Below are 55,305 nucleotides of genomic sequence, written 5' to 3'. Positions count from 1 at the left end.
GTGCGGGGGAACGCTGTGCGGGGGACCACACTCTCACCCGTACGGGCGTTTGGGCGCGGGCCCGGCCCCGTACGCTCGGAAGGCGACGACACGGAGGGGTGGAGAAGCGGATGTGCGGACGGTACGCGGCGAGCCGCAAGCCCGAGGACCTGGCGGGAGTCTTCGAGGTGGAGAAGTGGGAGCCCGAGGAGGCCCTGGCGCCCGACTACAACGTGGCCCCCACCAAGGAGGTCTACGCCGTCCTGGAGCGCCCGGTGAAGGGCGCCGACGACCAGAGTCCGGTCCGCCAGCTGCGCACCCTGAAGTGGGGGCTGGTCCCCTCCTGGTCCAAGACCCCCGAGGGCGCCGCCCGCATGATCAACGCCCGGGCCGAGACGGTGCACGAGAAGCCCTCCTACCGGCGGGCCTTCGCCGAGCGCCGCTGCCTGCTCCCCGCCGACGGCTACTTCGAGTGGGTCACCGGCTCCCAGGAGCGCGAGCTGGAGGTGGAGGGCAAGAAGAAGCGGCCTCGCAAGCAGCCCTACTTCGTCACCCCCGCCGACGGCTCGGTGCTGGCGCTGGCCGGGCTGTACGAGTTCTGGCGCGACCGCACCCTGCCCGACGACCACCCGAACGCCTGGTGGGTGACCTGCTCGGTGATCACCACCGAGGCGGAGACCGGCCCGCTGGGGGTCGCCCCCGCCGAGGGCCCGCGCTCGCTGGCCGACATCCACCCCCGGATGCCGCTGATGCTCACCCCCGACCGCTGGGACGCCTGGCTCGACCCCTCCCGCACCGGCGGTGACGAGCTGCGCGAACTGCTGAGCCCGCCGCCCGAGGGCCTGATGCGTGCCTACCCGGTCACCACCGCGGTCAGCAACGTCCGCAACAACGGCCCCGAACTGCTGGAGGAGCTGCCCGCCCCCGAGGAGCAGACGCTCTTCTGAATCCCGCTCCCCCGCAGTCCGGCGGGGCAGGATGGCCGGATGAGCACGACACCCCAGACCCGCACCGAGACCGTCCCCACCGGGGGCGGTGACGCCCGGATCACCTGGTACGAGGCTCCCGGCGCCGCGCTGGTCCTCGCCCTCGGGCACGGCGCGGGCGGCGGAATCGAGGCGCGGGACCTGGTGGCGCTGGCCGCCGCGCTGCCCGCCGCCGGGGTGAGTGTCGCCCTGGTCGAGCAGCCCTGGCGGGTCGCCGGGAGGAAGCTCGCCCCGGCGCCCAAGCGGCTGGACGAGGCCTGGCGGGACCTGTGGCCGGCGCTGCGGGCGGCCGGTCGCCCGGTGGTGGCCGGCGGACGCAGCGCCGGGGCCCGGGTCGCCTGCCGCACCGCGCACGAGCTGGGCGCCCACGCGGTGCTCGCGCTCTCCTTCCCGCTCCACCCGCCGGGCCGCCCGGAGAACAGCCGGGCCGCCGAGCTGCTCGGCGCCGGCGGCGGGGTTCCGGTGCTGGTGGTGCAGGGCGCGGCGGACCCGTTCGGCCGCCCGGCGGAGTTTCCCGAGGGCGGCCATGAGCTGGTGGAGGTGCCGTACGCGGACCATGGCTTCGCGGTGCCCAAGCGGGCGCCGGTCGGTCAGGACGAGGCGTTGGCGGTGATCACCGACCGGGTGGCGGAGTGGGCGGGCGGCCTGTGACCGCCCTCGCGGGGAATGCCGACAGCAGGCGAAGTGTTGACGGGGACGTCGGTGCGCAGGGGCACCGGCCGCCGTAGCAGACACACCACCAGGAGTAGGGAGTCCGACGCATGGGTTCGACCATCTGCCCGAGTCGCCCGGAGGCCGCCGCGGACGCGGTCCGGGTGGTGCTGCCCTCGGCGCGCACCGCGCCCGGCCGCACGCCGGGCGGAGCGAATCGGAAAGGACGGTCGGCGGAAGGTCGACTATTCTCCGATTCGAGCGGGTCCGCACCGGGTCTCGCCACCGCAGCGCTGGAGGAGGTGGGTCCGGTCACTGGGACCGACACGGGGACCGACGGCGGCCACGAGGAGACCGCGGCCGAGCGCAACGCGCGCTTCGAGCGGGACGCCCTGGAGTACCTGGACCAGATGTACTCCGCGGCGCTGCGCATGACGCGCAACCCGGCCGACGCCGAGGACCTGGTGCAGGAAACCTACGCCAAGGCGTACGGCTCGTTCCACCAGTTCCGTGAGGGCACCAACCTCAAGGCCTGGCTGTACCGCATCCTCACCAACACCTTCATCAACTCGTACCGCAAGAAGCAGCGGGAACCGCAGCGCAGCGCGGCCGAGGAGATCGAGGACTGGCAGCTCGCCCGGGCCGAGTCGCATATGTCGACCGGACTGCGCTCCGCCGAGTCCCAGGCGCTGGACCACCTGCCGGACTCCGATGTGAAGTCGGCCCTCCAGGCCATTCCGGAGGAGTTCCGGATCGCGGTCTACCTCGCCGATGTCGAGGGCTTCGCCTACAAGGAGATCGCGGACATCATGGGGACCCCCATCGGCACCGTGATGTCCCGACTGCACCGCGGCCGGCGCCAGCTGCGCGGAATGCTGGAGGACTACGCCCGTGAGCGCGGGCTGGTGCCCGCCGGCGCCGGGGAGTCGAACGACCGGAAGGGCTCGGGCTCATGAGCTGCGGAGAGCCGCACGAGACGGAGTGCTCCGAGATCCTTGACCACCTGTACGAGTTCCTCGACCGCGAGATGCCCGACAGCGACTGCACCAAGTTCGAGGTGCACTTCGGGGAGTGCTCGCCGTGCCTGGAGAAGTACGGGCTGGAGCAGGCGGTGAAGAAGCTGGTCAAGCGGTGCTGCGGCCATGACGACGTGCCGAGCGACCTGCGGGCCAAGGTCATGGGCCGGATCGAGCTGATCCGCGCCGGGGAGCCGGTGCCGGACCACGAGATCTCGCCCACCGGCAAGGAGTAGCTCTCCCGCACACGAGAGCCCGGCCCACCGCGCCGCCGCGCGGTGGGCCGAGCCGTCTCGGGGACTGTGGGATCAGTCGAGTGGGTCCAGGGTGACGTAGGCCTGCTGCGGGTTGCCGTCGTGCACCAGGGACTCGTGCGCGCCGACGTCGTCAAAGGCGAACGCGTACGCCTTGCCGTCGGCCATCCGGGAGTGGATCGCCTTGGCGTAGTGGTTGGTCGAGGCGTCCTGGTAGAAGCCGGCCGCCGAGGAGTCGGGCTGGTTGGCGTTGGTCAGCAGCGTGGTGCGGTTGAAGCCCGCGCACAGGGTCCGCGAGATCGGTCCGCGCACCTGGTCGTTGGGGGCGTCCAGCCGCTTGTAGCAGCCGAACACGCTGTCCGCGTCCGGCTTCTGGAACGAGGTGACCACCCGGCCGGAGCCGTCGGTGAAGTTCATGACCCCGCCGGAGACCCGGCCGACGTACTTGGTGTTCGGCTGGTGGGCGAAGGGGGTCACGGTGAGCGTGGAGCCGGCGTACCTGCTCCACACCCGGTTGATGTAGTCGTCCATGACAGAGGCCGGCAGCGCGCCGGTGCCCACGCCGTGGCCGGGGGAGAGCACCCGCAGCACCGAGCCGTCCGGCCCGTTCTGGATCAGCCCGCCCCAGCCGCCCGGCTGGTTGCGTACCGCGTCGATCACCCCGCGGTAGCCGCCGGGCTTGAGGTGTCCGGTGGTGCGGGTGGCCCCGTTGCCGCCCCTGACCCCGACCGCGTAGGGGGCGGAGAACATGTCCACCTGGGTGCTGTTGATCCACAGCCCGCCGTCGTTGAGCGTGTACTCGGACCAGTTGAACAGGGTGTTCCGGTTGGGGTCGGAGGGGTTCTGCACGGCCGGCTGGACCAGCCCGCCGGTGGTGAGCCGGAAGTCCAGCTTCTTCCCGTACGAGAAGTAGACCCGGCCGGAGAACTTCGGCAGCCGGATGGTCACCGAGCGCCCGTTGGCGGGCCCGGCGATGGAGGCGTCCGGCGCCGGGGTGGGCGGGTTGCCGCCGGCCGGCCATGGATGGAAGGTCCCGCCCGCGTCCGCCCAGCCCTGGCGCCCGCTGGCCAGGTCGGTGCCCAGGTTGTAGAGGTACACCGGCTGGTTGCGGCCGGAGCTGTTGGTGAAGGTGATCGGGATGGTGGCCGGGACGGCCTGGACGGCGGCGGCCCGCGTGGGCTCCTGGGCGGCGTCCGCCTTCTCGGCGAAGGTGCCGGTGGCGGTCAGCCCGGCGGCGCAGAGCGCGGCGGCGGCCGTGGAGAGAAGCAACTTCTTTGCTGATGGCATGGATTACCTCCTCGTCGACATGACGAGGTCGTGGGGGGAGAGGCCCGCGCCGTGGGGAAACGAGAGCGCTCTGAGAGCGCTCTCAGATTGGCGTGAACCGAACAACTCGTCAAGATGTACGGGGCGTTTCGCCGCCGCGTTCAGGCTCGGGCACGGCTTCTGAGGTGGGCACGTCGACCGTCGGCAGTCGCCCCAAGCGCCCCGGCGGCGCGCGTGCCGCCGAAGAAAGGGGTAACCCATGGGTAATGAGCGGGCGTCCTGCCGGGCATGGTTGGATGCGAACAAGAGGGTGTTCGGGGGCAGAGACCCTCGGCGACCGGCAGGCGGGAATCGTGAGGATCTTCGGGAAGGTACGGCATCGGCCCTCCGCCTCGTGGCGGCAGGCCACCGACCGCGCGTTCACGCTGATCGGGGACGGGCGGTACGAGGACGCGGGCGCGCTGCTGACGCGCGCGGCCGATCTGGAGCCCTGGCTCTCGGAGTCGTGGTTCAACCTGGCGCTGCTGCACAAGTTCCGGCACGACTGGGAGCAGGCCCGTACGGCGGGGCTGCGGGCGGTCGCGCTGCTGGACAAGGAGGCCGGGGCACCCGACTGGTGGAACGTGGGGATCGCGGCCACCGCGCTCCAGGACTGGCCGCTGGCGCGCCGGGCCTGGCAGGCGTACGGGCTGAAGGTGCCCGGGCCGGCGGTCACCGGCGGGGAGCCGGCCGGGATGGAGCTGGGCAGCGCCGCGGTGCGGCTGTCGCCGGAGGGCGAGGCCGAGGTGGTGTGGGGCCGGCGGCTGGATCCGGCCCGGATCGAGGTGCTGTCGGTGCCGCTGCCGTCCTCCGGGCGGCGCTGGGGCGAGGTCGTGCTGCACGACGGCGTCCCGCACGGCGAGCGGACCACCGGCGCGGGTCACAGCTTCCCGGTGTTCGACGAGATCGAGCTCTGGGCGCCGTCGCCGGTGCCGACCTGGGTGGTGCTGCTGGAGGCGGCGACCGAGGCGGACCGGGACGCGCTGGAGACGCTGGCGGCGGACGCCGGGTTCGCGGCCGAGGACTGGTCGTCCTCGGTGCGGCTGCTGTGCCGGTCCTGCTCGGAGTCGACCATGCCGGCGGCCGAGGGCGAGGGCGAGCACCTGGACCCGCACGACCGCAGTGAGCCGGGGCATCCGGGGCCGCTGGGCCACCGTTCGCCGGGCGAGCTGTGGGTGCCGGAGCGGGAGTGCGGGATAGCCGCTCCGCCCGGGCTGGTGCGCGGGCTGCTGGACGGCTGGGTCGCCGACAGCCCGGACAGCCGCGAGTGGCGGGACCTGGAAGAGGTCTGCTGAGGCCGGGCCCGCCTTCCGCGGGGTGAGGGCCCGGCCGGGCCGTCCCGTACGGACTAGGCTGTACGGGCACACGCTCACCGCGGACCGAACCCGGCCACCGGCGGTGGCTTCCGGGATCCAGAAAGGCGCGAGTGGCGGACATGGCGGAGCAGCAGACGGCTTTGCGGGTGGACGACGAGGGCTTCGTCATCGACACCGAGGACTGCGAGGAGCGCGAGGCCGCCCACCGCGAGCGCGGCACCTCCCGCCCCATCACGGTCGTCGGCAACCCGGTGCTGCACAAGGAGTGCAAGGACGTCACCGAGTTCGGCGAGGAGCTGGCCCAGCTGGTGGACGACATGTTCGCCAGCCAGCGCACCGCCGAGGGCGTGGGCCTGGCCGCCAACCAGATCGGGGTGGACCTGAAGGTCTTCGTCTACGACTGCCCGGACGACGAGGGCGTGCGGCACACGGGTGTGGTGTGCAACCCGGTGCTGGAGGAGCTGGCCCCCGAGCTGCGGGCACTGGACGACTCCAACGAGGGCTGCCTGTCGGTGCCCACCGCGTACGCCTCGCTGGCCCGGCCCGACTATGCCTCGGTGCGCGGCCAGGACATCCAGGGCAACCCGATCCGGGTGCGCGGCACCGGCTACTTCGCGCGCTGCCTCCAGCACGAGACGGACCATCTGTACGGGTATCTGTACATCGACCGGCTGTCCAAGCGGGAGCGCAAGGACGCCCTGAAGCAGATGGCCGAGGGCACTCCGCGCTACCCGGTCGTCGCCAACGACTGACCGGCGTATACGAAAGAAGGCCCGCCCCCCCCAGTCCAGGGGAGCGGGCCTTCTTCGTACAGCGGATCCTCAGAAGTCCTCGTCCAGGTCCACCGAGCCCTGCACCGCCACCTGGTAGGCGGAGACGCGGCGCTCGAAGAAGTTGGTCAGCTCCTGGACACCCTGGAGCTCCATGAACGAGAACGGGTTCTGCGAGCCGTACACCGGGGCGAAGCCCAGGCGCTGGAGGCGCTGGTCGGCGACGCACTCCAGGTACTCGCGCATCGACTCGGTGTTCATGCCGGGCAGGCCGTCACCGCACAGGTCGCGGCCGAACTGGAGCTCGGCCTCCACGGCCTCCTTCAGCATGTCGGTGACCTGCTGGGTGAGCTCCTCGTCGAAGAGCTCCGGCTCCTCCTTGCGGACGGTGTCCACGACCTCGAAGGCGAAGTTCATGTGCATCGTCTCGTCCCGGAACACCCAGTTGGTGCCGGTGGCCAGGCCGTGCAGCAGGCCGCGCGAGCGGAACCAGTAGACGTAGGCGAAGGCCCCGTAGAAGAACAGGCCCTCGATGCACGCCGCGAAGCAGATCAGGTTCAGCAGGAAGCGGCGGCGGTCGGCCTTGGTCTCCAGCTGGTCGATCTTCTCGACGGAGTCCATCCACTTGAAGCAGAACTGGGCCTTCTCGCGGATGGAGGGGATGTTCTCCACCGCGTCGAACGCGGCCGCGCGGTCCTCCGGGTCGGGGAGGTAGGTGTCGAGCAGCGTCAGATAGAACTGGACGTGCACGGCCTCCTCGAACAGCTGGCGCGAGAGGTACAGCCGCGCCTCGGGGGAGTTGATGTGCTTGTAGAGCGTCAGCACCAGGTTGTTGGCGACGATCGAGTCACCGGTGGCGAAGAACGCCACCAGCCGCCCGATCATGTGCTGCTCGCCCGGGGACAGCTTGGCGAGGTCGGCCACGTCGGAGTGGAGGTCGACCTCCTCCACGGTCCAGGTGTTCTTGATCGCGTCGCGGTAGCGCTCGTAGAAGTCCGGGTAGCGCATCGGACGCAGGGTCAGCTCGAATCCCGGGTCGAGCAGGTTCTTTTCGTTGTTCGTGGTGCTCATTACTGGCAGGCCTCGCAGGACTCGGGGTTCTCAAGGGAGCAGGCGACCGCGTCCGGGTCGGCGGCCTGCTGTACGGGGATGGTGGCGGTGCCGGCGGGCGCGGTGGCGGCGGCCGGGGTCTGGCCGCCGGCGGCGCGGGCGATCCGGGTGGCCGGGCGGGAGCGCAGGTAGTACGTGGTCTTCAGACCCTGCTTCCAGGCGTACGCGTACATCGACGACAGCTTGCCGATGGTGGGCGTCTCCAGGAACAGGTTCAGTGACTGCGACTGGTCCAGGAACGGGGTCCGGGCGGCGGCCATGTCGATCAGACCGCGCTGCGGGATCTCCCAGGCCGTGCGGTACAGCGCCCGGACGTCCTCGGGCACCCAGGTGAAGCCCTGCACCGAGCCGTTGGAGTCGCGCAGCGCCTCGCGGGTCTGCGCGTCCCAGACGCCGAGTTTCTTCAGCTCGGCCACCAGGTAGGCGTTGACCTGGAGGAACTCGCCCGACAGGGTCTCGCGCTTGAACAGGTTGGAGACCTGCGGCTCGATGCACTCGTAGACACCGGCGATGGAGGCGATGGTCGCGGTCGGGGCGATCGCCAGCAGCAGCGAGTTGCGCATCCCGGTGGTGGCGACCCGCTCGCGCAGCGCCGTCCAGCGCTCCGGCCAGTTCAGCTCCACGTCGTAGTGGTCCGGGTGCAGCACCCCGCGCGCGGTCCGGGTCTTCTCCCAGGCCGGCAGCGGGCCGTGGCGCTCGGCGAGGTCGCAGGAGGCCTCGTAGGAGGCGAGCATGATCCGCTCGGCGATCCGGGTGGAGAGCGCCCGTGCCTCGGGGGAGTCGAACGGCAGCTTCAGCTGGAAGAAGACGTCCTGGAGGCCCATCGCGCCCAGACCCACCGGGCGCCACTTGGAGTTGGAGTTGCCGGCCTGCTCGGTCGGGTAGAAGTTGATGTCCACCACGCGGTCGAGGAAGGTGACGGCGGTGCGCACGGTGGCGTCCAGCCGCTCCCAGTCGATGTCCCCGTCCTTGACGAAGGCCCCGAGGTTCACCGAGCCCAGGTTGCAGACGGCCGTCTCGCCGTCGTCGGTGACCTCCAGGATCTCGGTGCACAGGTTGGAGGAGTGCACCACCGCGCCGGACTCGGCGGTCTGGTTGGCGGTCCGGTTGGAGGCGTCCTTGAAGGTCATCCAGCCGTTGCCGGTCTGCGCCAGGGTGCGCATCATCCGGCCGTACAGCTCACGCGCCGGCATGGTCTTGCGGGCCAGCCCGGCGGCCTCGGCCTTGCGGTAGGCGGCGTCGAACTCCTCGCCGTACAGGTCCACCAGCTCCGGCACATCGGCCGGGGAGAACAGCGACCAGGGCTGATCGGCGTTGACCCGGCGCATGAACTCGTCCGGGATCCAGTGCGCCAGGTTGAGGTTGTGGGTGCGCCGGGCGTCCTCGCCGGTGTTGTCCCGCAGCTCCAGGAACTCCTCGATGTCCGCGTGCCAGGTCTCCAGGTAGACCGCGGCCGCGCCCTTGCGCCGCCCGCCCTGGTTGACCGCCGCCACCGAGGCGTCCAGCGTCTTCAGGAACGGCACGATGCCGTTGGAGTGCCCGTTGGTGCCCCGGATCAGCGAACCGCGCGAGCGGATGCGGGAGTAGGCGATGCCGATGCCGCCGGCGTGCTTGGAGAGCCGGGCCACCTGGTGGTAGCGGTCGTAGATCGAGTCCAGCTCGTCGGCGGGGGAGTCCAGCAGGTAGCAGGAGGACATCTGCGGGTGCCGGGTGCCGGAGTTGAACAGCGTCGGCGAGGACGGCAGGTAGTCCAGCCGGCTCATCAGCCGGTAGAGGGAGGCCACCTCGTCCACCGCGCGTACGGAGTCGTCCTCGGCGAGGCCGGCGGCGACCCGGAGCATGAAGTGCTGCGGGGTCTCGATCACCTTGCGGGTGATCGGGTGGCGGAGGAGGTAGCGGGAGTAGAGGGTGCGCAGCCCGAAGTAGCCGAAGCGGTCGTCGGCGCCGAGGTCGACCAGCGCGTCCAGGGTGTCCGCGTGCAGTGCGGCGAACGCGGCGGTGCGGTCGGCGATCAGCCCCTCGCGGTGCCCCACCGCCACCGAGGCCGAGAACGACACCGCGCCCTGCCCGGCCGCCTCCTCGGCGATGGTCCGGGTCAGCAGCCTGGCGGCCAGCCGCGAGTACGCGGGGTCCTCGGAGATCAGCCCGGCGGCCGCCTCGGTGGCCAGCTCCCGCAGCTCCGCCTCGTCCGACCCGGCGTGCCGGCCGCGCAGCGCGGCGGCGGCGACCCGGCCGGGGTCGGTGTCGGGCAGGTCGGCGGTGAGGTCGGTCAGGGTGCGCAGCAGCGCGGTACCGGGACCGTCGGCGCTCACCCCCGCGGTCTGCTCCGGTTCCGTGACGCGTGAGGCCGGATCGGCTGGCGCGATGGTCACGTGGGGCTCTCCCTCGCTCGGCTCGGGGCCCTCGACAGGCGGGCGGCGGGAAGCGCGAGAGCGGCTTGCCCGGGCACAGGGCAGCACGGCTCGCGTCCACCGGCCCACTCCGCGAGGCCCGGACGTCTGGACACCCGGGCCGGTCGGTCCGAGTGTGCTGCCGGCAGGTCGTCGGACTCACGGCGCGCCCGGGCCGGTACGGCTTGGGGGCGCGTACCGGGGCGGAAACACACCGGTTTCACCGTTGCGGGACAGTTCCGGATTCGCACCGGATTCCCCTGCGGCGACAGCAGGAATGAGCATACATCTGGTGGGCGCTCGCGAAAGCACCCCCCAGATGTTGTGTCGGCCCGTACAAGTCGTGTCCATCCGCACACCTGTTGTGTCCGCCCCCGCCACCCTGCGGGAACAGGCCAAGGGACAGCTGGGCGACCGGCCGCGGAGGCCGGGGGCCGCGCGGGGCGGCCGGGACCGGGGCGTGGCGCGGGGCCACCCGGATGGCCCCCTCGCGGCGCCGGGAGGGCCGGGGCGGGGCCGTGTACGGGCCCGGCCGGGGCGTCGCCCGAAGTCCGGCCACAGGGCCGCCCGGGGTCCGGCCGCGGGGCAGCCCGGAGTTCGGCGGCGGGGCGGCCCGGGGTGTGGCCCGGGTCCGGCCGCGGTACCGCCCGGGGTCCGGCCGCGGCGCTGCCCGGGGTCCGGTCGGGGGGCGCCCGGGGTCTAGCCGCGGTACCGCCCGGGGTCCGGCCGGGGTGTGGCCCGGGTCTGGCCGCGGGGCAGCCCGGAGTTCGGCGGCGGTACCGCCCGGAGTTCGGCCGCGGGGCAGCTCGGGTCCTGGCCGTGGGGCGGCCCAGGTTCTGGCCGGGGTGTCGCCGGACGGCCCCCTCGCAGCCGCCCGTATGCCCCCGCCGGGGTCGTTCAGACGTCCCGGCCGTAGGTGTGCAGGGTGACACCGGGGATGGGCGCCCAGTCGCGGGCGGGGGTGCGGTCGAAGCCGACCCGGCGGTAGAGGCGCTGGGCGGCGGCCATGGCCAGGTGCGAGGAGAGCACCACCCGCCGGCAACCGGGCACCGTCCGCGCCCGGTCGACACAGGCCCGCACCAGCGCCTCGCCCGCGCCCCGGCGGCGCGCCTCCCGGTCCACCGCCAGCATCCGGATCTCCGCCTCGCCCGCCCCGGCGAGGTCCGCCCAGGCCCCCGGCCCGGCGGCCAGGGCCACCCCGCCGAGCACCCGTCCGGTGTCGTCCACGGCGACCAGCACCTCCGCGTCGGCGGCCCGGCGCGCCACATCCCGCAGCGCGACCAGGTACTCGTCGGCCTCGCCGAACTCCAGCAGCCCGTCGGCCAGGTACGCCCGCGCGGTGACCTCGCCCAGCGCGGTGTGCTCCTCGGGGCGTACCGCCCTGATGGTGATGTCCATAACCGCAAGCGTGCAGCGCGGCGGGCCGCCACGCCTCCCCGGAGGGAGGTGCGACGGCCCGCGGTAGGCGAAACGGGTGGCCCTTACGGCCTGCGGCCCTACGCGGGGGCCTTGCTCGGGTCCTTTCGGCCGTCGTCCTCGGCCTCGGGGCCGTCGACCAGCTCCGGCAGCTCGGTGGCCACGCCCGGGTCGCCCGCGTCCGCGGTGTAGTCGGAGGGCTGGGTCTCGTCCACCCCGTCCGGCGCCTTGACCGCCCGCAGCACGAAGGTGAGCACGATGGTGACCAGGGCGTTGAGCACGAAGGCGGTGAGACCGATGTAGCCGATCTCGCCGATGCCGGGGATCTCCGCCGAGGAGCCGCCGAAGTGCTTCTGGGTCGGCGAGGCCACCCCGTACGCGGCGGCCGTGCCGTACACCATGCCGACGGCCCAGCCGCCGAGCAGCGCCCAGCGGTGGAACCAGCGGGTGAACAACCCGCCGACCAGGGCCGGGAGGGTCTGCAGGATCCAGATGCCGCCCAGCAGCTGGAAGTTGATGGCGACCGTCTTGTCCATGGTGAGGACGAAGACCAGCGCGCCCACCTTGACCAGCAGCGACACCAGCTTGGAGACCTTGGTCTCCTGCGCCGGGGTGGCGTCCGGCTTGATGAAGTCCTTGTAGATGTTGCGGGTGAACAGGTTGGCCGCGGCGATCGACATGATGGCCGCCGGGACCAGCGCGCCGATGCCGATGGCGGCGAAGGCGATGCCCGCGAACCAGTCCGGGAACATGTTCTCGAACAGCTGCGGGATGGCCAGCTGCCCGTTGGACACCTTGACCCCGGCCGCGATCGCCATGAAGCCGAGCAGCGCCAGCAGGCCCAGCATCAGCGAGTACAGCGGCAGGATGGTGGTGTTGCGGCGGATCACGTCCCGGCTGCGGGAGGAGAGCGTCGCGGTGATCGAGTGCGGGTACATGAACAGCGCCAGCGCCGAGCCGAGTGCCAGCGTGGCGTACCCCCACTGGCCCATCTCCCCGGGCACCAGCGCGCCGCGCGGCTGGCCGGTCGCCGGGTTCTTCTGGGCGAAGGCGTCCCCGGCCGCGTCGAAGATCGCCCCGAAGCCGCCGAGCTTGATCGGGATGTAGATGATCGCCACCGCGATGACGATGTAGATCAGGGTGTCCTTGACGAAGGCGATCAGCGCCGGGGCGCGCAGCCCGGAGGAGTAGGTGTACGCGGCGAGCACACCGAAGGCGATGAGCAGCGGCAGGTCCTTGATGAACCAGTGCGTGGACTCCCCGCCGCCGATGCCCATCACGTCCAGCACGGCCTGGATGCCGACCAGTTGCAGTGCGATGTACGGCATGGTGGCCAGCAGGCCGGTGACGGCCACCGCCAGCGACAGGCCCTTGGAGCCGAACCGGCCGCGGACGAAGTCCGAGGTGGTCACATAGCCGTGCTTGTGCGAGACCGACCAGAGCCGGGGCAGGAAGGTGAAGATCAGCGGGTAGACCAGGATGGTGTACGGCACGGCGAAGAAGCCGGCCGCGCCCGCCGCGTAGATGGCCGCCGGGACGGCCACGAAGGTGTACGCGGTGTAGAGGTCGCCGCCCAGCAGGAACCAGGTGATCCAGGTGCCGAACGAGCGGCCGCCCAGGCCCCATTCGTCCAGGCTCTGCTCGTTCTCCGCCTTGCGCCAGCGGGCCGCCAGGAAGCCCATCACGGTGACGGCCAGGAAGAAGAAGAGGAAGACGGCGAGTGCCACGCCGTTCACGCCGTCCTTCACTTCGCCGCACCCCCCTTCGCGGGCCCCGCGGGCTGTGCGGCCTTCGCGGGCCGCGCGGCCTTGCGGGCGCGCTGCTCACGGTGCCACAGCTGGTACGCCGCCATGGTCAGGATCGTGGAGAGCACGACCCAGGCCATCTGGTACCAGTAGAAGAACGGGATCCCGATGAAACGGGGTTCCACCCGCGCGTACGAGCTCACCCAGAGCATGGCGGCGAACGGTGCGGCGAGGCAGAGGGCGACCACCACCCGGACCGGGGTGACCACGGGCAGCGCGCCGGTGTCTCCCGGGGGTCTGGGCCCCTGTTCCTCCGGCTTCCGCTCCTCCGGCTCCTGTGCCATGACCGGCACCTCCGTCCCCTCGCTGAGCTGCCGCTGTGCGGCCCGTCACAGGCTGGTAATGGGTCGGCAATCTAGGCGACCGATCCCGCCCGGCGTAACCCCCGTCCGTATAACGGACGCATCTCGCCGTGAACGCGCAGGGGCCTTGACCAGTCCTTTGACGGGGGCCGCCAGCGGTCGGAATCTCCCTCTCCGCTTCACCCGGGGCGGGTACGCCGAAGGGGGCCGCCCCCGTTCGTCCGGGTGCGGCCCCCTTCGTCCGGGCGGAGGTCAGCCGTTGGGCCGCTGGAGCCGGGCGACGAACTTGTAGCGGTCGCCCCGGTAGACCGAGCGGACCCACTCCACCGGCTCCCCGTTCTCGTCGCGGGAGTGGCGGGAGAGCATCAGCATCGGCAGCCCGGTGTCGGTGCCGAGCAGCCCGGCCTCGCGGGGGGAGGCGAGTGAGGTCTCGATGGTCTCCTCGGCCTCGGCGAGGCGCACGTCGTACACCTCGGCCAGCGCGGTGTAGAGAGAGGTGTACTTCACCAGCGAGCGGCGCAGCGCCGGGAAGCGCTTGGCGGAGAGATGGGTGGTCTCGATCGCCATCGGCTCGCCGCTGGCCAGCCGCAGCCGCTCGATGCGCAGCACCCGTCCGCCGGCGGAGATGTCCAGCAGCCCGGCGAGGGTGTCATCGGCCGTCACATAGCCGATGTCCAGCAGCTGGCTGGTGGGCTCCAGACCCTGGGCGCGCATGTCCTCGGTGTACGAGGTGAGTTGCAGCGCCTGGGAGACCTTCGGCTTGGCGACGAAGGTGCCCTTGCCCTGGATGCGCTCCAGCCGGCCCTCGACCACCAGCTCCTGGAGGGCCTGGCGCACGGTGGTGCGGGAGGTGTCGAACTCGGCGGCCAGGGTGCGCTCCGGCGGCACCGGGGTGCCGGGCGGCATGGTCTGCGTCATGTCCAGCAGATGCCGCTTCAGCCGGTAGTACTTGGGCACGCGCGCGGTACGGGTCGCCGTCCCGCTCTCGGCTTCGGTGCCGCCCCCGTCCGTGGTCATGACCCGCCTTCCCGACTCCTGCGCTGTTGCCGTCACCGGCTCCTCCGTCACTTGGCTCACATGGTGGCACGGACCGGTCACGGCTGGTCGGGCCCCGCCTCAGGTGTCGGTCTCGTAACGGACCCGACTGCCCTTCTTATACACCCTTGACACCCCTAAAGGTCTAGGCCAAGCTCCCGGTTACTGGTCTAAACCACTAAAGGCCAGGTCCCAGGCCCACGCAGGATCATGCACGCGTCCGTCTCATGCTGCGCGTATCCCGGGGGGTGGGGGTGGAACTCTGCATCCCTTTGAGGAGGGTGGCGTGAAGCGCAAGCTCGCAGCGGCGATCGGTGTCGCGGCCATGATGGCGTCGGTGGCGGCCTGTGGTTCGGACGGCGGCAGCGATGCGGCCAAGGACCCGAAGGACCGCAAGGGCGACCTGACGGTCTGGCTGATGGTCGACGCCCAGTCCACCTGGCCGGAGCTCGTCAAGGACGTCAACGCCCAGTTCAACAAGAAGTACCCGGGCGTGAAGGTCGACGTCCAGTACCAGCAGTGGGCGGACAAGACCAAGAAGCTTGACACCGCGCTCGGTGGCGACAAGTTCCCGGACGTCGTGGAGCTCGGCAACACCGAGACCATGACGTACATCCTGAACGGCGCCCTCGCCGAGATCGACCCCAAGAAGTACGACAACTCCGACACCTGGATCCAGGGTCTGAAGGACACCTGCGCCTACGAGGGCAAGCAGTTCTGCGTGCCTTACTACGCCGGTGCCCGGGTCGCCATCTACAACACCGAGATGCTGAAGAAGGGCGGCGCGAAGACCCTGCCCACCACCGAGGCCGAGTTCCTCAAGGTGATGGACAAGGTGTCGGCCGAGTACGGCAAGAAGGACAAGCGCTTCTCCTCCCTCTACCTGCCGGGCCGCTACTGGTACGCCGCGATGTCCTACGTCGCCGCGTACGGCGGCAAGATCGCCGAGTACGACGAGGGCGCCAAGGAGTGGAAGTCCTCCCTCTCCAGCCCCGAGGCGCAGAAGGGCATCCAGCACTTCATCGACCTGGTCAAGAAGTACAACAAGGCCGACCAGACCAAGGACGAGCAGGACCACGCCAACGTCATGGCCAACGAGAAGGCCGCCGTGCTCTACGGCAACGGCTGGGAGGCCGGCTCGGTCATCGACGGCAAGAACAACGGCAACCCCAAGCTGGAGGGCAAGATCCTCACGGCCGGTATGCCCGGCCCCAACGGCAAGGCGCTGCCCTCCTTCATCGGCGGCTCGGACCTCGGCGTGATCAGCAAGTCGAAGTCCGCCGACCTCGCCGAGGAGTGGATCGCGATGTACACCAGCGAGAAGTCGCAGGAGGTGCTCGCGGGCAAGAACATCCTGCCCAACAACACCAAGCAGCTGGAGCCGCTGAAGGCCAAGCCGGAGACCGCGCCGATCGCCAACGCGGTGCCGGACGCCTGGTTCACCCCGATCGCCCCGGGCTGGACCTCCATCGAGAAGGAGGAGGTCCTGGAGAACATGCTCCTCGACATCCTCAAGGGCACCTCGGTGGCCGACGCGACCAAGAAGGCCGACGAGAAGGTCAACGCGCTGATCAACAAGGAGTCCTGAGCCCGCGGGCCGGCCGGGGCGGGTCCGTCCCCCGCCTCCCGGCCGGCCCGCGCCCGACCGGCCTCCCGGGACTCCCGTCCCGGGGGCCGGCCCAGGATCCACCGGCGTCGGCGGGACGACCGCCCCCGGGTCGAAGCTCCGACTCATGGGCGACGGGCCCCGGTTCCCCGGTTCGGGGCCACGGCCCCCCGCCGGGCTCCCGGTCCACGGGCTCCCGGCCCAAGGGGCCCCGGCTCCCGCCGGGTTCCCGGTCCACGGGCTCCCGGCCCAAGGGGCCCCGGCTCCCGCCGGGTTCCCGGTCCACGGGCTCCCGGCCCAAGGGGCCCCGGCCCCGGGGTCCCGGCCCTGCTCGGTCGCCCTCCTCGCGGGCGCCGTCCACGCAGGCGCCGTCCATGCGGGCCACGGGCCCAAGGCCCTCCGGGCCCAAGGGCCACGGGCCGCAGCTCACGGGCTCCCGGCCCCGGGTTCCCGTCCACGGCCCCTGGGCTTCCGGCCCCGGGTCCCCGCCCACGGCCCCCGGGCTTCCGGCCCCCGGGCCCCGGCCCACAGGGGCCCGGCCCCCGCCGGCCGCCGCTTTTCGGTCGTACGCACACACGGAAGGTCAGCCAGGTGACTGTCGCCGAGAAAAAGGCCGCCGGTCCTCCGGTACCGGTACCACGCTCCCCCGAAGCGGCCTCGCCGCCGCTGGGAGCGGCCCCGGGCAAGTCCCGCCCCCGTCCACCGCGGCGGAAGGGCGCGCTCCTTCCGTATCTGCTCGTCGGCCCGGCCATCCTGGCCGTCGCCGCGGTCTACGCCTTCCCGCTGGTCAAGACCGTCATCATGTCCTTCCAGGACCTCGGGCGCCGGGAGCTGTGGACCGGCGAGGCGCCGCCCTGGGTGGGCTTCGAGCAGTTCACCAACATCCTCGGCGACGGCGAGTTCTGGTCGGTCACCGGCCGCACGGTCGTCTTCATGGCCGTCTGCGTGGCCGCCACCATGGCGATCGGGCTGCTGCTCGCCCTGCTGATGGCCCGGCTGACCACCTGGGTGCGGCTGGTGCTCACCTTCGCGCTGGTCGCCGCCTGGTCGATGCCGCTGATGGTCGCCGCCTCCATCTTCCGCTGGCTGGCCGACTCCGACTACGGCCTGATCAACACCCTGATCGCCAAGGTGGTCGGCGAGGACTTCCTCGGCCACAACTGGTTCCTCGACCCCAAGCAGGGCTTCGCCATCATCGCCCTGCTGGTCATCTGGGGCGCCATCCCCTTCGTCGTGATCACCCTCTACGCGGCCCTCACCCAGGTGCCCAAGGAGTTGGAGGAGGCCGCCGCCCTGGACGGCGCCGGCGCCGCCAAGGTGTTCCGCTTCGTCACCTGGCCGGTGATCCGGCCCGTCTTCACCATGGTCGCCACCCTCTCGGTGATCTGGGACTTCAACGTCTTCGGCCAGATCTGGCTGCTGCGCGGCAACAAGCCGGAGCCCGACTACGAGACGCTCGGCCTCTACTCCTTCTCCAAGGCCTTCGAGTCCACCTCGTTCAGCCAGGGCAGCGCCATCGCCCTGATCACCGTCGTGCTGCTGTCCGGGGTGGCCGTGTACTACCTGCGTCAGCTGATGAAGACAGGAGAGGTCGAATGAGCACCTCCACCGCACCCTCCTCCACCTCCACCTCAGAGGACCGCCCGCAGCTGCGCCCGGACCGCCGCAAGTCCCGCTGGCACTACGACGTCATCGGCCTGGTCACCGCCGTGGTGATGGCCTTCCCGGTCTACTGGCTGATCATCAGCGCGCTCCGCCCCAACCAGGAGATCCGCTCCTACGACCAGACCCTCTGGCCGTCCTCGATCACCTTCGACAACTTCACCCGTGCCGTGAAGCAGCCGAACTTCGAGACCGCGATCCAGTCCAGCCTGATCGTCTCGGTCACCGCCGTGGTCGGCGGCATGATCATCGCCACCCTGGCCGCGCTCGCCATCGGACGGTTCCGCTTCTACGGGCGCAAGGCCCTGCTGATGGTCCTCATCCTGGTCCAGATGCTGCCGCCCACCGCGATGCTCATCCCGATCTACGCCCAGCTCAACGCCATGGGCGGGCTGGACGAGTACTGGGGCCTGATCGTGGTCTACCTGGTCTCCACCCTGCCGTTCGCGGTGGTGATGATCCGCGGCTTCGTGGTCAACATCCCGGTGGAGCTGGAGGAGTCGGCGATGGTGGACGGCTGTACGCGGATGGGCGCCTTCGTCCGCGTGGTCTTCCCGCTGCTCGCCCCCGGGCTCGCGGCCGCCTCGATCTTCGCCCTGGTCAACGCCTGGAACGAGTACCTGTTCGCGTACATCCTGATCAACGACGACTCCAAGTACACGCTCAACGTGTGGCTGATGACCTTCACCACCGAGCGCGGTACCGACTACGGGGCCCTGATGGCCGCCTCCACCATGATCGCGCTCCCCGTGGTCGTGTTCTTCATGATCATCCAGAAGAAGATGGCCGCCGGACTCACCTCCGGCGCCGTGAAGGGATGACGCCCCAGTGACCACCCTCGTTCAGGGCACCACCACCGACGACACCCTCACCCGGGACGCCCTCACCGTCCTCCAGCCCGGCTTCGACGGCATCGACGCGCCGCCCGACTGGGTGCTGCGCCGGATCGGCGAGGGCCTGGCCGCCGTGGCCCTGTTCGGCCGCAACATCGCCTCCGCCGAGCAGGTGACCGCCCTCACCTCCCGGCTGCGCGCCGAGAACCCGGACATCCTGGTCGCCATCGACGAGGAGGGCGGCGACGTCACCCGGCTGGAGGTCCGCACCGGCTCCTCCTTCCCCGGCAACCTCGCCCTCGGCGCCGTGGACGACACCGCGCTGACCCGCGAGGTGGCGTACGCGCTGGGCGGCCGGCTCGCCGCCTGCGGCGTGGACTTCAACTGGGCGCCCTCCGCCGACGTCAACTCCGACCCGGACAACCCGGTGATCGGCGTCCGCTCCTTCGGCGCCGACCCCGCGCTGGTGGCCCGGCACACCGTCGCGTACGTCGAGGGCATGCAGGCCGCCGGGGTGGCCACCTGCACCAAGCACTTCCCCGGCCACGGCGACACCAACGTGGACAGCCACCACGCCATGCCCCGGATCGACGCCGACCTGGCCACCCTGCGCTCCCGGGAACTCACCCCGTTCAAGGCGGCCATCGCGGCCGGTTCCAAGGCGGTGATGAGCGCCCATATCGTGCTCCCCGCCCTGGACCCGGAGCGCCCGGCCACCCTCAGCCCCCGCATCCTCACCGGACTGCTCCGCGAGGAACTGGGCTATGACGGTCTGATCGTCACCGACGGCATGGATATGCAGGCCATCTCCGCCGTCTACGGAATCGAGCGCGGCGCCGTCCTCGCGCTGGCAGCCGGCGCCGACGCCCTGTGCGTCGGCGGCGGACCCTCCGACGAGGGCACCGTGCTGCGGCTGCGCGACGCCCTGGTCGCCGCGGTACGCGCCGGAGAGCTGCCCGAGAAGCGGCTCGCCGACGCGGCGGCGCGGGTCCGCGCACTCGCCTCCTGGACCCGGTCGCACCGGGCCACCGGAGGCGCCTCTACGGAGTCGGGCGCGGCTTCCGTGCCGGGGACCGCCCCGGCACGGACCGCAGGAGGGGTCGCGCCCGGCTCGACCACCACCCCGGGGATCGGCACCCCGGAGACCGGCACCCCCGGGACCGGCACCCCGGAAATCGGCCTGGTCGCGGCCCGCCGCGCGCTCGCCGTCACCGGCACCGCGCCCGCGCCCACCGGCCCGGTCCATGTCGCCGCCTTCACCCCGGAGGCGAACATCGCGGTCGGCGACGAGACCCCCTGGGGCCTCGGCCCGGAGCTGGCCCGGCTGGTGCCCGGCACCTCCACCGCCCCGTACGGGCCGGACACGGCGGCCGGGCAGGTGCTCGCCGACGCGGGGGAGCGGCGGATCGTCGCGGTGGTCCGCGACGCCCACCGCCACCGCTGGATGACCACGGCCCTGGACACCCTGCTGGCCGCCCGCCCGGACACGGTGGTGGTCGAGATGGGCCTCAACCAGGCTCCGCCGCGCGGTGCGCTGCACATCGCCACCTACGGCGCCGCCCGGGTCTGCGGCCTGGCCGCCGCGGAGGTGGTCGCCCGCGGCGTCTGACGCCTCCGGGTCGCGCCGCCGAGGCGCCGCACAGCCGAGAGGGCCGGGATCCCGTGGGGGGAGCCCGGCCCTCTCTCGTACCCTCGGTAGGTCTCAGATCCCCTGCCACGCGGGCTTGTTGGCATAGGTGTGTCGGAAGTAGCCGGCCAGCTTCAGCCGGGAGGCGGCGGCCTCGTCCACCACCACGGTGGCGTGCGGGTGCAGCTGGAGCGCGGAGGCCGGTACGACGGCGGCCACCGGGCCCTCCACGGTCTGCGCCACCGCCTCCGCCTTGCCCTCGCCGGTGGCCAGCAGCACCAGATGGCGGGCCTCCAGGATGGTGCCGATGCCCTGGGTGATCACATGGTGCGGCACCTGCTGGATGTCGCCGTCGAAGAAGCGGGCGTTGTCCACCCGGGTCTGCTCGGTCAGCGTCTTGATCCGGGTCCGCGAGGCCAGCGAGGAGCACGGCTCGTTGAACCCGATGTGCCCGTCGGTCCCGATGCCGAGTATCTGGAGGTCCACCCCGCCCGCCTCGGCCAGGGCCCGGTCGTACGCCACACAGGCGGCCTGCACGTCATCCGCCGACCCGTCCGGCCCCATGAAGGCCCCTTCACCCAGTCCCAGCGGCTCCACCACCTGGCGCAGCACGGTGGAGCGGTAGGACTCCGGGTGCCCGGCGGGCAGCCCCACGTACTCGTCGAGCTGGGCGATCCGGGCCCGCGAGGCGTCCACCGCGCCGGCCCGCACCTTGGCGGTCAGCGCGTCGTAGATGGGCAGCGGGGTGGAGCCGGTGGCCACCCCGAGCAGCGCGTCGGGCTTGCGGCGCAGCAGGGCGGCGATGCCCTCGGCGATGATCTCGCCGCCTGCCGGGGCGTCGGGGACGATGACAACTTCCACGGTGGGCCTGCCGATCAGCTGGATGGTATGTGGTATAGACCAATCTAGCAGAGGCGCCTCCCTGCCTGGGGGCCCTTCGTGGCCCCGATGGGCGGGGCGCCCGTGCCCCTGACTGGCGGGGTACCAGCCCCCCGCTCGACTAATCCCCATGGTCGCCCCGGGCTGCCCAGGCGCCGGTGGGTCACTTCGGCGGGGTGCCCCCGGAAAAGACAACGGGCCGCGGCGCCGTCGGCGGGACCCTCAGCCCGCCGGGGCACCGCAGCCCGGAGTTCCCGGCCCGGCGGGGTGTGCGGTCCCACGGGCCTGGAGAGGTCTCGGCGCAGTCAGGGCAGAGAGCGCCGGGACCCCGTCCACCCTCCTGTGCGGGGAGGGTGGAAGTCGGTTGTACCGCCATTGTGGACTAGACCATTCGGGCTGTCCATCCTGCGGGCGGCAGCCTCCATCCTCCACCACGGCCCGGGTAAACACCAGGTTCACGAACGACCCCGGATCGGGGAACCCGCCGGGTCCGGCAGGGTGGGGGCGAGGTTCACCCGCACGGGTACGCTCGCTCCCGTGCCCTCCATGAACGACCTCGTCCGCCAGCACACCGCCCTCAACGACTCCGACCTGGAGTGGCTGCATCTGCTGGTGTCGGAGTGGCAGCTGCTCTCCGACCTCTCCTTCGCCGATCTGGTGCTCTGGGTGCCCACCCGGGACGGCACCCGGTATGTCTCGGTCGCCCAGATGCGGCCGAACACCGGGCCGACCTCGTACCAGGACGACATGGTCGGCCATCTGGTGCCGCGCGGCCGGCGGCCGCTGCTGGACGCGGCGCTGGACGAGGGGCGGATCGTGCGCGAGGGCGATCCGGAGTGGCGGGAGGAGGTCCCGGTCCGGGTGGAGTCCATCCCCGTACGCCGGGAGGGCCGGGTACTCGGAGTGATCGCCCGGAACACCAACCTGCTCACCGTGCGCACCCCCAGCCGGCTGGAGCTCACCTACCTCCAGTCGGCCTCCGACCTGGCGCAGATGATCGCCGCCGGGACCTTCCCGTTCCCCGGGCAGCAGGTGGACATGGACGCCTCCCCGCGTGCCGGGGACGGGCTGCTGCGGCTGGACGCGGACGGGGTGGTCCAGTACGCCTCGCCCAACGCCCTCTCCGCGTACCACCGCCTCGGTCTCGCCGCCGATCTGGTCGGCCAGCACCTGGGGCAGATCACCGCCGAGCTGGCGCCCTCCCGGGGCCCGGTGGACGAGGCGCTGGTCAAGCTGGCCAGCGGTTACGCGCCCCGGGAGACCGAGGTGGAGGGCAACGGCGGGGTGATCCAGCTGCGGGCCATCCCCCTCAAGCCCAAGGGGAACCGCATCGGCTCACTGGTGCTGCTGCGCGATGTGACGGAACTGCGTCGGCGTGAGCGCGAGTTGATCACCAAGGACGCCACCATCCGGGAGATCCACCACCGGGTGAAGAACAACCTCCAGACGGTGGCGGCGCTGCTGCGGCTCCAGTCCCGGCGGATGGACTCCGACCAGGGCCGGGAGGCGCTGGACGAGGCGGTGCGGCGGGTCGGCTCGATCGCCATCGTGCACGAGACGCTGTCGCAGAACCTCGACGAGCGGGTGGAGTTCGACGAGATCGCGGACCGGGTGATCGCGATGGTCGCGGAGATCTCACCCGGAAAGGTCAGCTGCCGGCGCACCGGCCGGTTCGGCATCCTGGACGCGGAGGTCGCCACTCCGCTGTCGATGGTGCTCACCGAGGTGCTGCAGAACGCCCTGGAGCACGCGTTCGCCCCGGGGGAGCAGGGCACCGTGGAGGTCTCGGCGGTACGCGGTGACACCCGCGCTGCCGGCGCGCGGCTGCTGATCACCGTCCAGGACGACGGCCGTGGACTGCCCGAGGGCTTCGACGCCCAGCGCGCCGGGAACCTGGGGTTGCAGATCGTACGGACGTTGGTGGAGGGGGAGTTGGGCGGCACCTTCGATATGCGCCCGGCCCCGGAGCGCGGCACGAGGGTCGTCCTCGACGTCCCCGTCCGCCCCCAGAAGTAATCCCGGAAGTAGTCCCGGGCGCCCGAACGAGCAGCGAGCCCCGGCCGTCTCAGGCGGCCGGGGCTCGAATGCTGTTGGGGTACTGCGGTGTTACTGCTGCGCGCTGCGGCTCGAAAGGGGCGGGTGTTGCCTACGCGCTGTAGGCGCCGCCCGGAGGCCGGGAGCGGTGGCGTCGGTCAGGCGCTGGCGTTGCGCGCCCGGTTGCGGGCGGCACGGCGCTTCATGGCGCGGCGCTCGTCCTCGCTGAGGCCACCCCAGACGCCGGAGTCCTGGCCGGACTCAAGCGCCCACTGCAGGCACTGCTCCATGACGGGGCAACGCCGGCAGACAGCCTTGGCTTCCTCGATCTGCAGCAGCGCGGGACCGGTGTTGCCGATGGGGAAGAACAGCTCGGGGTCTTCCTCACGACACACGGCGTTGTGACGCCAGTCCATGGCTGCTACCTCTCCTTGGTGTTACTGAGGATGTGCTTGTGAATGTGAACGCTTTCACGAATCCCCCGACAACGGAAGGGCCGACGGTTGAAGGAACCGTGGAGGTCCTGAGTTCGAGGAGGGATTCTGGCTCTCAGCGGAGGCCGGTCCTGCGGGCCGTCCCGAGCGCCACGTAGAGATTCCCAAACCTCAGAGGCGGATACAACCCCCTCCGAAAGATTTTTTTTGATTCCTCGGTGTCGGGTGGGTCACAGACGTACTTCTATGGGGTGGACCCTGGTCCGTACGTTCGAGATAAAGGGCCAAGGGCCCTTCCACTCACACAATCACACGCAGTGCACGGCGAACGCCTGTGAACGTCACGCTGGTACGCACGCCGAGGTGGTCTCCGTCCATCTGGAAGGGGATCGGGACCTTCGAATGCAAGGTGAAGTCGGTCAGGTCGGGGAAGGCCAGGGCGTGCCTTCCCTGCGGCCCGCGCTCGGGGGTGGAGGTGAGCAGCTGGGTCGCGTAACGGGCGACGGCGGGGGTGGAGAGCCGGTCCAGTCCGAGCACGTCGAGCGCGGTGTCGAAGGACGCGGTGGGGGACGCGTACACCGGGCGGTTGCCCAGATAGGTCCACGGGGAGGTGTTGCAGACTATCGACAGCGCCAGGCCCTCGACCGGTTCGTGCCCGGGGCGCTCCAGTGAGATGGTGCCGTGCCGGCGGCGCGGTTCGCCGAGGAACTGGCGTACGGCCTGCCGGATGTAGAGGGAGTGGGTGGAGCGCCGGCCGCGTTCGCGCTGCTGCTCGACCCGGCCGATCACCCCGGCGTCGAAGCCGAAGCCGGCGCAGAAGGTGAACCAGCGCGCGGGTACCGACTCGTCCTCGGTGTCCGGCGTCCCCGAGGCCAGGCCCAGCCCGACCGTGCGGTCCCGCCGCTCGTTCAGCGCGTCCAGGATGGCGCCGGTCGCCTCCACCGGATCGTTGGGCAGGCCCAGGGCGCGGGCGAAGACATTGGTGGAGCCGCCGGGCACCACCGCGAGGTGCGGGAGCCGGTCCGGGTCGGGGCCGTGGTGCAGCAGACCGTTGACCACCTCGTTGACGGTGCCGTCGCCGCCGAGCGCCACGACCAGGTCGACGTCCCCGGACTCGGCGGCCCGCCGGGCCAGGTCGCGGGCGTGCCCCCGGTGCTCGGTGGACACCGCCTCCAGCTTCATCTCGCTGGCCAGTGCGTGGATCAGTACGTCACGGGTGCGGGCACTGGTGGTGGTGGCTGCCGGGTTGACCACGAGAAGTGCGCGCATGCCCGCCAGGTTACCTACCGTGCGGTACCGAAACCCAGGCGCGCCCGGCCGGGCCCCCGGCGGCCCCCTCGGACCGTCCCGAGGCCTCGGCCTCCCGGCCGCTACGCTCTAGGGGTGAGCAGTGCCAAGCAGACCCCCGACCGCACCCCCGCCGACGCGGACACCCCGGCCGACCCGGCCGACGGTGCCGCACCCGGGCGCACCGCCCGGGTGACCGGTGCCGCGGCCATCGCCGCCGCCGAGGCGCTGGCCCTCTTCGCCGGCGGGGTGTACGTGCTGGTGGGCAGCGTGACCGGGCACCCCGACAAGATGACGCAGGCGGTGACCGGCGGGGCCACCCTGATCGTCCTCGGGCTCATCCCGCTGATCGCCGCGCGCGGGCTGCTGCGCTGCCGCAGCTGGAGCCGGGGCCCGGCGGTGATCACCCAGCTGATGGCGCTGCCGGTGGCCTGGACGCTGCTCCAGGAGGACAGCGCCGCCATCCCGGCCGGGATCCTGCTGGGGGCCCTCGCGATCACCGGGCTGGTGCTGCTCTTCCACCCGACGACCACCCGGGCCCTGAACATCCGCGCCCGCGCCTGAGAGCGGCCTATTCCTCGACCAGCAGCCGTTCCCGCAGCTGGGCCAGGGTGCGGGCGAGCAGCCGGGAGACGTGCATCTGCGAGATGCCGACCTCCTGCGCGATCTGCGACTGGGTCATGTTCCCGAAGAACCGCAGCAGCAGGATCCGCTTCTCCCGCGGCGGCAGCCCCTCCAGCAGCGGCTTGAGCGACTCGCGGTACTCGACGCCCTCCAGCGCCTCGTCCTCCGCGCCCAGGGTGTCCGCCACCGCCGGCGACTCGTCGTCGGTGTCCGGGACGTCCAGCGAGAGCGTCGAGTACGCGTTGGCGGACTCCAGCCCCTCCAGGACCTCCTCCTCCGAGATGCCGAGCCGCTCGGCCAGCTCGTGCACGGTGGGGGAGCGGCCGTGCAGCTGGGACAGCTCGGCGGTGGCCGTGGTCAGCGACAGCCGCAGCTCCTGGAGCCGGCGCGGCACCCGTACCGCCCAGCCCTTGTCCCGGAAGTGCCGCTTGATCTCGCCGACCACGGTCGGGGTGGCGTAGGTGGAGAACTCCACGCCCCGGTCCGGGTCGAACCGGTCGACCGACTTGATCAGTCCGATGGTGGCGACCTGGGTCAGGTCGTCCAGCGGCTCCCCTCGGTTGCGGAAGCGCCGGGCCAGGTGCTCCACCAGCGGCAGATGCATCCGCACCAGCTGGTTGCGCAGCTCGGCCCGGGCCGGGGAGCCGTCCGGCAGCTCCCGCAGCCGCAGGAACAGGTCCCGCGCCCCGCCGCGGTCCGCGGCCTGGCGGTCCTGCCCCTCGGCCCGGCCGCGACGCTGCTGCTGCCGCTCGTCCGCCTGCTCGCTCATCGGCTCCGCCCTCCCCCGCCGGCCCGTCCGGGAGGCGCCCCCCGGACGCGCCGGCACGGGCGCGTCGTCGAGGCCGTCCACCGGGTGCGGCCGTGCCTGCTGTTCCGGGATGCCCTCCGGCGAGCTCAGCGCCCGGGGGCCGCGCTCCTCGCGCTCCTCGTCTCGCACCGGACCGTCCCCGTTCCTCACGCCGGCCCGGGACCCGCGCCGCGCTGTTTGTACAGGCTGATGGAGACCGTCCGGTCGTCGGCGACGGACGAGTCGACCTTGCCGGCCAGCGCGGAGAGCACCGTCCAGGCGAAGGTGTCGCGCTCCGGTGCCCGGCCGTCGGTCGTCGGCGCCGAGACGGTCACGTCGAGCGCGTCGTCGACGAGACGGAAGACGCAGCTGAGGACCGAGCCGGGCACGGCCTGCTGGAGCAGGATCGCGCACGCCTCGTCCACCGCGATGCGCAGGTCCTCGATCTCGTCGAGAGTGAAGTCCAACCGGGCCGCCAGTCCGGCCGTGGCCGTACGCAGCACGGACAGGTAGGCACCCGCAGCGGGCAGCCGGACTTCCACGAAGTCCTGGGTCCCGGGCTCGCCTGCGATCTGGGACACCCTCACCTCCAAGGTGGCACAAGCTCTCTCAAGGCCCCGGGGGAAGGCAACCCGCCGGGAACCGGTGCGGTAACGCGGATACAGCGGATGCATATGACCCACTGACCCGCGTGACGCTATCGCGATCCATGGTGCCGTGTCGCCAGAGCCCCCATCCTGGCCCTTGTCACTCATGGTAAGCATATGAGTACGCTCTGTGGCTAGGGGTCCGGGGGCACCAATCGCGAGAATCCGGCGGAGGGTTGACGTACCCAGGCGCCGCGCCCTCGAACCGCGGCGGTGCCGAACCGTGACGCCGCGGGCACCGCCCGTCCCACCGGAACCGGAACGCGTACCGGCTCCCGGTGGGTTCCCGATCAGACCAGGGAGCCGTCCTCGAAACACCAGCGCCAGTCCTCGCCCGGCTCGAAGGTGCGCATCACCGGATGGCCGGTCTGCTCGAAGTGGGCCGTGGCGTGCCGGCCGGCCGAGGAGTCGCAGCAGCCGACATGCCCGCAGGCCAGGCACTTGCGCAGCTGCACCGGGTGCGTCCCGGCCGCCAGGCACTCGGGGCAGGTGTCGGTCAGCGGCGCCGGCTCGGGGCGCGGCAGTTCCGTCACATGCGGACACTCGATCATGATGGCCAGGTTACGACGGTCGCGGCCGTGAGGCCACGGCGGCGGCCGGGCCAGGCCGCCGGGGCCGCGGCGCCGGCCGGGAGAGCGGGGAGGAACCCATGGACGTACTGCCCCTGGTGGCGCTGATCGCGGTCAGCGCCGCCCTCGCCGGGGCGGCCCGCCGCACGCCCGTCCCGGCGCCGCTGCTGCTGGTCGCGGTCGGCCTCGGCGTCTCCTACCTCCCCGGGGTGCCGGACTACACCCTGGACCCGCACATCGTGCTGCCCCTGCTGCTCCCGCCGCTGCTGCACACCGCCGCGCTGGACTCCTCGTACCTGGACCTGCGGGCCAACATCCGCCCCGTCGCGCTGCTCTCGGTCGGCTACGTCCTCTTCGCCACCGTCGCCGTCGGCTACCTGGCCTATCTGGTGGTGCCCGACCTCCCGCTGACCGCCGCGCTGGTGCTGGGCGCGGTGGTGGCCCCGCCGGACGCGGTCGCGGCCACCGCGATCGCCCGGCGGCTGGGACTGCCCGGCCGGATCACCACCATCCTTCAGGGCGAGTCCCTGGTGAACGACGCCACCGCGATCACCGCGTACAAGGTGGCGCTGGCCGCGGCGGTGGGGGAGGGGGTCAGCTGGGCGGGCGGGATCGCCGAGTTCGCCGTGGCCGCGCTGGGCGGGGTGGCGGTGGGCCTGGTGCTGATGGTGCCGATCCACTGGCTGCGCCGGCGGCTGCGCGACCCGCTGCTGAAGAACACCGTCTCGCTGCTGATCCCGTTCGTCGCCTACGCGGTCGCCGAGCGGGTGCACGCCTCCGGGGTGCTCGCCGTGGTGGTGGTCGCCCTCTACCTGGGCCACCGCTCCTGGCAGGTGGACTTCGCCACCCGGCTCCAGGAGGACGCGGTGTGGAAGGTGGTCGCCTTCGTGCTGGAGTCCTCCGTCTTCGCGCTGATCGGCCTCCAGCTCGCCTATGTGGTGCGGGGGCTGGGGGAGTACGGGATCGGGGAGGCCGCCTGGTACGCGGTGGCCGTCTTCCTGGCGGTGGTGGTGGCCCGGTTCGTCTGGGTCTTCCCCGTCACGTACCTCATCCGGCTGGTGTCCCCCGCCCTCCGCGGCCGCCGCTCGCAACTGCCCTGGACCTCCCCGATCGTGATCGGCTGGGCCGGGATGCGGGGCGTGGTGTCGCTGGCGATCGCCTTCTCCATCCCGGTCGCCACCGACGGGGAGCCGTTCCCGGCCCGCAACCTGGTGCTCTTCCTGACCTTCACCACGGTCATCGGGACCCTGGTGGTGCAGGGGCTCACCCTGCCGCCGCTGATCCGGGTGCTGAAGCTGCCGGGGCGGGACGCGCAGGCCGAGACCCTCGCCGAGGCGCAGGCCCAGAGCGAGGCGTCCACCGCCTCCCTGCAGCGGCTGGACGAGCTCCTCGCCGACGAGCGCAACACCCTGCCCGAGCCGCTCGCCCAGCGGCTGCGCGCGGTCCTGGAGCGCCGCCGCAACGCGGTCTGGGAACGGCTCGGCGCGGTCAACGAGATCACCGGGGAGTCCGCGGACGACACCTACCGCCGGCTGGCCCGCGAGGTGATCGACGCCGAGCGCGAGGTCTTCGTACGGCTGCGCGACGAACGCCGCATCGACGACGAGATGATGCGCACCCTGCTGCGCCGCCTCGACCTGGAGGAGGCCGCGGCCTACCGGGAAGCGGGCGGCACGGCCTGAGCCGCCGGCCCCGTCGGCCGGGTCATCCGGAGCCGTGGGGCGCCGAGGGGTCGCCCGGGCTTCCGTCGCCGCCCGGGTCGCCCGGCCCGGGGGTGCCGGTGATGACGGCGGCGAGGGTGGTTCCGGGTGGGAAGGCGCCCTCTTCGGTGAGGGTGGTGAGCCCGTGCAGCATTTTGGCCACATACAGCCGTTCCACCGCGAGCCCGTGGCGGGCGCCGAAGTCCTCGGCGAAGGCGTGCAGGGCGGGGGAGGTGCGGGCGTAGCCGCCGCCGTGGAAGCGCTCGTCCAGGCTCCAGTCGCCCACCGGGCCGCCGTACGCCGAGGTCTGGAGCGCGCGTATCCCATCGCCCAGGAAGCCGCCGCGCAGCACCGGTATGCCGAGGGCCCGCTGGTCCGGGCCCAGGCCGGCGGCCAGTCCGGCGAGGGTGCCGCCGGTGCCGCAGGCCACCGCGACCACGTCGGCCCGGCCGTGCAGCTCCCGGCCCAGCTCGGCGCAGCCGCGTACGGCCAGGGCGTTGCTGCCGCCCTCGGGCACCACGGTGCTGCCCTCGGGCGCCCGGTCCAGCAGCCCCGCCAGCACGTCCGGGTCGTCCTTGGCGCGGTAGGTGGCGCGGTCCACGAAGAGCAGCCGCATCCCGTCGGCGGCGCACCGGGCCAGCGACGGGTTGAGCGGCCGGCCGGCGAGCTCGTCGCCACGCACCACCCCGGTGGTGGGGAAGCCGAGCAGCCGGCCGGCCGCCGCCACCGCCCGCAGGTGGTTGGAGTAGGCGCCGCCGAAGGTGAGCACCGGCCGCCCGGCCGCGGCGGCCAGATTGGGCGCCAGTTTGCGCCACTTGTTGCCGGGCAGCGCGGGGTGGATCAGATCGTCCCGCTTCAGCAGCAGCCGCACCCCCCGCCGCGCGAACCGCTCGTCCGCCACCTCGTCGAGCGGCGAGGGCAGACGGGGGTGGAGGGGCGGGGGCGTGTTCACCCGGCCATTGTCCCGCGAGGACGGCCGTCGGCCCGCGAGCACGGGCACTGTCCCGCGAGGACGGCCGTCGGCCCGCGGTCACGGGCGCTGTCCCGCGAGGACGGCCGTCGGTCCGCGGCCACGGGCGCTGTCCCGCGTGGACGGCTGTGGGCCCGCGGGCACGTCGGCCCGCGGGGCGGGATCGGCTCAGCCCAGGCGGCGGCCGACGCGGGTGCGCATGGTGTTCATCGAGAAGCCGCGCGGGTCGATCTTCCCCGGCTGCCACTCCAGGTGGCCGATCACGGAGCGCTCGTTCCAGCCGTGCCAGCGGCAGATCGCGGCGGACGCCTTCTCGATGGCCAGCAGCTGGGCCTCGGGCCAGGGGTCCTGGCCGTCGCCGAGGTTCTCGCACTCGAAGCCGTAGAAGTGCCGGTTCCCGTCGGTGTTGGACTCGTTGTCCGGCGGCAGGGCGGTCTCCGCGATGACGGCCCGCAGCACGTCGTCGTCGCCCAGCCCGGCGTGGTTGGCGCGGCCGTAGCCGACCAGATGGACCCGGCCGTCCTTGGTGATCACCCCGTGGCAGAGCGGCCCGGGCAGGCCCGCGTAGCCGTCCCGGCAGATCCGCACGGTGGCGTCGGCGCCCTTGGTGACGGTGTGGTGGATCATCACCCCGTGCACCGGGCCCCAGGGGCCCTTGTGGTTGCGGTTGTGGGTGCGCCATGAGCCGACCTGGACGACGGTCAGCCCTTCGTCGCGCAGGATGTCGAGGAACGAACTCGCGGACATGGGTGTGGCCATGACCGCCTCCTTACATAGGACTGTCGGCCGCCGGGGCGAGGACGCGACCGGACGCGGCGGTCCGGCGGATGCGTGGGGGGCGCCCGGGGGCGGCCGTTGGGAGCGGGTCGGAGGGTGGTACGTACGGCGGCCGGCGATGTCTCGACGGCCGGCGGCCCCGGGGGATCGCGGGGGCACCGGATCGCGGAGTCGCGGGGATTCGGCGGAAGCACCGCTACCGGATTCCGGCTGGTACCGGTTCCCTACCCGCTCGGGCACCCTCCGTCCCCATTCATGTGCGTTGCGTTGACCGCACCGTGCGTTTTCGGCCACCCCGCCCCAACGGGGCCGGACGGGTGGAAACACGCGGTATTGCCCCGCCGGTTCCTGTTTCAGTCCCACTCCTTCGTGTAATGGCGCCGTCACGCATCGCGCTGACAGGCTCGTTGCCGCAGGCCGCCCGGTGATCACCCCGGGCGGTCCGCGCTGGGCGGTGCCCAGCCATCAGTGGTCATGTGGATCGATGTGTGCGAGGGGAACAGTCCATGACGGTTGGTTCGGTTGGTTCGGTCGACTCGGCCGGTTCGGTCGGCGGCGAGACCGGCTCCGAGCGGGGAGCCGCACAGCAGAGTCTCGGTACGGCCGCGGCCAGGAACCTGGCGACCACCACCAAGTCCGTACCGCAGATGCAGGAGATCACCTCCCGCTGGCTGCTGAAGATGCTCCCCTGGGTGCAGGTGCAGGGCGGCGCGTACCGGGTGAACCGGCGGCTCACCTACGCGGTCGGCGACGGGCGGGTCACCTTCGTGCAGACCGGGGACCGGGTCGCGGTCATCCCCGCCGAACTGCGCGAACTGCCCGCCCTGCGGGAGTACGCGGACGAGGCGGCGCTGGAGGAGCTGGCGCAGCGCTGCACCCAGCGGGAGTTCGCGCCCGGTGACGTCATCGCCGAGGAGGGCGCGGACAACGACCGGCTCTATCTGCTCGCGCATGGCAAGGTGGAGCGGATCGGCACCGGCCCGTACGGGGACGAGGCCGTGCTCGAAGTCCTGGCCGACGGGGCCTACTTCGGCGACGCCGCGCTGACCGAGGCGGACGCCGGCTGGGACGCCACCGTCCGGGCGGCGACCCGGTGCACCGTCCTCCAGCTCACCCGCGCCGACGTGCGCAACCTCGCCGACCGCGCCGAGTCGCTGGCCGGCCATCTGGACCGGGTGGCGGCCCTGCCCCGGCAGCGCACCAACAAGCACGGCGAGAAGGCCATCGAGCTGTCCGCCGGGCATGTCGGCGAGGCGGTCATCCCGCACACCTACGTCGACTACGAGGCCGCCCCGCGCGAGTACGAACTGAGCGTCGCGCAGACCGTGCTGAAGGTGCACAGCCGGGTCGCCGACCTCTACAACCACCCGATGAACCAGACCGAGCAGCAGTTGCGGCTCACGGTGGAGGCGCTGCGGGAGCGCCAGGAGCACGAGCTGATCAACAACCCGCGGTTCGGGCTGCTCGCCAACTGCGACTACGGGCAGCGGCTCCAGCCGCACGACGGGGCGCCGAGCCCGGACGACCTGGACGAACTGCTCTCCCGGCGGCGCGGCAACAAGCTCTTCCTGGCCCACCCCAAGGCGATCGCCGCCTTCGGCCGCGAGTGCAACCGCCGCGGGCTGGTGCCGGAGTCGATCGACGTCGGCGGGCACCGCATCCCCACCTGGCGGGGCGTGCCGATCTTCCCCTGCAACAAGATCCCGGTCTCCGACGCCCGCACCACCTCGATCATCTGCATGCGTACCGGTGAGGACGAGCAGGGCGTGGTCGGGCTGCACCAGACCGGCATCCCGGACGAGATCGAGCCCAGCCTCTCGGTCCGCTTCATGGGCATCGACGAGCAGGCGATCATCTCCTATCTCGTCACCGCCTACTACTCCGCGGCCATCCTCGTCCCGGACGCGCTCGGCATCCTGGAGAACGTCGAGGTCAGCCGCTGGCAGTAGCCGGCCGACCGGGGGCCGGCGCCACCAGCCGCGGCGCCGCCCTCGGTCCCGTACCGCACCTCCCGACGCAAGGGAGAGGCCAGGTGAACGGAGAGACCATGACCATGACCACCGACCGGAACACCGCGACCGGGGGTGACCGGGACACCGCGACCGAGGGCGACCGGAGCGCCGCGGCGTTCCTCGACCGCGCACGCGGCGCGGTGCACCCCGAACTACGGGCCGCCGTGGAGTCGTTGCCGCCCCCGGTGCGCAGAATCGCGCTGTACCACTTCGGCTGGACCCGGCCCGACGGCAGCCCGGTCGCCGGGCCGCCGGGCGGCAAGGCCATCCGCCCCGCCCTGGTCCTCGCCGCCGCGCGGGCGCTCGGCGGGGACCCCGCCTCCGCCGTACGGGCCGCCGCCGCGGTCGAGTTGGCGCACAACTTCACGCTTCTCCACGACGACATCGTGGACCAGGACTCCACCCGCCGCGGCCGGGCCACCGCCTGGGCGGTCTTCGGGATACCGGACGCCCTGATCGCCGGTGACGCCATGCTGGCCCTGGCGCTGCGGATGCTCGCCGAGGACCCGCACCCGGCCTCCGCCGAGGCCTCGGCCCGGCTGGCCGCCTGTGTCATCGAGCTCTGCGCGGGCCAGCAGACCGACTGCGCCTTCGAGGAGCGCGGCCCCGACGAGGTCTCCCTGGACGAGTGCCTGGCCATGGCGACCGCCAAGACCGGGGCGCTGCTGGGCTGCGCCTGCGCGCTCGGCGCCCTGTACGCGGGCGCCGGTGAGGCGGATGTGGCGGCGATGGACGCCTTCGGCCGGGAGGCGGGGCTGGCCTTCCAGCTCATCGACGACCTGATCGGCATCTGGGGCGACCCGGCGCGCACCGGGAAGCCCGCCGGGGCGGACCTGGCCGCGCGCAAGAAGTCCCTGCCGGTGGTCGCCGCGCTCCGGTCCAGGACCCCGGCCGGCCGGGAGCTCGCGGAGCTGTACGCCGGTGCGCCGCTGGACGCCGCCGGGGTGTTGCGGGCCGCCGACGCGGTCGAACGGGCCGGCGGCCGGGACTGGGCGCAGGCGGAGGCGGCGGACCGGATGGCGCTCGCCGTCCAGCAGCTCTCCGGGGCCGTACCGGAGCTGGCCGCGGCGGGGGACCTGCTGGCGCTGGCCGAGTTCGTCACCCGGCGCTCGTGCTGAGCCCAGGGGCCTCCGGATCGGTACCGGGTCGAAAACCCTTTCGCTATGCACTTCAGCTGAAGTAGTGTGGGCGAAGTGGTCATGGACCACCCCGACCGCCTGGAGGCCCTGTGCGCAAGCTCGTCTACCTCATCGCCTGCTCGATCGACGGTTTCATCGGGGACCCGGGCGGCGACGCCTCCTCCATGTACGGCTATGCGGAGGGCGAGTACCGGACCTGGTTGCTGGACGAGTACCCGGAGACCTTCCCGGCCCCGTACCTCGCCTCACTGGGGATGGCGGACGTGCCGCCCAAGCGGTTCGACACCGTCATCATGGGCCGCGCCACCTACCAGATCGGCCTGGACGCCGGGCTGCCCAGCACCTACGGCTCGCTCCGCGAGATCGTCGCCTCCCGCGGCCTCACCGAGTCCCCGCACCCGAACGTGGAGCTGGTCCGCGAGGACCTGCCGGCCCGGGTCCGCGAACTGAAGGCGGAAGACGGCCCGTTGGACATCTGGCTCTGCGGCGGCGCCGAGATCGCCGGTGTCCTGCGGGAGGAGATCGACGAGATCGTCGTCAAGACCTATCCCCAGGTCTACGGCTCCGGGATGCCGATGTTCGGCGCCGGCTTCGCGGTGAGCGACTTCGCCCTGGAGGACGTCCACACCTTCCCCAACGGCGTGCTGGTGCGCCGCTACGTGCGCCAGCGCTAGCCCCCGCCCGGACAAGAGGGCCAAGACCGGCCCAAGTCCGGCGCGATGGGCCTCCGGCCGCACGCCGGAGGCCGCCGTACCGCTACAGTCCGCGCCATGTCATCGGAGTCGACGGAAGTCTGGACCGGCTGGTACCGGGACCGCCGCGGCGCGGAAGCGATCGCGATCACGGCGGACGGCGGGCGGCGCATCGCCATCCGCATCAGGGGCGTGGAGTACACGGGCACCCGGCTGGAGGCGCTCACCGCGGACGAGGAGAACGGCGGACTGCCGCTGTCCGGCTGCGTGCTGGAGTGGGACCTGCCCATGCCGGTGGTCCTCGCCGACGGCTCCGTCCAACCCGCCACCCTCAGCTGCCTGCTGGCTCTCGGCGAGGCCCTGTCCGACGGCTCTCCCGAGCGGGTGGACCTCCAACTGACCCTGCACTGGGGCGGCGCCGCCTACGAGTCCGGCCTCTGGGGCGGGGACTTCGAGCAGGCCCTGGGCCGGGTGCGCCGCCAACTGCCGCCCGGCACCCGCTTCGAGCGCACGGGCGCCCCCGTCGAGGCGGCCGTCTGACCCCCGTACCGGGAACACCTCCGTACCGGGAACACCTCCGTACCGGGCGGATCTCGCCCCGGAGGCACACGCACCGGAGCACCGGAGCCGCGAGGGCTCCGGTGCTCCGGGGGCTTACGTCGGGGGTCAGCCGACCTTGGCCGCCGACGCCAGGCCGTTGGCCCACAGCTGGTTCACCCGGGCGCGCTCGCGGGAGTCCGGCACCGCGTTGGTGCAGGAGGTGCCGGGGCCGCCGCCGGACATCAGCTGGCTGCACGGACCCGAGTAGGTGTCCGGCAGGCCGAGCACATGGCCGGTCTCGTGGGCGGTGACCCGGTTGGAGTTGTACTGCTGGTTCTGCCGGTAGTCCAGGAAGATGTAGCCCCGCCCGTGGCCGTCGGTCGACGCGTACGAGCCGCGCGAATCGTTGCCCTCGTAGTAGCGGAAGTCCGGGCTGGAGCTGGTCTCCTGGAGCTGGACGTTGCTGACCGAGCTGTTCCAGATGCGGGTGGAGTTGGCTATCTGGCTGCGGAAGCTCGGGGCGTTGGACACCGAGTAGCGGACCGTCACGGCCAGCGCGCTCGGGTTGGCCGCGCGCTTCTCGGCGACCGACTTCAGCACGGCGTCGAAGAACGCCTTGTTGGCCTTGGCCTCCTGGCTCGAACCGTTGTAGGCGGCGTACGCGGCGGGCGCGTCCACCGGCGCGGGCGCGGCGGAGGCGGTCGCCGGAACGGCGGCCAGCGCGGCGGCGAGGCTCAGGGCGGCGGCCAGCCCGGCCTTGGAGAGCTTCATGGGGGGCTCCTTGTGGGGTAACTGCCGGAACGGTTGGGTGGGCCGTCCGGTCTGACAGGAGTGTCGGGGAAAGCTGGCCCCGTACGGATGATGCCAACGGGTGATAACCCCGGCGTATCGCCACCCCCAACTCCCCCTGCGTGTCTGGTGTGACGTGCGGTGCCCGTCCTAATCTGCGGATATGGAACTGGAGGTGAGACACCTGCGGGCGCTGTGCGCCATCGCCGACAGCGGCAGCCTGCACAAGGCCGCCCGCCAGCTCGGCGTCAGCCAGCCGTCCCTGACGACCCAGCTGCGCCGCATCGAGAACGCCCTCGGCGCGGAGCTGTTCACCCGGGCCCGGGGCGGCTGCCGGCCCACCCCGCTGGGTCTGACCGTGCTCAGCCGGGCCCGCCCGCTGGTGGCGCAGATGGCGGTGCTGGTCAGCGAGACCCGGGCGGCGGCCGCCTGCCCGGACGGGGCCCGGCTGCGGGTCGGCTCCACCGCCAGCCGCGCGCTGGCCGGCTGGCTGCGCCGACTGCGGCAGCGGCTGCCCGGGACCGACATCACCCTGCATATGGACGTCTCCGCCAACGCCCTGCTGCGTGCCCTCGCCGCCGGACAGCTCGACGTGGCCTTCGTCCACGAGGTGGAGGGCAGCCCGCTGCGGGTCCCGGAGGGCCTGGAGCGGTACGTCCTGGTGGAGCGGGAGCCGCAGTTCGTCTCGCTGGCCCTGGACCACCCGGCCGCCGGATCCGCCGTGGTGGACCTGGCCGATCTCGCGGACGACCGCTGGATGGTGGACCCCACCGTGGACGGCGAATGGGACGGGCTGCGCCGGGTGCTGGACGAGGCCGGTATCGACCCGCCCATCCTGCACGCCGACTACCACACGGCCAGCTCGCTGATCGTCGCCGGAGAGGCCGTGGCGCCCTGCCAGCCGACCTCGGGGCCCCGCGACGACATGGCGATCCGCCCGTTACTGGGCGACCCGCTGGGCGTAAGGCTGCTGCTCTACAGCAGACCCGGCGCCGAGGCCGGCCCTCCCGCGTACGCCGAACTCACCGCCGCCTACCGGGACGCCGCCCTACGCGCCCGCCCCTACCGCCAGTGGCTGATGTGCCACGGCAGCCCCCTGATCCAGGCGGCCTGACCCGCCCGCCCCCGACTCCCCCCTCCCCGCTGGGAAACCCCCACTCCTCCCAGAAGGCCATACCGCCCATGACCCCCACCGCCCCGCCCGTTCGCCGCGCTACTTTCGCAGCGCCTCCAGGGCCGCGCGCATCTCGCCCCCCAGCAGCCGCCGCAGCTCCCGCTCGGTCGGCACCTCACCCTCGTCGTCGGAGCCGTACCAGCTCCAGGACAGCTCCAGGGTGAACCACCCGTCCCGGGCGGCCAGCGACATATTGCCGACCTCCTTCTCCCCGGTGCCGGACTTCCGCACGGTCGTCACCGTGTACGCCTCGTCGCCCAGGTCGTCGGCGGGTGCCACCTCGTAGCTGTAGTCGTCGGTGGAGCGGTCCTCGGACGCGCTCTGCAACGAGGCGAACTCCGGCGCCGGGTCCGACCCCTTGTGCCACACGGCGTGCGCGGAGAGATAGCCGTCCGCCAGCGTGGTGTCCTCGGCGCCCTTGGCGTTCAGCCGGCGGCTGCACGAGCTCTGGTCGACGCCCTTCTGCCGGGAGCCGTACGCGTCGCCGTCCTCGATGTCCTGGAAGTCGTAGCGCTTCTCGAACCCCTCGAAGCGGAACGTCTCGCAGAGGTCGGCGGCGTACCGGTGCCCCCCGAACTCCGGCTCCGGATCGTCCAGCACCCCGCTGCCGAAGAGCGCCCCCGCCCACACCGCCGACGCCACCAGGACACCGCCGAGGCCCCACACCCACCCCGGCACCCGTCTGCGCCCACTGGGCGGGGCCGGTGGGCCGTGCGGTATCGGCGGATACGGCCCACCGGGGCCGGACTGCCCGGGAACGTGCCCGAGCGGCTGCGCGTAGGGGTTCTGCCCCACCGGCCCGCCGGGCCGATGCGGACCGGGACCGGGCGGATAGGACGGCGGAGGCGTCGACATGGCCCGACGCTACCCCCCGAGCACCCTCCGCATGCGCCGACGGCCGCTCCACAGCAGCCAGTTGGGGCCCGGGGCCGATGGTCCGGGCTCCGGTCCCGGTACGCCGACGGGGCCCGTCCGGTGTCGCTGGACGGGCCCCGTGGGTGATGCGCGGCAGGGTCAGGCGGCCTGCTTGGTCTCCCAGAAGATCTTGTCGATCTGGGCGATGTGGTCCAGGGCCTTCTGGCCGGTGGCCGGGTCCTTGGAGCCCTTGGCGGCCGAGAGGGCCTTCAGGGTGTCGTTGACCAGCTGGTGCAGCTCCGGGTACTTCTCGAAGTGCGGGGGCTTGAAGTAGTCGCTCCACAGCACCGAGACATGGTGCTTGGCCAGCTCCGCGCGCTCCTCCTTGATGGTGGTGGCGCGGGCCTGGAAGTGCGGGTCGTCGTTGCCGGCCATCTTGTCCTGGATGGCCTTGACCGACTCGGCCTCGATACGGGCCTGGGCCGGGTCGTACACGCCGCAGGGGAGGTCGCAGTGCGCGCTGACCTTCACCGTGGGGGCGAACAGGCGGGAAAGCATGGTGCCGTCCTTCCTCGTGATCGTCTTCTCAGGTGGGACATTACTCCCTGAGGCGGCGCTTTTCTCGGGTGCCCCCGTGGGCTTACGACAAAAGTCCGGGGCGAGGAGGGGACCTGTGGAGGAAGCTCCAGGGAGTGGAGGAGAGCGGTCGATGAGCGGGCGGCGCAGGGGCCAGGGGCCCGCGTGGGGGTTCGCCGAGGTGGTGGGGCCGTCCATGGTGCCGACCCTGGTGCACGGGGACCGGCTGCTGGTCCGCTACGGGGTGGAGCTGCGCACCGGGGACGTGGCGGTGATGCGCCATCCGCTCCAGCAGGACCTGCTGATCGTCAAGCGGCTGGCCGGCTGGCGGCCCGGCGGCTGGTGGGTGCTGGGGGACAGCGAGGCGGCCGAGGGCACCGACAGCCGGGCCTTCGGCCCCGTACCGGAGGAGCTGGTCCTCGGGCGGGTGGCGGCCCGCTACCGGGGGATGCGGCCGGGGCTTCAGCGCTCGCCCGGCGCGGTGCTCGCCTGGCTGGCCTCGGCGGTGCGGCCGGTGTCCGCCGCGCCGGCCTCCCGGCGCTTGCGGGCCCGGTAGGCGGCCACGTTGGCGCGGGTGGCGCAGCGGTCGGAGCAGTAGCGCCGGGAGCGGTTGGTCGAGGTGTCCAGATAGGCGTTGCGGCAGGGCGCGGCCTGGCACAGGCCCAGCCGGTCCGCCCCGTACTCGGTGAGATGGAAGGCGAGGCCCATCGCGGCGATCGCCGCGTACCCGGTGGTGGCGTTGGAGGAGTGGTCCGCCAGGTGCATGTGCCAGCGCGGCCGGCCCTCGTCGTCCAGGAAGTCATGGCCGGAGATCTGCGGGCTGACCGGGAACTCCAGCAGCAGTGAGTTGAGCAGGTCCACCGCCCCGCCGTGGTCGCCCTCGTCGGCGGAGGTGAAGACGGCGCGCAGCCGGGCGCGGATGGAGCGGAAGCGGGTGACGTCGGAGTCGGTGACCCGCCGGGCCATCTGTGAGGCCGCGCCGAACAGTTCGCGGACCGCCTCGACCGAGGTGAGGGAGTCGGAGCCGCGCGCCGGCTCCTCGGTGTTCACCAGTCGTACGGCGTAGTCCGAGTAAGAGGCCAGTTCCACTTGTAGTCCTTACGGCGGCGGTCTAGGGTCGGGCGGAAGGCGGTAAGAGACGGTACTCAGTCGAGGGTATTACGGAGGTCGGCGGTGGCGGAGGCGTCTGCGGAAAAGGGAACGGGGATGGGGATGGGCATGGGGAATGGTGGGGTGGCCGACTGGGCGGGGTGGCAGGAGAGCTGGGACCGCCAGCAGGAGTGGTACATGCCCGACCGCGAGGAGCGGTTCCGGGTCATGCTCGACATGGTCGAGGCGCTCGCCGGCACCGCGCCGAGGGTGCTGGACCTCGCGTGCGGTACGGGGAGTATCACGGACCGGCTGCTGAAAAGGTTCCCGGACGCGAGCAGCACCGGGGTGGACCTCGATCCCGCCCTGCTGGCCATCGCCGAGGGCTACTTCGCCGGTGACGAGCGGGTCTCCTTCGTCCGGGCGGATCTGAAGGACCCGGAGTGGACCAAGGCGCTGCCGCACACCTCGTACGACGCGGTGCTCACGGCCACGGCTCTGCACTGGCTGCACAGCGAGCCGCTGGCCACCCTGTACGGGCAGCTCGCCGGAGTGGTGCGGGAGGGCGGTGCCTTCATGAACGCCGACCGGATGATCGACGAGACCACCCCGCGGATCAACGAGGCCGAGCGGGCCCACCGGTATGCCGCGATGGAACGGCGCAAGGCGGCCGGGGCGGTGGACTGGGCCGGCTGGTGGGAGCTGGCCGCCAAGGACCCGGCGCTGGCCGGTCCGACCGCCGAGCGGTTCGCGATCTACGGGGAGCACGCCGACGGCGACACCCCCTCCGCCGACTGGCACGCCCGTACCCTGCGCGCGGCCGGCTTCGCCGAGGCCCGCACGGTCTGGTCCTCGCCGAGCGACGCGCTGGTGCTGGCGGTGCGGTAGCGGGGGAGCGGAAAGGACGAAGGGGCGGTACGGAATCCCGTACCGCCCCTTCGCCGTGCGGCTGCCGCGGAGCTACAGCACCTTGGACAGGAACGCCTTCGTCCGGTCGTGCTGGGGGTTGGTGAGCACCTCGCGGGGGTGGCCGGACTCCACGACCACGCCGCCGTCCATGAAGACCAGCGAGTCGCCGACCTCGCGGGCGAAGCCCATCTCGTGGGTGACGACCACCATGGTCATGCCCGACTCGGCGAGGTCCCGCATCACGTCCAGGACGTCGCCGACCAGCTCGGGGTCGAGCGCGGAGGTCGGCTCGTCGAAGAGCATCAGCTTGGGCTCCATGGCGAGCGCCCGGGCGATCGCCACCCGCTGCTGCTGGCCGCCGGAGAGCTGCGAGGGGTAGTTGCCGGCCTTGTCGCCGAGGCCGACCCGGTCCAGCAGCTTCTTCGCCCGCTCCCGGGCCACCGCCCGGGTCTCGCCCTTGACCTGGACCGGCGCCTCCATGACGTTCTCCACGGCCGTCATGTGCGGGAACAGGTTGAAGCGCTGGAACACCATGCCGATGTCCCGCCGCTTCAGCGCGACCTCGCTGTCCTTCAGCTCGTAGAGCTTGTCGCCCTTCTGCCGGTAGCCGACCAGCTCGCCGTCGACGTACAGCCGGCCGGCGTTGATCTTCTCCAGGTGGTTGATGCACCGCAGGAAGGTGGACTTGCCGGAGCCGGACGGGCCGATCAGGCAGAACACCTCGCCCTCGGCCACCTCCAGGTCGATGCCCTTGAGGATGTGGGCGGCGCCGTAGGACTTGTGGACGCCCTCGGCCTTCACCATGGCGGTCATGCGGCACCTCCCGCCGGGCGGTTGGACAGGGACAGGACGTTGGCCTTGATCTTCTGGAAGACGGTCGGCGGCAGGCTGCGGCTGGAGCCGCGGGCGTAGTACCGCTCCAGGTAGTACTGGCCGACGCTGAGGACCGAGGTCAGGATCAGGTACCAGGAGGCGGCGACGAAGAGCATCTCCACCGGGGCGCCGGAGGTCTGGCCGATGTCCTGGGCGTTCCGTAGCAACTCGTAGAACTGCACGGTCGAGACGAGTGAGGTCGTCTTCAGCATGTTGATGACCTCGTTGCCCGTGGGCGGCACGATCACCCGCATCGCCTGCGGGATCACGATCCGGCGCAGGGTCTTGGAGTGGCTCATGCCCAGGGCGTGCGCGGCCTCGGTCTGGCCCTCGTCCACCGCGAGGAGGCCCGCGCGGCAGATCTCGGCCATGTACGCGGCCTCGTTGAGGCCGAGGCCGAGCAGCGCCGTCAGGAACGGCGTCATGAAGTCGGCCCACTCGTCCTTGTAGACCGGGCCCATGTTGATGAACTCGAAGACCAGGCCCAGGTTGAACCAGATGATCAGCTGGACCAGGACCGGGGTGCCGCGGAAGAACCAGATGTAGAACCAGGCGATGGAGGAGGTCACCGGGTTCTTGGAGAGCCGCATCACCGCCAGGAGGATGCCTCCGACGATGCCGATCGCCATGGAGACGGCGGTCAGCAGCAGGGTCTGCCCGACGCCCTCCAGGATCCGGTCCTCGAAGAAGTACTCCGGGATGGCGTCCCAGTTGATCTTGCCCTGCGAGAAGGCGTAGACGATCGCGGCGAACAGCGCGATCGCGACGACCGCGGTGATGTAGCGGCCGATGTGCCGGACCGGGATCGCCTTGATGGCTTCCGGGCCGCCGGGCGGCGGAGGGGTGTCCTCCGCCGGCTTCTTGTCGATGTCAGTGCTCACGGTGGTGCCTTTCAGGCCTGCGCGGTGCTCTGCGGCCGGACGCTCAGACGCCGCCGTTGATCTTGGCCTCGGTCACCGCACCCGCGGCGACACCCCACTTGTCCAGGATCTTCTTGTACTCGCCGTTGGCGATGATGGCGTCCATCGCCGACTTGATCGCGTCCCGCAGCTGGTCGTTGCCCTTGGCCACGGCGATGCCGTACGGGGCGGCCTCGACCTGCTCGCCGACGATCTGGAAGTCGTTGCCGCCGCCGGAGGTCTGCACCGCGTAGGCGGCGACCGGGAAGTCCGAGGAGCCGGCGTCGGCGCCACCGGAGCGCAGCCGGGTCTGGGCCAGCTGGTCGTTGTCGAAGGACTGGATGGCGATCTCGCCCTTCTTGCCCTCCGTGCACTTCTTGGACTCGGCCTTGGCCAGGTCGTGCGAGACCGTGCCGCGCTGCACCACGAGCTTCTTGCCACACAGGTCCGACCAGGTCTTGATGCCCTTGTCGGCGCCCTTCTTGGTGTAGACCGAGACACCGGCGGAGAAGTAGTCGACGAAGTCGACGCCCTCACCGACCTTCTTCTTGGTCTCCGAGTCGACACCCTCCTGGCGGTCCTTGGTGTCCGTCATCGCCGACATGGCGATGTCGTAGCGCTTGGCGCGCAGGCCGGTGATCAGGGTGTCGAAGGTGCCGTTCTGGAACTCGAACTTCACCCCGAGCTGCTTGCTCATCGCGTCGGCGATGTCCGGGTCGATGCCGGTGGTCTTGCCGTCCTTGTCCTTGAACTCGACCGGGGCGTACGCGATGTCCGAACCGACCTTGATCACGCCCTTGTCGCGGATCGCCTTGGGCAGGCGGTCGGCGAGCGGGGCGGCGACGGCGGCCTGGGAGGAGCCCTCGTCCTTGGGGGCGACCTTGCCGCTCTCGGTCTGGTCGCCGCAGGCGGTCAGCAGCATCGAGCCGGCGACCGCGACGGCGGCGAGGGCGGCTATCCGGGACGGCTTCGACGTCCGGGTCCTCGCGGTGGCCGAACGGGTGGTGCTTGCGGTCATGGTCGGGTTCCTCCGGCTGGTGAAGGCTCGTGGAGCTGCTGGAGCTCGCGAAGAGGGGAAGCCAATCGGTCGGGCACACACACCTTCGGGTGTCGCGACCTCGTGCGAATACGCGCATCTTGCCATTCGGACCGGGGGGCGCAGGGGACTTGGCATGTCAAAATCGGATAACGGGAAACCCCCGATCCCCGCGAGGCCGGTACGACAAGGCCGGACCATCTGCGGGGCACCGACTTCCGGGCCGGAAAATCTCCGGTCGATCTCGTCATGTGGACGGTATTCCGGCGGCAATGCGGTGTGGGTGCGGACTTGTCGGCATTTCCGGGCATGAGTCGTTACGCCGGTCACAGTCCGTGTCCGGTGAATGGGGGCCGGGGTGGGGTCCGGTCGGCTGAGGGCGGCTGACGGCCGACTGACGGGCGGGCTGACGGTCGGGCTGACGGCCGGGCTGACGGTCGGTCGATGCCGGTCGACGCCGGCCGATGCCGACTGACGGGCCGGACCCGGCCGGTCCGCCGGACGGACCCGCGCAGTCCCGACGGCCGGCCCCGGGCGACCCGCATGTGCCGTCGCCCATACCGACTCGTCGTCGGTGCCCTCCGTCCGGTAGAACAGACCCTTACACCCCTCATCCGGGGCTCAGGGCGCGTGTGCGGCGCGCCCGCGCGTACGCAACCTCCCCCCGGCGGGGGCGGGTCATCCGCCGCCGCAGGGCGCGTACGCGGGTCCGCCCACCCCTCCTCAACCAGGAGTGGCCACCCTCAACTGCAAAGAATTAAGGGGTCAACACCATGGCAGCGGAGATCGTGAATCCTCGCAGCGACAGCGACAAGGGCACCCAGAGTGCCGAGAGTGCCGCCGGCGAACCCTTCGATCCGGCGTTCGCCCTGCACCGGGGCGGCAAGATGGCGATCCAGGCGACCGTGCCGGTGCGCGACCGGGACGACCTGTCCCTGGCGTACACCCCCGGCGTCGCCAAGGTGTGCACCGCCATCGCCGAGCAGCCCGAGCTCGTCCACGACTACACCTGGAAGTCCCAGGTGGTCGCCGTGGTCACCGACGGCACCGCGGTGCTCGGGCTCGGCGACATCGGCCCGGAGGCCTCCCTCCCGGTGATGGAGGGCAAGGCGATCCTCTTCAAGCAGTTCGGTGGGGTGGACGCGGTCCCGATCGCGCTCGCCACCACCGATACCGACGAGATCGTGGACACCATCGTCCGCCTGGCCCCCTCCTTCGGCGGGGTCAACCTGGAGGACATCTCGGCGCCGCGCTGCTTCGACATCGAGCGCAAGCTCCAGGAGCGGCTGGACATCCCGGTCTTCCACGACGACCAGCACGGCACCGCGGTGGTCACCCTGGCGGCCCTGCGCAACGCCGCCAAGCTCACCGGCCGCGGCCTGGGCGAGCTGCGCGCGGTGATCTCCGGCGCGGGTGCGGCGGGTGTCGCCATCGCCAAGTTCCTGCTGGAGGCCGGGCTCGGTGACGTGGCGGTCGCCGACCGCAAGGGCGTGGTCAGCCGCGACCGCGAGGACCTCACCCCGGTCAAGCGGGAGCTGGCCGAGCTCACCAACAAGGCGGGCATCTCCGGCACCCTGGAGTCGGCGCTCGCCGGGGCGGACGTCTTCATCGGCGTCAGCGGCGGCACGGTCGCCGAGGAGGCCGTGGCCTCCATGGCCCCGGGCTCGTTCGTGTTCGCCATGGCCAACCCGAATCCGGAGGTCCACCCGGACGTGGCGCACAAGTACGCCGCGGTGGTGGCCACCGGCCGCTCGGACTACCCGAACCAGATCAACAACGTGCTGGCCTTCCCCGGCATCTTCGCCGGCGCCCTCCAGGTCCGGGCCGCCCGGATCACCGAGGGCATGAAGATCGCCGCCGCCAACGCGCTGGCGGATGTGGTCGGCGACCAGCTCGCCGCGGACTATGTGATCCCCTCGCCGTTCGACGAGCGGGTCGCCCCGGCCGTCACGGCCGCGGTGGCCGCCGCCGCCCGCGCCGAGGGCGTCGCGCGCCGCTGACACCACCCAGGGCCGCGCCGCACCCCGTGCAGGGTGCGGCGCGGCCCCCTTTCTGCCGTTACGCCCTTCCGCTGGGAGCCCCCGACCGGTGACCTCCGTCCTGCCGCCGGCCCGTACCGCCGCCGCGGGTCTGCTGACCGTCCGGCAGCTGCTCCGCGTCGAGGACGGGGAGGAGCTGCCCGCGCTGCTCTGGGACGCGGGGCCCGGCTGGCGGATGATCAGCAGCGCGGTACTCGGCGGCGGCCTCGGACCCCGTGCCTGGGTGCTGAACGCCCAGGTCGCGCACGGCTACCGGCGCCCCGACCCGGACCGCCACCTGGCCGAGCTGGCCCGGGCGGCGGGCGCGGCCGGTCCGGGGGTCGGCCTGATGACCGCCGCGGAGGTGCGCGGCCGCGCACATGCGGAGGACGGCGGCGCCGAGGCGGTGGTGACCTCCGGGGTCTCGGTACGCGGCTGGGCGGCCGCCCCGCCGGTCCCGGTACGGGGCCGGGCGGCCGTACCAGGGGGGAGCGCGCCCGCCCAGCCGGGAAGTGCGCCCGCCGAGCCGGGGAGTGCCGCCTCGCGGGGGAGCGCGCCTGCCCAGTCGGGGAGTGCCGCCGCCCCGCAGGGAAGCGCCGCCCCACCGGAGAGCGCGCCCGCCCCCGGCACCATCAACATCCTGGCCGCCCTCCCGGTGGCGCTCACCGACTCCGCCCTGGTCAACGCCGTGGCCACGGCCACCGAGGCCAAGGTCCAGGCACTGCTCGACCTCGGCTACGACTGCTCCGGCACCCCCACCGACGCGGTCTGCGTCGCCGCCCGCGAACCCCGCCCCGGCGACCCCCTCCACGCCTTCGCCGGCCCCCGCTCCCCCTGGGGCGCCCGCCTGGCCCGCGCCGTCCACCAAGCCGTCCGCGAGGCCACGCCCGCCCCCTGAGGCCCGGCGCCGATACCGAGGCCCCGGTTGGACTTCCGTCCTTGGCCCTTGGACGGTTCGCGCGATGTCGGCCGGTGCTCTTCCCGAGTTCACCCTGGGCTGCTGCAATGCCCCGGCGCGACAGCCCTGGAACCCCCACCCTGGAGGCGCGAGTGAACCTGGTCGTCAACGGCGACGCCGAGACCGGACCCGGAGGTACCGACACACCCGTCACCACGGTGACCGGGTGGCGGGTGGCGCAGGGCGCGCCCGCGCTCGTCGCGTACACCTTCGGCGGCGGCTATCCCGGCACCGGCGATCCCGGGCCGGACCGGCGCGGCAGCCGCTTCTTCTCGGGCGGGAACTCCCCGCGTACCGCCCTGGTGCAGGACATCGCCCTGCCCGCGTCCGGGGCGACCGGGCACGCGGCGATCGACGCGGGCCGGGTGCGGTACGCGGTGGAGGCCTGGCTCGGCGGATACGCCACCCAGGAGGACGGGGCCCGGCTCTCGGTGGAGTTCCGGGACGGCCGGGGCACCCCGGTGGCGCTCAGCGTGCTGGGGCCGGTGACCTCCGGCGAGCGGGGCGGTCGGACCGGGCTGGTCAAGCGGGCCGCCGGGGCGCTGGTGCCGCCTGGGGCGCGTACCGCCCGGCTGCTGCTGGTGCTCACCCGCACCGGCGGCGGCACCTCCAACGACGGTTACGCGGACGGGATATCGCTCACGCTCACGGGGGGCAGCAAGTGACGCTGGACCGACGGACCCTGCTGAAGGCGGCCGGCGCCGCCGGGGCGCTGAACACCGTCTGGCCGCTGTCGGCCGGGCTGTCGCCCGCCCAGGCGCGGGAGGCCGCCGAGGCCCTGGGCGCCGACTACGACCCGGCCCCCTTCACCCTGGGCGTGGCCTCCGGCGACCCGCAGCCGGGGTCGGTGGTGCTGTGGACCCGGCTGGCCCCGGAGCCGCTCGCCGCCGAGCAGAAGCTGCCCGAGGTGGTGGCCGTGGAGTGGGTGGTGGCCGAGGACCAGGCGCTGAGCCGGGTGGTCGCCCGGGGCAGCGCGCCCGCCTCCGCCACCCTCGGGCACAGCGTGCACGTCCCGGTGCAGGGGCTGGCCGCCGGACGGACGTACTGGTACGCCTTCAAGGCGCTGGGGAAGACCAGCCGGGTGGGGCGGACCCGGACCGCGCCCAGCGGCACCGTGTCCCGGGTGCGGTTCGCCGCCGCCAACTGCCAGGCCTTCCACGACGGCTACTACGCCGCCCACCGCGGCATCGCCCGCGAGGACGTGGACTTCGTGGTCCACCTGGGCGACTACATCTACGAGCACGGGCCGGTCGGCGGCGACCATGTCCGCGACCACGAGGGCCCGGCCGTCCTCACCCTCGCCGACTACCGCCGCCGGCACGCCCTGTACAAGGGCGACGCCTCCCTGCGCGAGGCGCACGCGGCCCACCCGTGGTTCCTGACCTGGGACGACCACGAGGTGGCCAACGACTACAGCGGTACGGGCGGCGGGGCGCCGTTCCTGCAACGGCGGGCCGCCGCGTACCAGGCCTGGTACGAGAACATGCCGCACCGCGACGGCGGCGAGTCCGCGCTGCCCGACCCGGTGCTGCACCGCACCCGGCGCTGGGGCAACCTGCTGGAGCTGACCGTCCTGGACCTGCGCTCCTACCGCTCGGCGCAGAACCTCGCCGACGGCACCATCCTGGGCGCGGAGCAGAAGGGCTGGCTGAAGGGCACCATCGACCGGGCGCCGGACTCCTGGCACGTCTGGGCCAACTCGATCATGCTCAGCCAGCTGCGCGGGCGGCCCGGCGGCTCGTATATGTTCACCGACCAGTGGGACGGCTTCCTGGCCGAGCGCAAGGAGATCCTCGGCCATGTGCACAGCAGCGGCCTGGAGGACCTGGTGGTGGTCACCGGCGACTGGCACTCCGCCTTCGTGGACGACCTCCGGGTGGACTTCGACGACACCTCCTCCCCGCTGGTCGGCACCGAGTTCACCGCCCACTCGGTGACCTCCGGCGGCTACGCGGCCGACTGGAACACCACCAACGGCCCGCTGATGGGCCGGGGCAACCCGCATCTGAAGTACTTCGAGGGCAACCGCTACGGCTATGACGTCTACGAGCTGACGCCGGAACGGTTCACCACCCGGATGCGGGTGATCGCCGACCGCCGCGACCCGCTCTCCCCGGTCACCACCCTGACCAGTTTCCATGTGGACCGGGGCCGCACCGGCTCGTACGAGGATCCGGCGACCAAGGGCAGCCCGGCCCAGTGGCGCCGCGACTGATCCCACCTCTCAGCGATCGGGACGCGGCGCGTGTCACACCCCGGTGTGGTTCCGCCGCGTCCCGTGACCGCCCTAGGGTCGGGCCATGTTCGCTGCCTACGCCGCCAGAATCGACCGCGACCAGCCGCTCAACGGCCTTGAACTGGGCGAACGCCCGGAGCCCGAGGCACGTCCCGGCTGGACCACCGTCACCGTCAAGGCCGCCTCGCTCAACCACCACGACCTGTGGTCGCTGCGCGGGGTCGGCCTCGGCGAGGACAAGCTGCCGATGATCCTCGGCTGCGACGCCGCCGGGATCGACCAGGACGGCCGGGAGGTGGTGCTGCACTCGGTGATCGGGCAGAGCGGCCACGGCGTCGGCCCCGACGAGCCGCGCTCGCTGCTGACCGAGCGCTACCAGGGCACCTTCGCCGAGCGGGTCACCGTCCCCGCCTGGAACGTGCTGCCCAAGCCGAAGGAGCTGTCCTTCGAGGAGGCCGCCTGCCTGCCGACCGCCTGGCTCACCGCGTACCGGATGCTGTTCACCAACGCCGGGGTACGCCCCGGGGACTCGGTGCTGGTGCAGGGCGCCGGCGGCGGGGTGGCCACCGCCGCGATCGTCCTCGGCAAGGCGGCCGGCCTTCGGGTGTACGCCACCAGCCGCGACGAGGCCAAGCGGAAGCGGGCCGTCGAACTGGGCGCCGCCGAGGCCTTCGAGCCGGGCGCCCGGCTGCCGCACCGGGTGGACGCGGTGATCGAGACGGTCGGCGCGGCCACCTGGTCGCACTCGGTGAAGTCGCTGCGGCCCGGCGGCTCCCTGGTGATCTCCGGCGCCACCAGCGGCGACCGCCCCTCGCACGCCGAGCTGACCCGGATCTTCTTCCTGGAGCTGAAGGTGGTCGGCTCCACCATGGGCTCCAAGGACGAGCTGGAGGACCTGCTGTCCTTCTGCGCGGCCACCGGGGTGCGCCCGGTGATCGACGGGGTGCTGCCGCTGGACCGGGCCCGGGACGGCTTCGAGCGGATGGCGGCCGGCGACCTCTTCGGCAAGATCGTGCTGACCGTCTGAGGGAGCGGGAGGGAGCGGGAGGGAGGGGGAGGGAGGGAGCGGGAGGGGCGGGACATGTGGCCGGTCTGCGTCTTGATGGCGGCTCGGGCCCGCTGATGGGATCTCCGGCACCCGAGCCGGAGGTCCCCCGTGCGCCTACTCGCCCCCGCCGCCGCCCTGGCCGCGCTGCTGGCCCTGCTGCCGTCCGCCCCCGCCCCCGTGCCTGTGTCGTCGATCTCCGTCTCCGTCTCCGTCTCCCCCTCCGCTGAGGGCATTCCGCCGCTCACCGACGAGCGGGGGCGGGTGCTCACCCTGCGCGGCTGGAACGTGGAGGACAAGTCCGGGCGAGGGGCGGACGCCCTGGCCGCCATCACCGAGAAGCACTTCCGCGACCTGAGGGCCCACGGGTTCGGCTTCGCCCGGCTGCTGGTCTTCTGGGACGACCTGGAGCCCCGGCGCGGGCAGTACAGCGAGGCGTATCTGCGGAAGATCGACCGGATCCTGGGTTGGGCGCACCGCCATCGGATCCGGGTGCTGATCGACGCCCACCAGGATGTCTTCGGGCCCGCGTTCGGGCACCGGGGCATCCCGGAGTGGGCGACCAGGACCGACGGGCTGCCGTTCACCCCGCGTCCGGACGACTGGTTCTCCGAGTACTTCGAGCCCGCGGTGCAGCGGGCGTTCACCCATCTCTACGAGGACGCCGACCTGCGCCGCGCCCAGGCGGCCATGTGGCGGGTGCTGGCCGGGCGGTTCGGCGGCCACCCGGCGGTGCTCGGCTACGACCTCATCAACGAGCCGATGGGCGAGCTGCGGCCGGGGGAGGAACTGCCGGACGCGGCCCGCCGGATCGAGCGGGAGCAGCTGACCCCGATGTACAACCGGATGGCGGCGGCGGTCCGTTCGGTGGACCGGGGAAGCTGGCTGTTCGTCGAGCCCACGCCGATCGTGGGGGAGGGCGTGCCCACCGGGCTCGACCGGATCCGGGACCCGAAGGTGGTGTACGCGCCGCACTTCTACAACACCGCGATGGAGGCGGGCGCCGACTACGACCCGGAGGCCGGGTGGATCGAGGCCTATGAGGCGGCGGTGACCGCGTACCCGCGGCGCTACCGGGTGCCGGTGGTGGTGGGGGAGTGGGGCCCGCTGAACAACTCCCTGCCGCACATGGGCCGGTTCTACCGGGACGCGCTCGCCTCGCTGAACCGCTACTCCTCCGGCTGGGCGGGCTATGTCTGGTGCTACGGCGGCGGCTACTGCGCGCTGGACGGCCAGGGGCGGTGGCGTACCCACAAGGAGCAGACGGCCGCGCCGTACGCGGAGGCGGTGGCGGGCCGGGTGCTGGCCGCCGGTCCGGAGGGGGTGCGGTACGTGGCGGGGGCCGGCCGCGGGTCCGGGCCGACCGTGCTCTCCCTCCCGCCCGCCCCGACCGGGTGGCGGGTGACCGTGGAGGGCCGCGCCTGGCCGCGTACGGCGGTGGTGGCGCCGGGGAAGTCGGCCCGGGTGCGGGTGGGCGCGGCGCCGGGGGCGAGGGTGTCGGTCGGCTGGACCCCCATGCTCGCCGTATCCGTCAACAAGGGTTGACGTATCGACGGGTGTCAACCTACATTGACACCATGACCGAAGCAACGGATCTCGCCGCACGCGCGGGCGACCGGGACCCCCGGATCGGCCTGCGGGCCGTCGCCGCGCTGCGGCGCCTGCTGGAGCAGTTGGAAGCCGTCCAGGTCCGCGGCGCACGCGCGCAGGGCTGGTCGTGGCAGGAGATCGCGGCCGAACTGGGCGTCAGCCGCCAGGCCGTCCACAAGAAGCACGGGAGGCACTGAGATGTTCGAACGGTTCACCGCGGCGGCCCGTACGGCGGTCAAGGCCGCCGTCGAGCACGCCGAGCGCACCGGTGCCGGCCCCGTCACCGAGGAGCATCTGCTGCTCGCCCTGCTGGATCTGGAGGGCACCCCGTCCGCCGCCGCCCTCGACCGGCTGGGGGTCACCGCCCGGCGGGACCAGGTGGTCGCCGGGCTCGCCGAGGCCTCCCGGCGGGCCGGGCTGACCCGGGCGGACGCCGAGGCGCTCGCCGGGCTCGGCATCGACGTGGCCGAGATCGTCTCCCGGGTGGAGGCGGTGCACGGCACCGGGGCGCTGCGCGGTGACCGCCGGTTCCGGCGCCGCTTCGGAGGGGGCCGTCTCACCCCCGAGGCCAAGGGCGTCCTGGAACGCTCCCTGCGGGTCGCCCTCGGCCGCGGCGACCGGTACATCGGCGACGAGCACCTGCTGCTCGCCCTCGCCGCCCGCCCCGGCCCGGTCGCCGACGTCCTCGCCGAACAGGGCGCCACCTACGGGGCTCTGGAACGCGCCCTCGCCGAGGGCGGCGAGCCGGGAGAGGGGGCGGTGGCCTAGGTCGGGCGGAGGGTCGCCATGGTACACAAGCTGTACCATGGCGATATGGCCCTCAAGCGAACCAACGTCTACGCGGACGAAGCCGACCTCGCGCTGATCAAGGCTGCTTCCGCGCGCCAAGGAGTCTCCGAGGCGGAGATAATCCGCGAGGGGATCCACCGTATGGCCCTGGCGACACGTGTCTGGGACGAGCCGTTCCTCGACGATGACGACGTCTTCGACTTCGGTGGTCCCGTCACCGCCGAAGACATCGCGCCGATCGTCGCCCGGGCCGCGGACGACGACCGCGCGAGGTGACTGAAGGGTGATCGTCATCGCCGACACAACGGGTCTCCTCGCCCTGTTCAACTCCGGCGATCCCGCACACGTGGGCTCCCGCAAGGTCGCCGACGAGGCAGCACTCCTGGTGGCCAGCCCGCCGACGCTCACCGAGGTGCACCACGTCGCCACGGCCCGGGCGGGGCGGGGCGCGGCCGACGCCATCCTGCGGAAGCTGTCGCTGCGAACCCGCTCCATGCGACTCGTCCTCGCCGAGACCACCGGTGACCTCCTCGACAAGGCCCTGGACGTGCGGGCGCGGTACCGGGACCTGAACCTCGATCTGGTGGACGCGGTGAACGTCTGCCTGGCCGCCCAGTACGGCACGGACGCCGTTCTCACCCGGGATGTACGCGACTTCCGGGCCCTGCGCCCACTCGACCGGCACCCCTGTTTCCGGGTGCTGCCAGACGATCTGTAGCCGTCACCCCGTCCCGCCCCCGCCGGACACTGCTCGTCGTTCGCGCGCGGTGCTGCGGGCGGCCGGCCCGCTACCCCTTCCCGTCCCCGCCCTCCGGCGCCCGGAGCAAGGCGGTGATCCGGGTCGAGGCGGTGGCCAGATGGCGGCGGGCCTCGGCGAGTTGGGCGGCGTCCACGCCGTGGTCGCGGGCCGCGTCCCGTACCTCGTCGCGGAGCCGGTCCAGCAGCCGCTCCAGCGAGCGGGCCGGGTCCTCGGCCGGGTCCGCCGCACCCCACTCGGGTGCGGCGGCCGCGGCGGGGCCGGGGTCGGGCTTGGCGTACGGGGGCGCGGTCGGCGTTCCGGCGAAGAGGCCGCCGAGCCGGCCGGCCAGGTCCGACAGGCCGTCGCGGACCCCGGCCGGCCAGGGGCCGCCCGACAGATGCTGCTGCACCTGCTCCTGGACCTGCTGGGCCATCCGCTGCACCTCCCGGCGGGCGCGCTCCTGGGCCTCCTCGGCCTGCTTGCGGGCGCTGCGGGCGTCCTCGCGGGCGCGCCGCGACTCGTCCCGGGCCTGCCGGGTCTGCTCCCGCCACTGCTGCCGGGCCCGGCGCAGCTCGTCCTTCGCCGCCCACCAGGCGTCCCGCTGCTCCTCACCGCCGCCCGGGGGCCCCTCGTACCGGCTCTCCCCGGCCGCCGCCCGCATCTCCTGGCGCAGCGAACCGGCCGCCCCGCGCACGTCCTCCCGGATCTCCGCGGCCAACTCGGCCACCGAGTCCCGGATCTCCACCTCCAGGTCGGCCAGCTCGCCGCTGCGGTCGGCCAGTTCGGCGCGCCCCGCGTCGGTGATGGCGTACACCTTGCGGCCGCCCTCGGTGGTGTGCCGGACCAGCCCCTCCGCCTCCAGCTTGGCCAGCCGGGGATAGACGGTGCCGGCGGAGGGCGCGTACAGGCCCTGGAAGCGCTCCTCAAGGAGCCGGATGATCTCGTAGCCGTGGCGCGGGGCCTCGTCCAGCAGCTTGAGCAGATACAGCCGCAGGCGGCCGTGGGCGAACACGGGCATCTCAGAGCACCTTCCCCTCGGGGGCGTCGGGAGTCTCGGGGGCGTTGGGAGCGTCGGGGTTGTCTGCGGCCGTGGGGGCCTCCGGCTCGGGGCGGCGGAGCAGGGCGAGGGAGCCGGAGACCGTGGTGGCCTTCAGCGTGCCCCGGCCCGCGCCGAGCCGGCCGGTGATCCGCTTGACGCCCCACTGGCCGTCCACCCGGAGGTCCTCGAACGCGTTGGAGACGCTGCCGCCGGCGGTCGTCGCCTCCACCCGGGCGTCGGCCGGATGTGGCAGCCGGATGGCCACCTCGCCGGAGACCGTGTTCAGCCGTACGTCGCTGGGCGCGTCGGCCGGGTCCAGGTCGATCACCACGGCCCCGCTCACCGACTCGGCCCGTACCGAGGCGCCCGCGCCCTCCACCACCGTCAGCCCGCCGGACACCGACCGGAACCGCAGCCCGCCGGTGACCGCCTGCACCTCCACGTCCCCGGCCACCGTCTCGGCCCGCACCTCGCCGGAGATCCCGGTCAGGGTGGCCGGGCCGTGCACCCCGCGGACCTCCGCGCTCCCCCGCACCCCGGAGACCACGACCTCCGCCCCGACGTACCCGACCGAGACGACCGCGTCCGCCGGTACCGCCACCGAGACGACGGCGCCGCGCTCCCACTCCTTGCCGCCCAGCCAGGAGAGCAGCCCCTTCCAGGCCAGATCCGGGTACGCCACGGTGAGGACGCCGTCCTCCTGGGTGACGGTGAGCGGCGGGCCCGAGAGCGCGGACACCTCCAGCCGCGCGGGCCCCTCCTCCACGCCGACCACGTTGACGGCGCCGTCCACCACGCGTACCCGCAGCTGGGTGACGGGGTCGTCGAAGGTGAGCCGTACGGGCTCGCTGACCGACCATTCCGGCATGGCGCCTCCTCGGCTCGCAACGCGAGATATCGCGTTCTCCGGTAGATACGATATATCGCGGATCCGAGGCGTCAAGAGAGCCGGATGCCGTGCGGGGCGCTCGCTAGGCTGTACGCATGTACTTCACGGACCGTGGCATCGAGGAACTGGAGAAGCGGCGCGGCGAGGAGGAGGTCACCTTCGAGTGGCTGGCCGAGCAGCTGCGCACCTTCGTCGATCTGAATCCGGACTTCGAGGTCCCGGTCGAGCGCCTCGCCACCTGGCTCGCCCGGCTGGACGACGAGGACGACGACGAGTAGGCGGCCCCGCCGCCAACGAGGGAGATCCCATGTTCGGGAGCGCACTGAACGAGCTGTTCGCCCCCGGGCGGCGGCACACCGAAGAGGAGAAGCGCCGCCAGGAGATGACCCTGGAGGAGGTGGGGGACGCCGACCCCGGGCGCGGTCCGATAGACCTGGGCAGCGGGGTGGTCGTCATCCGCGTACCGGGGGCCCGGGTTGAGGGGGGCGGGGACGCCTCGTAGCGGCAGGAGCCGTACGCGAAGGGGCCCGGTCCCGCGAGACGCGCTCGCGGGTCACCAGCCCCGAGGGCTCGGTCGAGCACACCGGTGACAACCTCACCGGTGAGGGCGACGGCGACGACGAGTCGCTGATCGTGGACCTGGGCCGG

At 72.4% G+C, this 55,305-nt stretch carries 56 protein-coding genes, 1 pseudogene and 1 riboswitch; of the genes and pseudogenes, 33 read left to right on the top strand and 24 right to left on the bottom strand.

Going from position 1 to position 55,305, the window contains the following annotated elements; translation table 11 throughout:
• Nucleotides 1–110 precede the first annotated feature (110 nt).
• The 4 genes from ABZ945_RS03305 to rsrA all read left to right on the top strand — a co-directional run bounded on the left by ABZ945_RS03305 (nt 111) and on the right by rsrA (nt 2,868).
• A complete protein-coding gene (locus ABZ945_RS03305; RefSeq protein ID WP_361263076.1) occupies nt 111–926 on the top strand; it encodes an SOS response-associated peptidase in 816 nt (271 codons plus the stop codon).
• Nucleotides 927–965: 39 nt separating this feature from the next.
• Nucleotides 966–1,616: an alpha/beta family hydrolase gene (locus tag ABZ945_RS03300; RefSeq protein WP_361263074.1), complete on the top strand. Its 651-nt coding sequence runs from the start codon at nt 966–968 to the stop codon at nt 1,614–1,616.
• Between the two features lie 302 nt (nt 1,617–1,918).
• Complete coding sequence (locus ABZ945_RS03295) at nt 1,919–2,572, top strand: sigma-70 family RNA polymerase sigma factor (RefSeq protein WP_248632580.1); 654 nt, start codon at nt 1,919–1,921, stop codon at nt 2,570–2,572.
• Nucleotides 2,569–2,868, top strand: coding sequence for a mycothiol system anti-sigma-R factor (gene rsrA, locus ABZ945_RS03290; RefSeq protein WP_361263070.1), 300 nt, complete (start codon nt 2,569–2,571; stop codon nt 2,866–2,868). Before ABZ945_RS03295 ends, rsrA begins: the two co-directional genes overlap by 4 nt.
• 72 nt (nt 2,869–2,940) lie before the next feature.
• On the opposite strand, the gene ABZ945_RS03285 is transcribed toward rsrA, so the two are convergent.
• The gene (locus tag ABZ945_RS03285; protein WP_361263067.1) at nt 2,941–4,173 is read right to left on the bottom strand and encodes a glycoside hydrolase family 64 protein; all 1,233 of its coding nucleotides are present in this window, start codon (nt 4,171–4,173) and stop codon (nt 2,941–2,943) included.
• A 332-nt stretch (nt 4,174–4,505) separates the two neighbouring features.
• Here ABZ945_RS03285 and ABZ945_RS03280 point away from each other — a divergent pair, with 332 nt between their 5' ends.
• Nucleotides 4,506–5,486 (top strand): hypothetical protein, encoded by a 981-nt coding sequence (locus tag ABZ945_RS03280; RefSeq protein ID WP_361263064.1) that lies wholly within the window; start codon nt 4,506–4,508, stop codon nt 5,484–5,486.
• A 140-nt stretch (nt 5,487–5,626) separates the two neighbouring features.
• Nucleotides 5,627–6,259: a peptide deformylase gene (gene def, locus ABZ945_RS03275; RefSeq protein WP_361263061.1), complete on the top strand. Its 633-nt coding sequence runs from the start codon at nt 5,627–5,629 to the stop codon at nt 6,257–6,259.
• Nucleotides 6,260–6,328: 69 nt separating this feature from the next.
• Here def and ABZ945_RS03270 read toward each other — a convergent pair whose 3' ends face one another.
• The 6 genes from ABZ945_RS03270 to ABZ945_RS03245 all read right to left on the bottom strand — a co-directional run bounded on the left by ABZ945_RS03270 (nt 6,329) and on the right by ABZ945_RS03245 (nt 14,317).
• Entirely contained in the window at nt 6,329–7,348 is a 1,020-nt protein-coding gene (locus ABZ945_RS03270) for a ribonucleotide-diphosphate reductase subunit beta (RefSeq protein ID WP_361263058.1), read from the bottom strand.
• Nucleotides 7,348–9,699, bottom strand: coding sequence for a ribonucleoside-diphosphate reductase subunit alpha (locus tag ABZ945_RS03265; RefSeq protein WP_361263833.1), 2,352 nt, complete (start codon nt 9,697–9,699; stop codon nt 7,348–7,350). Before ABZ945_RS03265 ends, ABZ945_RS03270 begins: the two co-directional genes overlap by 1 nt.
• A gap of 204 nt (nt 9,700–9,903) precedes the next feature.
• A riboswitch (cobalamin riboswitch) is annotated at nt 9,904–10,069 on the bottom strand.
• 605 nt (nt 10,070–10,674) lie between these two features.
• Entirely contained in the window at nt 10,675–11,175 is a 501-nt protein-coding gene (locus ABZ945_RS03260) for a GNAT family N-acetyltransferase (RefSeq protein ID WP_361263055.1), read from the bottom strand.
• 98 nt (nt 11,176–11,273) lie between these two features.
• Complete coding sequence (gene mctP / locus ABZ945_RS03255; RefSeq protein WP_361263052.1) at nt 11,274–12,941, bottom strand: monocarboxylate uptake permease MctP; 1,668 nt, start codon at nt 12,939–12,941, stop codon at nt 11,274–11,276.
• Nucleotides 12,938–13,207 (bottom strand): DUF3311 domain-containing protein, encoded by a 270-nt coding sequence (locus tag ABZ945_RS03250; protein ID WP_361263830.1) that lies wholly within the window; start codon nt 13,205–13,207, stop codon nt 12,938–12,940. The genes mctP and ABZ945_RS03250 overlap by 4 nt, the downstream gene beginning before the upstream one ends.
• Before the next feature lie 345 nt (nt 13,208–13,552).
• Nucleotides 13,553–14,317, bottom strand: coding sequence for a GntR family transcriptional regulator (locus ABZ945_RS03245; protein ID WP_248632588.1), 765 nt, complete (start codon nt 14,315–14,317; stop codon nt 13,553–13,555).
• A gap of 304 nt (nt 14,318–14,621) precedes the next feature.
• Between ABZ945_RS03245 and ABZ945_RS03240 the strand changes: the two genes are divergently transcribed.
• The 4 genes from ABZ945_RS03240 to ABZ945_RS03225 all read left to right on the top strand — a co-directional run bounded on the left by ABZ945_RS03240 (nt 14,622) and on the right by ABZ945_RS03225 (nt 20,045).
• Nucleotides 14,622–15,923, top strand: a complete 1,302-nt coding sequence (locus ABZ945_RS03240) for a sugar ABC transporter substrate-binding protein (RefSeq protein ID WP_361263049.1) — start codon at nt 14,622–14,624, stop codon at nt 15,921–15,923.
• Nucleotides 15,924–16,532: 609 nt separating this feature from the next.
• On the top strand, nt 16,533–17,540 hold the full coding sequence (locus ABZ945_RS03235) for a sugar ABC transporter permease (RefSeq protein WP_361263045.1): 1,008 nt from the start codon (nt 16,533–16,535) through the stop codon (nt 17,538–17,540).
• A complete protein-coding gene (locus ABZ945_RS03230) occupies nt 17,537–18,424 on the top strand; it encodes a carbohydrate ABC transporter permease (RefSeq protein WP_361263042.1) in 888 nt (295 codons plus the stop codon). Before ABZ945_RS03235 ends, ABZ945_RS03230 begins: the two co-directional genes overlap by 4 nt.
• Before the next feature lie 7 nt (nt 18,425–18,431).
• The gene (locus ABZ945_RS03225; RefSeq protein WP_361263039.1) at nt 18,432–20,045 is read left to right on the top strand and encodes a glycoside hydrolase family 3 protein; all 1,614 of its coding nucleotides are present in this window, start codon (nt 18,432–18,434) and stop codon (nt 20,043–20,045) included.
• 93 nt (nt 20,046–20,138) lie between these two features.
• Here the strand turns inward: ABZ945_RS03225 and nagB are convergent, their stop codons facing one another.
• A complete protein-coding gene (gene nagB / locus ABZ945_RS03220) occupies nt 20,139–20,924 on the bottom strand; it encodes a glucosamine-6-phosphate deaminase (RefSeq protein ID WP_361263036.1) in 786 nt (261 codons plus the stop codon).
• A gap of 564 nt (nt 20,925–21,488) precedes the next feature.
• On the opposite strand from nagB, the gene ABZ945_RS03215 reads away from it, so the two are divergent.
• Nucleotides 21,489–22,958 carry a PAS domain-containing sensor histidine kinase gene (locus ABZ945_RS03215; RefSeq protein ID WP_361263827.1) on the top strand — a complete coding sequence of 490 codons (1,470 nt, stop codon included), beginning with the start codon at nt 21,489–21,491 and terminating at the stop codon, nt 22,956–22,958.
• A gap of 176 nt (nt 22,959–23,134) precedes the next feature.
• Here ABZ945_RS03215 and ABZ945_RS03210 read toward each other — a convergent pair whose 3' ends face one another.
• Together ABZ945_RS03210 and ABZ945_RS03205 are read right to left on the bottom strand one after the other, a co-directional pair.
• On the bottom strand, nt 23,135–23,392 hold the full coding sequence (locus ABZ945_RS03210) for a WhiB family transcriptional regulator (protein ID WP_003953983.1): 258 nt from the start codon (nt 23,390–23,392) through the stop codon (nt 23,135–23,137).
• Between the two features lie 318 nt (nt 23,393–23,710).
• Nucleotides 23,711–24,679 carry a diacylglycerol kinase family protein gene (locus ABZ945_RS03205; RefSeq protein ID WP_361263034.1) on the bottom strand — a complete coding sequence of 323 codons (969 nt, stop codon included), beginning with the start codon at nt 24,677–24,679 and terminating at the stop codon, nt 23,711–23,713.
• A gap of 210 nt (nt 24,680–24,889) precedes the next feature.
• Here ABZ945_RS03205 and ABZ945_RS03200 point away from each other — a divergent pair, with 210 nt between their 5' ends.
• Entirely contained in the window at nt 24,890–25,261 is a 372-nt protein-coding gene (locus ABZ945_RS03200) for a hypothetical protein (RefSeq protein WP_361263824.1), read from the top strand.
• A 7-nt stretch (nt 25,262–25,268) separates the two neighbouring features.
• On the opposite strand, the gene ABZ945_RS03195 is transcribed toward ABZ945_RS03200, so the two are convergent.
• The 3 genes from ABZ945_RS03195 to ABZ945_RS03185 all read right to left on the bottom strand — a co-directional run bounded on the left by ABZ945_RS03195 (nt 25,269) and on the right by ABZ945_RS03185 (nt 27,306).
• On the bottom strand, nt 25,269–26,258 hold the full coding sequence (locus ABZ945_RS03195) for an RNA polymerase sigma factor SigF (RefSeq protein ID WP_248632596.1): 990 nt from the start codon (nt 26,256–26,258) through the stop codon (nt 25,269–25,271).
• Between the two features lie 17 nt (nt 26,259–26,275).
• Nucleotides 26,276–26,689, bottom strand: a complete 414-nt coding sequence (locus ABZ945_RS03190; protein WP_105868145.1) for an anti-sigma regulatory factor — start codon at nt 26,687–26,689, stop codon at nt 26,276–26,278.
• A 356-nt stretch (nt 26,690–27,045) separates the two neighbouring features.
• The gene (locus tag ABZ945_RS03185) at nt 27,046–27,306 is read right to left on the bottom strand and encodes a UBP-type zinc finger domain-containing protein (protein WP_361263029.1); all 261 of its coding nucleotides are present in this window, start codon (nt 27,304–27,306) and stop codon (nt 27,046–27,048) included.
• A gap of 98 nt (nt 27,307–27,404) precedes the next feature.
• On the opposite strand from ABZ945_RS03185, the gene ABZ945_RS03180 reads away from it, so the two are divergent.
• A complete protein-coding gene (locus ABZ945_RS03180) occupies nt 27,405–29,006 on the top strand; it encodes a Na+/H+ antiporter (protein WP_361263027.1) in 1,602 nt (533 codons plus the stop codon).
• Between the two features lie 22 nt (nt 29,007–29,028).
• On the opposite strand, the gene ABZ945_RS03175 is transcribed toward ABZ945_RS03180, so the two are convergent.
• Together ABZ945_RS03175 and ABZ945_RS03170 are read right to left on the bottom strand one after the other, a co-directional pair.
• Nucleotides 29,029–29,976 (bottom strand): pyridoxal-phosphate dependent enzyme, encoded by a 948-nt coding sequence (locus ABZ945_RS03175; protein ID WP_361263024.1) that lies wholly within the window; start codon nt 29,974–29,976, stop codon nt 29,029–29,031.
• Between the two features lie 186 nt (nt 29,977–30,162).
• Complete coding sequence (locus ABZ945_RS03170; RefSeq protein WP_361263021.1) at nt 30,163–30,753, bottom strand: N-acetylmuramoyl-L-alanine amidase; 591 nt, start codon at nt 30,751–30,753, stop codon at nt 30,163–30,165.
• A gap of 524 nt (nt 30,754–31,277) precedes the next feature.
• On the opposite strand from ABZ945_RS03170, the gene ABZ945_RS03165 reads away from it, so the two are divergent.
• The 4 genes from ABZ945_RS03165 (at nt 31,278) to ABZ945_RS03150 (ending at nt 35,154) form a co-directional block, all read left to right on the top strand.
• Entirely contained in the window at nt 31,278–32,720 is a 1,443-nt protein-coding gene (locus tag ABZ945_RS03165; RefSeq protein ID WP_361263018.1) for a family 2B encapsulin nanocompartment shell protein, read from the top strand.
• Between the two features lie 104 nt (nt 32,721–32,824).
• Nucleotides 32,825–33,901: a family 2 encapsulin nanocompartment cargo protein polyprenyl transferase gene (locus ABZ945_RS03160; RefSeq protein WP_361263821.1), complete on the top strand. Its 1,077-nt coding sequence runs from the start codon at nt 32,825–32,827 to the stop codon at nt 33,899–33,901.
• Nucleotides 33,902–34,011: 110 nt separating this feature from the next.
• Nucleotides 34,012–34,596 (top strand): dihydrofolate reductase family protein, encoded by a 585-nt coding sequence (locus ABZ945_RS03155; protein ID WP_361263016.1) that lies wholly within the window; start codon nt 34,012–34,014, stop codon nt 34,594–34,596.
• 96 nt (nt 34,597–34,692) lie between these two features.
• Complete coding sequence (locus tag ABZ945_RS03150; RefSeq protein WP_361263013.1) at nt 34,693–35,154, top strand: DUF6304 family protein; 462 nt, start codon at nt 34,693–34,695, stop codon at nt 35,152–35,154.
• Between the two features lie 126 nt (nt 35,155–35,280).
• Here the strand turns inward: ABZ945_RS03150 and snpA are convergent, their stop codons facing one another.
• Nucleotides 35,281–35,925, bottom strand: a complete 645-nt coding sequence (gene snpA, locus ABZ945_RS03145; protein ID WP_361263010.1) for a snapalysin — start codon at nt 35,923–35,925, stop codon at nt 35,281–35,283.
• Nucleotides 35,926–36,106: 181 nt separating this feature from the next.
• Here snpA and ABZ945_RS03140 point away from each other — a divergent pair, with 181 nt between their 5' ends.
• A complete protein-coding gene (locus ABZ945_RS03140; RefSeq protein WP_361263007.1) occupies nt 36,107–37,057 on the top strand; it encodes a LysR family transcriptional regulator in 951 nt (316 codons plus the stop codon).
• 99 nt (nt 37,058–37,156) lie between these two features.
• Here ABZ945_RS03140 and ABZ945_RS03135 read toward each other — a convergent pair whose 3' ends face one another.
• Complete coding sequence (locus ABZ945_RS03135) at nt 37,157–37,972, bottom strand: hypothetical protein (RefSeq protein ID WP_361263004.1); 816 nt, start codon at nt 37,970–37,972, stop codon at nt 37,157–37,159.
• Between the two features lie 159 nt (nt 37,973–38,131).
• Entirely contained in the window at nt 38,132–38,530 is a 399-nt protein-coding gene (gene sodN / locus ABZ945_RS03130; protein ID WP_248632608.1) for a superoxide dismutase, Ni, read from the bottom strand.
• A 151-nt stretch (nt 38,531–38,681) separates the two neighbouring features.
• Between sodN and sodX the strand changes: the two genes are divergently transcribed.
• Nucleotides 38,682–39,104, top strand: a complete 423-nt coding sequence (gene sodX, locus ABZ945_RS03125; protein ID WP_361263000.1) for a nickel-type superoxide dismutase maturation protease — start codon at nt 38,682–38,684, stop codon at nt 39,102–39,104.
• On the opposite strand, the gene ABZ945_RS03120 is transcribed toward sodX, so the two are convergent.
• Nucleotides 39,011–39,637, bottom strand: coding sequence for a CGNR zinc finger domain-containing protein (locus ABZ945_RS03120; RefSeq protein ID WP_361262997.1), 627 nt, complete (start codon nt 39,635–39,637; stop codon nt 39,011–39,013). The two genes, sodX and ABZ945_RS03120, sit on opposite strands and share 94 nt — an antisense overlap.
• A 129-nt stretch (nt 39,638–39,766) precedes the next feature.
• On the opposite strand from ABZ945_RS03120, the gene ABZ945_RS03115 reads away from it, so the two are divergent.
• The gene (locus tag ABZ945_RS03115; RefSeq protein ID WP_361262995.1) at nt 39,767–40,525 is read left to right on the top strand and encodes a class I SAM-dependent methyltransferase; all 759 of its coding nucleotides are present in this window, start codon (nt 39,767–39,769) and stop codon (nt 40,523–40,525) included.
• 72 nt (nt 40,526–40,597) lie between these two features.
• On the opposite strand, the gene ABZ945_RS03110 is transcribed toward ABZ945_RS03115, so the two are convergent.
• From ABZ945_RS03110 to ABZ945_RS03100, 3 genes are read right to left on the bottom strand one after another with little or no spacing between them, the layout of a single operon-like run.
• Nucleotides 40,598–41,359 (bottom strand): amino acid ABC transporter ATP-binding protein, encoded by a 762-nt coding sequence (locus ABZ945_RS03110; RefSeq protein WP_361262992.1) that lies wholly within the window; start codon nt 41,357–41,359, stop codon nt 40,598–40,600.
• Entirely contained in the window at nt 41,356–42,300 is a 945-nt protein-coding gene (locus ABZ945_RS03105; protein WP_248632611.1) for an amino acid ABC transporter permease, read from the bottom strand. Before ABZ945_RS03105 ends, ABZ945_RS03110 begins: the two co-directional genes overlap by 4 nt.
• A gap of 43 nt (nt 42,301–42,343) precedes the next feature.
• Nucleotides 42,344–43,336 (bottom strand): ABC transporter substrate-binding protein, encoded by a 993-nt coding sequence (locus tag ABZ945_RS03100; protein ID WP_361262988.1) that lies wholly within the window; start codon nt 43,334–43,336, stop codon nt 42,344–42,346.
• A gap of 791 nt (nt 43,337–44,127) precedes the next feature.
• Between ABZ945_RS03100 and ABZ945_RS03095 the strand changes: the two genes are divergently transcribed.
• The 10 genes from ABZ945_RS03095 to ABZ945_RS03050 all read left to right on the top strand — a co-directional run bounded on the left by ABZ945_RS03095 (nt 44,128) and on the right by ABZ945_RS03050 (nt 52,708).
• A complete protein-coding gene (locus ABZ945_RS03095) occupies nt 44,128–45,354 on the top strand; it encodes an NADP-dependent malic enzyme (protein ID WP_361262985.1) in 1,227 nt (408 codons plus the stop codon).
• Between the two features lie 88 nt (nt 45,355–45,442).
• Entirely contained in the window at nt 45,443–46,270 is an 828-nt protein-coding gene (locus ABZ945_RS03090) for an adenosylcobinamide amidohydrolase (protein ID WP_361262982.1), read from the top strand.
• Nucleotides 46,271–46,422: 152 nt separating this feature from the next.
• Nucleotides 46,423–46,995, top strand: coding sequence for a phosphoesterase (locus ABZ945_RS03085; RefSeq protein ID WP_361262979.1), 573 nt, complete (start codon nt 46,423–46,425; stop codon nt 46,993–46,995).
• Entirely contained in the window at nt 46,992–48,545 is a 1,554-nt protein-coding gene (locus ABZ945_RS03080; protein WP_361262976.1) for an alkaline phosphatase D family protein, read from the top strand. The genes ABZ945_RS03085 and ABZ945_RS03080 overlap by 4 nt, the downstream gene beginning before the upstream one ends.
• A gap of 85 nt (nt 48,546–48,630) precedes the next feature.
• A complete protein-coding gene (locus tag ABZ945_RS03075) occupies nt 48,631–49,593 on the top strand; it encodes a zinc-binding dehydrogenase (protein WP_361262973.1) in 963 nt (320 codons plus the stop codon).
• A 198-nt stretch (nt 49,594–49,791) separates the two neighbouring features.
• Complete coding sequence (locus ABZ945_RS03070) at nt 49,792–51,156, top strand: cellulase family glycosylhydrolase (protein ID WP_361263819.1); 1,365 nt, start codon at nt 49,792–49,794, stop codon at nt 51,154–51,156.
• Nucleotides 51,157–51,188: 32 nt separating this feature from the next.
• Complete coding sequence (locus ABZ945_RS03065) at nt 51,189–51,398, top strand: helix-turn-helix domain-containing protein (RefSeq protein ID WP_248632618.1); 210 nt, start codon at nt 51,189–51,191, stop codon at nt 51,396–51,398.
• Between the two features lies 1 nt (nt 51,399).
• The gene (locus ABZ945_RS03060; RefSeq protein ID WP_361262968.1) at nt 51,400–51,969 is read left to right on the top strand and encodes a Clp protease N-terminal domain-containing protein; all 570 of its coding nucleotides are present in this window, start codon (nt 51,400–51,402) and stop codon (nt 51,967–51,969) included.
• 45 nt (nt 51,970–52,014) lie between these two features.
• A complete protein-coding gene (locus tag ABZ945_RS03055) occupies nt 52,015–52,266 on the top strand; it encodes a CopG family transcriptional regulator (protein WP_361262965.1) in 252 nt (83 codons plus the stop codon).
• A 7-nt stretch (nt 52,267–52,273) separates the two neighbouring features.
• Nucleotides 52,274–52,708, top strand: coding sequence for a PIN domain-containing protein (locus ABZ945_RS03050; RefSeq protein WP_361262963.1), 435 nt, complete (start codon nt 52,274–52,276; stop codon nt 52,706–52,708).
• Between the two features lie 70 nt (nt 52,709–52,778).
• Here the strand turns inward: ABZ945_RS03050 and ABZ945_RS03045 are convergent, their stop codons facing one another.
• Nucleotides 52,779–53,747, bottom strand: a complete 969-nt coding sequence (locus ABZ945_RS03045) for a helix-turn-helix transcriptional regulator (RefSeq protein ID WP_361262960.1) — start codon at nt 53,745–53,747, stop codon at nt 52,779–52,781.
• A 1-nt stretch (nt 53,748) separates the two neighbouring features.
• Complete coding sequence (locus ABZ945_RS03040; protein ID WP_361262958.1) at nt 53,749–54,636, bottom strand: DUF4097 family beta strand repeat-containing protein; 888 nt, start codon at nt 54,634–54,636, stop codon at nt 53,749–53,751.
• 116 nt (nt 54,637–54,752) lie between these two features.
• Between ABZ945_RS03040 and ABZ945_RS03035 the strand changes: the two genes are divergently transcribed.
• The 3 genes and pseudogenes from ABZ945_RS03035 to ABZ945_RS03025 form a co-directional block, all read left to right on the top strand.
• Nucleotides 54,753–54,935, top strand: coding sequence for a DUF6104 family protein (locus ABZ945_RS03035; protein WP_019075209.1), 183 nt, complete (start codon nt 54,753–54,755; stop codon nt 54,933–54,935).
• Between the two features lie 29 nt (nt 54,936–54,964).
• Nucleotides 54,965–55,159 (top strand): DUF6191 domain-containing protein, encoded by a 195-nt coding sequence (locus ABZ945_RS03030; RefSeq protein ID WP_361262954.1) that lies wholly within the window; start codon nt 54,965–54,967, stop codon nt 55,157–55,159.
• Nucleotides 55,160–55,203: 44 nt separating this feature from the next.
• Nucleotides 55,204–55,305, top strand: a pseudogene (locus ABZ945_RS03025) (TerD family protein); the annotation flags it as partial.

Source organism: Streptomyces sp. NPDC046887 (genome assembly GCF_040644755.1).
GTDB lineage: Bacteria > Actinomycetota > Actinomycetes > Streptomycetales > Streptomycetaceae > Streptomyces > Streptomyces lichenis.
This window is presented reverse-complemented; position numbering and strand designations above follow the sequence as displayed.

Coding starts and splice junctions, on each gene's coding strand:
- ABZ945_RS03055 (WP_361262965.1), top strand. CDS start 52,015: ATGGCCCTCAAGCGAACCAACGTCTACGCGGACGAAGCCGACCTCGCG.
- ABZ945_RS03160 (WP_361263821.1), top strand. CDS start 32,825: ATGACCACCGACCGGAACACCGCGACCGGGGGTGACCGGGACACCGCG.
- ABZ945_RS03230 (WP_361263042.1), top strand. CDS start 17,537: ATGAGCACCTCCACCGCACCCTCCTCCACCTCCACCTCAGAGGACCGC.
- ABZ945_RS03035 (WP_019075209.1), top strand. CDS start 54,753: ATGTACTTCACGGACCGTGGCATCGAGGAACTGGAGAAGCGGCGCGGC.
- ABZ945_RS03285 (WP_361263067.1), bottom strand. CDS start 4,173: ATGCCATCAGCAAAGAAGTTGCTTCTCTCCACGGCCGCCGCCGCGCTC.
- ABZ945_RS03030 (WP_361262954.1), top strand. CDS start 54,965: ATGTTCGGGAGCGCACTGAACGAGCTGTTCGCCCCCGGGCGGCGGCAC.
- ABZ945_RS03065 (WP_248632618.1), top strand. CDS start 51,189: ATGACCGAAGCAACGGATCTCGCCGCACGCGCGGGCGACCGGGACCCC.
- ABZ945_RS03300 (WP_361263074.1), top strand. CDS start 966: ATGAGCACGACACCCCAGACCCGCACCGAGACCGTCCCCACCGGGGGC.
- ABZ945_RS03180 (WP_361263027.1), top strand. CDS start 27,405: ATGGACGTACTGCCCCTGGTGGCGCTGATCGCGGTCAGCGCCGCCCTC.
- ABZ945_RS03115 (WP_361262995.1), top strand. CDS start 39,767: ATGGGGAATGGTGGGGTGGCCGACTGGGCGGGGTGGCAGGAGAGCTGG.
- ABZ945_RS03140 (WP_361263007.1), top strand. CDS start 36,107: ATGGAACTGGAGGTGAGACACCTGCGGGCGCTGTGCGCCATCGCCGAC.
- ABZ945_RS03075 (WP_361262973.1), top strand. CDS start 48,631: ATGTTCGCTGCCTACGCCGCCAGAATCGACCGCGACCAGCCGCTCAAC.
- ABZ945_RS03305 (WP_361263076.1), top strand. CDS start 111: ATGTGCGGACGGTACGCGGCGAGCCGCAAGCCCGAGGACCTGGCGGGA.
- snpA (WP_361263010.1), bottom strand. CDS start 35,925: ATGAAGCTCTCCAAGGCCGGGCTGGCCGCCGCCCTGAGCCTCGCCGCC.
- ABZ945_RS03135 (WP_361263004.1), bottom strand. CDS start 37,972: ATGTCGACGCCTCCGCCGTCCTATCCGCCCGGTCCCGGTCCGCATCGG.
- ABZ945_RS03205 (WP_361263034.1), bottom strand. CDS start 24,679: ATGCGCGCACTTCTCGTGGTCAACCCGGCAGCCACCACCACCAGTGCC.
- ABZ945_RS03040 (WP_361262958.1), bottom strand. CDS start 54,636: ATGCCGGAATGGTCGGTCAGCGAGCCCGTACGGCTCACCTTCGACGAC.
- def (WP_361263061.1), top strand. CDS start 5,627: ATGGCGGAGCAGCAGACGGCTTTGCGGGTGGACGACGAGGGCTTCGTC.
- ABZ945_RS03060 (WP_361262968.1), top strand. CDS start 51,400: ATGTTCGAACGGTTCACCGCGGCGGCCCGTACGGCGGTCAAGGCCGCC.
- ABZ945_RS03095 (WP_361262985.1), top strand. CDS start 44,128: ATGGCAGCGGAGATCGTGAATCCTCGCAGCGACAGCGACAAGGGCACC.
- sodN (WP_248632608.1), bottom strand. CDS start 38,530: ATGCTTTCCCGCCTGTTCGCCCCCACGGTGAAGGTCAGCGCGCACTGC.
- ABZ945_RS03270 (WP_361263058.1), bottom strand. CDS start 7,348: ATGAGCACCACGAACAACGAAAAGAACCTGCTCGACCCGGGATTCGAG.
- ABZ945_RS03170 (WP_361263021.1), bottom strand. CDS start 30,753: ATGGCCACACCCATGTCCGCGAGTTCGTTCCTCGACATCCTGCGCGAC.
- rsrA (WP_361263070.1), top strand. CDS start 2,569: ATGAGCTGCGGAGAGCCGCACGAGACGGAGTGCTCCGAGATCCTTGAC.
- ABZ945_RS03100 (WP_361262988.1), bottom strand. CDS start 43,336: ATGACCGCAAGCACCACCCGTTCGGCCACCGCGAGGACCCGGACGTCG.
- ABZ945_RS03045 (WP_361262960.1), bottom strand. CDS start 53,747: ATGCCCGTGTTCGCCCACGGCCGCCTGCGGCTGTATCTGCTCAAGCTG.
- ABZ945_RS03245 (WP_248632588.1), bottom strand. CDS start 14,317: ATGACCACGGACGGGGGCGGCACCGAAGCCGAGAGCGGGACGGCGACC.
- ABZ945_RS03150 (WP_361263013.1), top strand. CDS start 34,693: ATGTCATCGGAGTCGACGGAAGTCTGGACCGGCTGGTACCGGGACCGC.
- ABZ945_RS03260 (WP_361263055.1), bottom strand. CDS start 11,175: ATGGACATCACCATCAGGGCGGTACGCCCCGAGGAGCACACCGCGCTG.
- sodX (WP_361263000.1), top strand. CDS start 38,682: ATGAGCGGGCGGCGCAGGGGCCAGGGGCCCGCGTGGGGGTTCGCCGAG.
- ABZ945_RS03210 (WP_003953983.1), bottom strand. CDS start 23,392: ATGGACTGGCGTCACAACGCCGTGTGTCGTGAGGAAGACCCCGAGCTG.
- ABZ945_RS03185 (WP_361263029.1), bottom strand. CDS start 27,306: ATGATCGAGTGTCCGCATGTGACGGAACTGCCGCGCCCCGAGCCGGCG.
- ABZ945_RS03110 (WP_361262992.1), bottom strand. CDS start 41,359: ATGACCGCCATGGTGAAGGCCGAGGGCGTCCACAAGTCCTACGGCGCC.
- ABZ945_RS03215 (WP_361263827.1), top strand. CDS start 21,489: ATGAACGACCTCGTCCGCCAGCACACCGCCCTCAACGACTCCGACCTG.
- ABZ945_RS03165 (WP_361263018.1), top strand. CDS start 31,278: ATGACGGTTGGTTCGGTTGGTTCGGTCGACTCGGCCGGTTCGGTCGGC.